Below are 55,904 nucleotides of genomic sequence, written 5' to 3'. Positions count from 1 at the left end.
CTCGGCCAGGTCTTCGGCGTCAGCCTGGTGGTGACCGTCGCCATGGTGGGCGTCTTCACGCTCGGCATCGTCGGCACCTCCGCCAAGCCTTCCCGCAGCGGCGCCGGCAGCGGCACCGTTACGGCAGGGGCCACCGGCCCCAGCGCGCTGGGCCGCTCCGGTGCCTACCTGTGCTTCGCGCTGTGCGCGGCGGCGGTGGCGTACGGGATCTATCTGATCGTGGCCTGACTCCGCGCGCCGACCCCGTCGTCGTCGAAGGCCCCGCCCATCGGGCCAGACGTGCCCTTGCTCGGGTGCGTTCCGCCCGGTGGGTCTTCCTCTTGGGCAGGTCAACTGCGAGTTGACGGGTCTTCCCGGAGCGTGGTGGACTGCCGGGGCCAAACGGCGACATGAGAGGAAGCCGGTGGAAATCCGGCGCGGTCCCGCCACTGTCACCGGGGAGCGCTCCCCCAGCGCATGGCCACGGCTCGTACATCGAGAGCTGGAAGGCCGGGGGCGGCGTCGATCCGGGAGCCAGGAGACTCTCGCCGCCGATCACGTCGAGCCAGGGCGCGGACCCTGAGTGAGGACACCATCGCCATGGCTTGCTGCCACAGAGCGCTCCGTGCCGCGCGCACCTCCCCGACCGTCGCCGGTCGGCCTCTTTCTCGTATCTCTCGTAGCCGCACCGCTACCGGTGCCGCCGGAGCCCCGCGTGCAGTGCCCGCTGCGTTCCTTGGCGATGCCCGCACCCGCGGCGGCTTCGGCGCTGCCCGCTGCCGTGCCGACAGTGCCGGTGCCCTCGCGCGGCCTGCGCGGTGTCCCGTCCGCCTGCCGCTTCGAGGCGTGACGGCGAACTGACGCGATGCGTGCCGACCATCTTGCGTACGCGTACGGCGCCGCCATCGGCTTCCTCTGCGACCGCGCCACAGGTGACCCGCGGCGGGGCCACCCGGTGGCTGCCTTCGGGCGCGCTGCCGGCGCCGTGGAGCGGGGCCTGTGGGGCGATGACCGGGCCCGGGGCGCGCTGCACACCGTGCTGTGCGCGGGGGGCGCGGTGCTGGGCGGGGCGTTGCTGACGCGCGCCGTGCGCCGACCTTCCGCGGCGCTCGCCGGTGAGGTCGCGCTGACCGCCGCCGCCACCTGGGCCGTGCTCGGCGGGACCACGCTCGGCCGTGAGGCGCAGGCGATCGGCGCCGCGCTGGCCACCGGGGACATCGCTGCGGCCAGGGCCGCGCTGCCGCGGCTGTGCGGCCGTGACCCGCAGGCCCTGGATGCGCAGCAGATCGCGCGGGCCGTCGTGGAGTCGGTCGCTGAGAACACCTCCGACGCGGTGGTCGGCGCCCTGGTGTGGGGCGCGGTCGGCGGCGTGCCCGGGCTGCTGGGCTTTCGGGCCGTCAACACGCTGGACGCGATGGTGGGCCACAAGTCGGCGCGCTACCGGCGGTTCGGTTGGGCAGCGGCCCGCCTCGATGACGTGGCCGGCTGGCCGGGGGCCCGGCTCACGGCGGCCATCGCCGCGCTCGCCGGTCCTGACCCGCGCGGCGCCTGCCGCGTCGTGCGCAGCGATGCGGGCAGCCATCCGAGTCCCAACGCGGGCCCCGTGGAGGCGGCGTTCGCCGGGGCGCTCGGGGTGCGGCTGGGCGGCACGCTGGCGTACGCGGGGCGCGTCGAGCACCGGCCGGTGCTCGGCGCCGCGAATCGACCGGTCCAGGTGGCCGACATCGAACGGGCGGTGCGGCTTTCGCGCCGGGTGAGCACCCTCGCCCTCGTGGTGAGCGTCGCGGGGCGGCTCGCGTACGGCGCCGCCACCGTGGGCACGCACCAGGGGGAGCGATGAGGGGGGCCGGGCGCATGGGTGGTGGGCTGCTGGTTGCCGGGACGACGTCGGATGCCGGCAAGAGCGTGGTCACCGCGGGCATCTGCCGGTGGCTGGTGCGGCGCGGTGTGCGGGTCGCACCCTTCAAGGGCCAGAACATGTCCCTCAACTCCTTCGTCACGCGCGAGGGTGCGGAGATCGGGCGGGCGCAGGCCATGCAGGCGCAGGCCGCCAGGATCGAGCCGACCGCGCTGATGAACCCGGTGTTGCTCAAGCCGGGCAGCGACCGCTCAAGCCAGGTCGTCCTGATGGGCAAGCCGGTGGGTGAACTCAGCGCCCGCGGCTTCTTCGGGGAGCCGGGTGCCGACCTGCGCACGCGTACGGGCGCGGCACAGGGCCTGGCGCACGGCGGGCGGCAGCAACTGTTCGAGCCGGTCATGGCGTGCCTTGAGGAGTTGCGCAGCACGTACGACGCGGTGATCTGCGAGGGCGCCGGCAGCCCGGCCGAGATCAATTTGCGCCGTACGGACATTGTGAACATGGGCATCGCACGCGCCGCCCGACTGCCGGTGCTGGTGGTTGGTGACATTGACCGCGGTGGGGTCTTCGCGCAGTTCTTCGGCACGACGGCGCTTCTCGCGCCCGAGGACCAGGAGTTGGTCGCGGGCTATTTGGTCAACAAGTTCCGCGGCGATGTGACGCTGCTCGAACCGGGCCTCGACATGCTCCAGGGGCTGACCGGGCGGCGTACCTACGGCGTTTTGCCGTACGCGCACGGGCTCGGCATCGACGAGGAGGACGGGCTGCGGGTCTCGCTGCGTGGCGCGGTGCGCGATGCGGCCGTGGCGCCGCCGGTGGGCGCGGAGGTGCTGCGGGTCGCGGTGTGCGCCGTGCCGCTGATGTCCAACTTCACCGACGTGGACGCGCTCGCGGCTGAGCCCGGAGTGGTCGTACGGTTCGCCGACCACCCCGCCGAGTTGGCCGACGCCGACCTGGTCGTGGTGCCGGGCACCCGTGGCACCGTGCGCGCCCTGGCCTGGCTGCGTGACCGCGGCTTCGCCGACGCGCTCGCCCGGCGGGCGGCCGAGGGGCGGCCGGTGCTGGGCATCTGCGGCGGCTTCCAGGTGTTGGGCGAGCGGATCGAGGACGAGGTCGAGTCGCGGGCCGGCACGGTGGACGGGCTCGGGCTACTGCCGGTGCGGGTGCGGTTCGCGCCCGAGAAGACCCTCGCGCGGCCGGTCGGCACGGCGCTGGGCGAGCGGGTAGAGGGCTACGAGATTCATCATGGTGTCGCCGATGTGCTCGGCGGTGCGGCGTTTTTGGATGGTTGCCGGGTCGGCTCCGTGTGGGGCACGCACTGGCATGGCTCGTTGGAGAGTGACGGCTTTCGGCGGGCGTTCTTGCGGGAGGTCGCGGCGGCGGCAGGGCGGCGGTTCGTTCCGGCTCCCGATACGAGCTTTGGCGCGCTGCGCGAGGAGCAGCTCGACCGGCTCGGTGACCTGATCGAGGAGCACGCCGACACCGAGGGGCTGCTGCGGCTCATCGAGCAGGGGCCGCCCAGCGGGCTGCCCTTCGTACCGCCGGGAGCACCCGCCATGCCGCGCGTACCCGAACCGGCTGGGCCTGCTGGGCCTGCTGGGTCCATTGGGTCCATTGGGTCTACTGGGCCCGCCGGCATCGTCCCGCCCGCCGACACCGCCTTCACCGCCGACACCGCCAAGCCCGCCGCCAGCGCCGCCAGCGCTACGGCCCGCCAAGAGCGCCACCCGCGGCGGGCACCAGGCGCCCCTCCTGACACCCCACCGAACGCTCCCGCGCCCGCCCCGCCGCACGCAGTGCCGGACGCAGTGCAGTCCCATGGTGGCGGGCCCAGCGCCGTAACTCAGCCCACCGCCGGCGCCGTCACCCAGCCCAGCGCCGCCGACACACCCCGCCAGAGCTCTTCCCTCGAAAGGGGCACAAGCTGATGACCTCAGCCACCTACCCGTTCACCGCCGTCGTCGGCATGGACGACATGCGGCTCGGCTTGCTGCTCAACGCCGTATCGCCGTCGATCGGCGGGGTGCTGGTACGCGGCGAAAAGGGGACCGCGAAGTCCACCATGGTGCGCGGCATCGCCTCACTCCTGCCGGAGATCGCCACCGTCGCCGGGTGCCGCTTCTCCTGTGACCCGGCGACGCCCGACCAGGCGTGCCCGGACGGCCCGCACGAGCCGGGCACCGGTACCACGCGGGCATCGCGCCTGGTGGAGCTGCCCGTGGGCGCGTCCGAAGACCGGCTCGTTGGCGCGCTCGACATCGAACGGGCGCTGGCGGACGGCGTGAAGTCCTTCGAACCGGGGCTGCTCGCCGACGCGCACCGGGGGATCTTGTACGTGGACGAGGTCAATCTCCTGCACGACCATCTGATCGACCTGCTCCTCGACGCCGCCGCCATGGGCTCCTCGTACGTGGAGCGCGAGGGCGTCTCCGTACGGCATGCCGCGCGTTTTCTGCTGGTTGGCACCATGAACCCGGAAGAGGGAGAGCTGCGCCCGCAGTTGCTGGACCGGTTCGGGCTGACCGTGGAGGTCGCCGCTTCGCGGGAGCCCGATCAGCGGGTCGAGGTGGTGCGGCGCAGGCTCGCCTACGAGGAGGGCCCGGCCGCCTTCGCGGCCCGCTGGGCCGGCGCCGAAGGCGAGTTGCGGGAGCGCATCGCGGCGGCCCGCGCGCTGCTGCCCCAGGTGAAGCTCGGCGACGGGGTACTGCGTCAGATCGCCGCCGTGTGCGCCGCGTTCGAGGTGGACGGGATGCGAGCGGACATCGTCACGGCGCGTACCTCGACGGCGCTAGCGGCCTGGGCCGGGCGTACCGAGGTCACGACCGAGGACGTACGGCAGGCGGCGCTACTCGCCCTGCCGCACCGTAGGCGCCGCAACCCCTTCGACGCACCGGGCCTCGACGAGGACAAGCTCGACGAGATCCTTGACGCGTACGCACCCGAGTCGCCCGACGACGAGCCCGATGGGCCCACCGATGGCCCGGGCGACGACTCGGACCCGGACGGTCCCGGTGGCGGCCAACCGCCGCACGACGGCCCACCGGACGGCGGGGGCGACGGGCGGGACGCCGGGGGCGCCAGGGATGACGGGAGCGGTCAGTCCGGCGCCGAGCCGCCAGTTCCGGACCAGCGCGAGGACGGCGACCAGTCGCAGGAAGGGCCCGATGCGCAGTCCTCCCCCGCCACCGGCGAGGACGGCGAGGGACCGGGCGCGCAGGCGCAGGGCGCGGCGCCGGAGCGGGCGGCCGTTGCCGCGGGTGAACCGTTCGCGACGCGGATGCTGAATGTGCCCGGGCTCGGGGAAGGCGCGGCGGGGCGGCGTTCGCGGGCGCGTACCGCGCACGGACGCACCACGGGCTCGCGCCGCCCGCACGGCACGCTGACGAAACTGCACCTGACGGCGACGGTGCGCGCCGCCGCGCCACACCAGCGGGCCCGTGGCCGCTCCGGGACCGGCCTCGTGCTGCGCCGGGACGATCTACGAGAGGCGGTACGCGAGGGCCGCGAGGGCAACCTCGTGCTGTTCGTGGTGGACGCGTCGGGGTCGATGGCCGCGCGGCAGCGGATGAGCGCCGTCAAGGGCGCGGTGCTGTCGTTGCTCCTTGACGCGTACCAGCGGCGGGACAAGGTCGGCATGATCACCTTCCGGGGCCGGGGCGCGGAGCAGGCGCTGCCGCCGACGTCGTCCGTCGATGCGGCGGCGACCCGCCTTGAGAAGCTGCCGTCCGGTGGCCGCACCCCGCTGGCCGCCGGCCTGCTGCTGGCACGTGAGGTGCTGCGGGTGGAGCGGCTACGGGACCCCTCGCGCCGTCCGTTGCTCGTGGTGGTGACCGATGGCCGGGCCACCGGCGGCAGGGAGCCGGTGGTCGAGGCCACGCGCGCCGCGCGGCTGTTGGCGGGCGAGGGCGTGGCGTCGGTGGTCGTGGACTGCGAGTCGGGGCTGGTACGCCTTGGTCTGGCCGCTCAGCTCGCCCGCGAACTGCGCGGACCCGCCGTGACGTTGGACGAGTTGCGGGCGGACAGCGTCACGGCCCTGGTGCGCGGGGCCCGTGCGGCACAGGATGGGAACTTCGCACCGGCCCGACACGGCGAGCGGGCCGCGGGGAGCGCAGGTCGCAGCCGCGGAGCACACCAGGGGCGCGACAGCACCGCTGGCACTGCCAGCACTGTCAGCACTGTCAGTACCGCCAGTACCGCCAGCACCAACAAGACCGGCAGCACTCACCACACCGAGAGGGCCGCGTAATGCCACAGGGAAAGCCGTCCATGGTGCCCGATGATGGGCTGACTACGCGCCAGCGCCGCAATCGGCCGTTGGTCTTCGTTCACACGGGCGTGGGCAAGGGCAAGTCCACGGCCGCGTTCGGGCTCGCGCTGCGGGCCTGGAACCAGAGTTGGCCGGTCGGGGTGTTCCAATTCGTCAAGTCGGCGAAGTGGAAGGTCGGTGAGGAGCGAGCCCTACGAGTGCTGGGCGACTCCGGCGAGGGCGGAACGGTCGCCTGGCACAAGATGGGCGAGGGCTGGTCGTGGGTGCAGCGCGACATCGCCTCCAGCGAGGAGGCGGCGCGCGAGGGCTGGGAGCAGGTCAAGCGCGACTTGGCCGCAGAGACGTACCAGTTGTACGTGCTGGACGAGTTCACGTATCCGATGCACTGGGGCTGGGTGGACGCCGACGAGGTGGTCGCGGTCCTGCGGGACCGGCCCGGCAATCAGCATGTGGTGATCACCGGTCGCAACGCGCCGCAGCAGCTCATGGACTTCGCCGATCTGGTCACGGACATGTCCAAGGTCAAGCACCCGATGGACACCGGGCAGAAGGGCCAGCGGGGCATCGAGTGGTAGCCAGCACAATTACCGTTCCCCGCCTGGTCATCGCCGCGCCGGCGTCCGGCAGCGGAAAGACGACCGTGGCGACCGGTTTGATGGCGGCCTACGCGGCGCGCGGCCTGGCCGTCTCACCGCACAAGGTCGGCCCCGACTACATCGACCCCGGCTACCATGCGCTCGCCACCGGCCGCCCCGGCCGCAACCTGGACGCGTATCTCTGCGGCCAGGAGTTGCTGCCCGCACTGTTCGCGCACGGCGCGCGGGGGGCGGACCTCGCCGTGGTCGAGGGCGTGATGGGCCTGTACGACGGGGCTGCCGGCCAGGGCGAGTTGGCCTCGACGGCGCAGGTCGCCAAGGTGCTGCGGGCGCCGGTGGTGCTCGTGGTGGACGCCTCGTCGCAGTCCCGCTCGGTGGCGGCCCTTGTGCACGGCTTCGCGTCCTTCGACCCGGCGGTCCGGGTCGCCGGGGTGATCCTCAACAAGGTCGGCTCGGACCGACACGAGGAGTTGCTGCGCGACGCGCTCGCGGAGTCTGGCGTTCCGGTGTACGGGGCGCTGCGCCGGGTGGGCGCCGTGCACACCCCGAGCCGCCATCTGGGGCTGATTCCGGTGGCCGAGCGCCGTGCGGAGGCGGTGGAGTCAGTTGCCGCGCTGGCCGAGCGGGTGCGCGCGGGCTGCGATCTGGCGGGGCTGCTGGAACTGGCCCGCTCGGCTCCCCCGCTGCCGGGGGCCGCGTGGGACCCGGCGGAGAGCCTGCACGGGGCGGCGCGCGAGGAGGCCGCACGCGGCGATACGGCACAGCCCGGGACGGTTGAAGCGGCCCCGTTCGGGTCACACGGCACGGCGCCGGCCGGGCTGCTGAGTACGGGGCGGGGCACGGGGCTGTTGGGCACGGGGCGCGGGGCGCGGCCCGTGGTCGCCATCGCGGGCGGCTCGGCGTTCACCTTCTCGTACGCCGAACACGCCGAGCTGCTGACGGCGGCGGGCGCGGACGTCGTCACCTTCGATCCGCTGCGCGATGAGCAGCTGCCGGACGGCACCAGCGGGTTGGTCATCGGCGGTGGCTTTCCCGAGATGTACGCGGCCGAGTTGTCGGCCAACGAGCCGCTGCGCGCCGCCGTCGCCGCACTCGCCGCATCGGGCGCGTCGATCGCCGCCGAGTGCGCCGGGCTGCTGTATCTGGCCCGCTCGCTCGACCCAACGGCCGATGGCGAGGTGGGCACGCCGCTGCCCATGTGCGGCGTTCTACCGGCCGAGGCCCGGATGTCGGGGCGGCTGACGCTCGGCTACCGGGAGGCGGTGGCCCTGTCCGCCAGCCCGCTCCTGCCGGTCGGCGCCCGGGTGCGGGGGCATGAGTTCCACCGCACGGTCATCACACCGAGCGCCGGCGCGGGAGCTGGTACGGACCCGGTGCGCGCCACGGCGGGAGCGGGGCCCACCGCCCCGGCAACGCCAACCGGCGACGCCGACGCGACGCCAGGCCACCTGGCGACGCGGCCAGGGCGCACGCTGACGCGGCCACGCCGCGCGACGACGGAGCCACGTGGCGCGGCAGCGCAGCTCAGCGGGTCGGCAGTGCCGGTCGCGCTGCCCGCGTGGGGGATCGTACGGCCCAGTCGGCAAGTTGAGGGCTTCGTCCACGGTGGGGTCCACGCCTCGTATCTGCATCTGCACTGGACAGCGACGCCCACCCTGGCGGCGTCCTTCGTAGCGGCGTCCTTCGCGGCGGCATCCTTCGTGGGGAACTACACGCCGTGAACGCAGTGCTGCCCAGGCTGGGGCGCCCTCGCTCGCACCCGCCGGTGTGCGGCCTTGCGACGGGGCCCGCGCGGGCCACCGGGCCAAGGGCAGCGGGCGGACCGCGAAGGGCCTGCGGCGGCGCGTCAGCCGGCCGCGCCGACCACGAGCCATACGAAGCCGACCCCGGCCACGGTGCAGCCCAGCGTGCTCAGCGCCGGGTGGTCGTGGTGCGCCTCGGGCAGGATGTCAGCGGCTGCGAGGTAGAGCAAGACGCCGCTGAACAGGCCCAAATAGATGCCGAGTACCTGGTCCGGCACGGTGAACAGCAAGGTGGAGGCGGCGCCCACCACCGGGGCGATGGCGTCGGCGCCCAACATCAGCACGGCTTTGCGCCGCGCGTTCCCGTACAGGCTGGTGAGCGTGTACGTGTTGAAGCCGTCCGCGAAGTCATGGGCGATGACGGCGACCGCCACGGCCAACGTCATGTCCCCGCTGATCTGGGCGGCGAGGCCCAGCGCGACGCCGTCCATGGCACTGTGCCCCACCATCGCCGCTGCTGCGGTGAGCCCCACCTGCGGCGCCCTCCCTGGCATGGCGCTCGCCGTGTCCTGCGTGGTGGCCTCGCCGGTGGCGCCTGGCTTGGTGCCGCGCTCCGCCTCGGGAACCCGGCGTACGACGTGGTGAGCTGCGACCCGTTCGGCGAGCAGCCGCTCCACCGCGTGGGCGAGCAGAAAGCCGGCGACGAAGCACAGCAGGGCGGTGGGCACGCCGTACACCTCCTGCCCGGCCACCTCCAGCGCCTCCGGCAGCAGGTCGAGCCCCACGACGCCGAGCATCAGACCGCCCGCGAGGCCCAGGATCAGATGCCTGCGGTCGGTGACACGGTGCGCGGTCCAGCCGCCGAGCAGCGTCATCACCATCGCACCCAGCGCGATCACCACCGGCACGGGCTCGCTCCTCTCCTACGCACCGCTCGCCGGCGGGCCACTGTGCTCCACGCCGCGGGGGATCCGCGGGCCACTCGGTGCGCCCGGTACGAGTTCCAGGCCCATCGCACGCACCGGGCAGCTATCTCCAGCGCGCCACTGTGGACACGCAGCGTACGCGGGGCTTCCGGGCGATTCCATGACCAGTGAGCGACCCACCGCCGAAAACCTCCCGGCGCCGGTCTTCGTCGGTGTGGGGGCCAGCCGGGACGCCCCCGTCAACGAGGTGCTCGGGCTCATCGCGGCCTGCCTGGCCGAGGCGAACCTGGCACCCGCCAACGTCGCCTCCCTGGCCACCGTTGACGTCAAGGCCGACGAGCCCGCGCTACGGAAGGCCGCCGAACAGTTCGAGGTGCCGCTACGCGTCTACCCGGCCGCCGCCCTCGCCGCGGTGGCGGTGCCCAATCCGACCCGTGCCGCGCTCGCCGCGGTCGGCACGCCGAGCGTGGCGGAGGCGGCTGCGTTGTTGGCGGCGGGGCCCGGCGCGTGGTTGGTCGTGGAAAAGCGCAAGTCCGCCCCCGCATGCGGCCCGCCGGCCGCGACCTGTGCCCTGGCACTGCCCGGGCCCGGCAGCGGCCCGCTGAGCGACTCCCTTCCCGATGGGCCCCAGTGACCATGACCGTGACCATGACAAACACGCACGCCACGCGTACGCGTACGACCCCCAGCACCAGCACCAGCACCAGCACCAAGGAGATCGTGTGATGAGCCCGCCAGTGCCGCCTACCGCAGGCCACGGCGCCCCGGGCGAGGGCGAGGGAACCGGCGTTCCGGCACGGTGGCGGGGTGATCATGACGCCGCCCACTGACCGCACCGCGGCCACGCCGCACGCTCCGCCCACGCCCCCACCGCCCACGGGCTCGGCCGCCGCCCCGCTCCCAGCCCAGGAGCCAACCCCGGCCCCGGCCCACGATTTGCGGCATCACGGGGACGCCGAGGTGCGTGGCCCCGCGGCCGGGCTCACCGATCTCGCGGTCAATGTGCGGGCCGACACGCCGCCGAACTGGCTCAAGGCCCGCATCGCCGCATCGCTGGACACGCTGGCGGCCTACCCCGACGGCACGGCTGCCCGGCACGCGGTGGCCGAACGGCACGGCCTGCCGCCGGAGCGGGTGCTGCTCACGGCGGGGGCGGCCGAGGCGTTCGTCCTGATCGCCCGGGCGCTGCCGGGCCGCCGCCCCGTGGTGGTGCATCCGCAGTTCACGGAGCCCGAGGCGGCGTTGCTCGACGCCGGGCGACCGGTGGAACGGGTGCTCTTGCGGTCGGGCGACGGCTTCCGGCTCCGGCCCGGTGTCATTCCCGAGGACGCCGACCTGGTCGTGATCGGCAACCCCACCAACCCGACCTCTATACTCCATGGCGCCGACGCGCTGGCGCGTCTCGCGCGCCCCGGGCGCATGCTCGTCGTGGACGAAGCGTTCATGGACGCGGTACCGGGCGAGAGCGAATCGCTGGCCGCGCGCACCGACGTACCGGGGCTCGTGGTCCTGCGCAGCCTCACCAAGACCTGGGGCCTGGCGGGGCTGCGCATCGGCTACGTCCTGGCCGACCCCGACGTCATTGGCGTACTGGAGCGAGCCCAGCCGCTGTGGCCGGTGTCTTCGCCCGCGCTGGCCGCCGCGCAGGCGTGCAGCGCGCCGATGGCCCGCGCGGAGGCCGCCCACGCCGCGCATCGCATCGCCGCCGACCGGGCACACCTCATCGAGCGGCTTACCGCGTTCGACGCCCTACGGGTGTGCGAACCGGCCGCCGGGCCCTTCGTCCTGATCCGGCTGCCGGGCGCCGACACGGTACGCGAGCGGCTGCGGGACCTCGGCTTCGCCGTACGGCGCGGGGATACGTTCCCCGGCCTTGGCCAGGAGTGGCTGCGGCTGGCCGTGCGGGACCGGGCGACGACGGACCGCTTCGTGGCAGCACTGGCGCGCGCCCTACCGGCCGTAACGGCCGGCTAACCGACAACCACCGACACCCGCCGACAACCACCGACAACCGCCCACAACCACCGACGACGACCGACGACCACCCGCCGCCTCACCCGCGCCCCCGCGCTCGTACGCTCCCCTGCCGCCCCGGCACGGCCCCTGCCGGGCTCAGCCGCGTCGTCGGGCCGCCTGCCTGCGGCGCGCCAGGATGAGGGCGCCGCCGCCGGCCGCGAGAAGGACCGCGGCGCCGCCCGCCAGGTAGGGCGTGGTGGAGCTGCCGCCGGTCTCGGCGAGTTCTTGCTCGCGCTCGGCGCGGGGCGCGGTTGCGGGCTTGGGGTCGGTCTTAGGGCCCGGCTCCGTCACCGGCGTGGTCACCGGCTTGGGCACCGCCTTGGTGGGCGGCGCAGAGGCCGGTGGGGTCGCCGGTGGGGTAGCCGGGTGCTCCCCCCGCTGCTTGGTGGGCGTCGCGCAGGTCGCCTCGGCCAGCGTGACGCGGCCGGTGACGTCGGCCACGTTGAGCTTCAGTGGATTGATCGAGACGCGCAGGTCCAGGGCGGCAGCGGCGGCCGTCTTGGAGGTCGTGGAGGTCTTGCCCAGGTGCAGGGCCACCTCACCGACGCCGGGCACGCTGACGTTGGTGGTGCCGCTGCTGCTGAGCGTGACGCGCTTGCCGAGCACGGTCACGCTGCCCAGCGGGTTGGAGGTGGCGACCGGCTTGGCGCCGACCGCGCACACCGCCTTGGAGGTCACCCCTTCGACCTCGACCAGCGGCAGCGTCGCAAGGCCGGGGACATGGACGCGGGCACGGGCGAGGTGTGCGTAACCCGCCGTCTCGCGCTTGCTGACAGTCGCGCGGGCGGTGGCGACATCGGCGCGTAGGACGTTGACCGGCTTGCCGTTGTTCACACCGTCCAACAGGACGGTGAGCGCGGTCTTGTCCGCACTCGCGGGTGCCCGCACCTCGTTGACGGTGACGTTGAGCGGCACATGGAGCGACTTGTCGAGCAGGGCGACGTCAAGCCCGGTACGCAACACAACGGCGCTCGACGTGCCGCTTTCGGCACCCGTGCCCGCGGATTCGCCGGTGGTGCCGGTGCCGTACGCGGGGGCGCTCGCCGCGCCGAACAGGAGCGTGGAGCAGGCCGTCAGGGCAGCGGCGCGGCGTACGGGCATGCCTAAGAAGGAGTCGATGGAACGGGACACGTGTGGAACCCCCACAGGAGATCTGGAGTCGCCAGCTCACGCCGATGGGAAACATCGTGCGTGCCGACGACCTCGGCCCGGCCATATTTACGCACGAAGGGTGAACAGGCGCCTACCTGACGTGAGTTCACTACATCGGGTGACGACCGTCCTTCTTTTCGATTCCCTGGTCGCGGCGATCCCCACCCAGCCACTCCCAGATCCCCGCGCCCTCACCCGTCTGCGGCCCCATCCAGCTCCCGCCTCGTCAGCGGGTCAGCCGATGACCCGGCCGCGCAGCACCACGCGACGGGGCGCGGACAGCACCCTGATGTCCTCGCGCGGGTCACTGTCGTAGACCACGAGGTCCGCGGGGGCACCCTCGGTCATGCCGGGGCGGCCCAGCCAGGTGCGCGCGCCCCATGTGGCGGCGGACAGCGCATCGGTGACGGGGATGCCCGCCTTCATCAGTTCGGCCACTTCTTGGCCGATCAGCCCGTGGGCCAGCGATCCGCCGGCGTCGGTGCCCGCGTAGATGGGCACGCCCGCGTCGTAGGCGGCACGCACGGTGTCGTAGCGGCGCTCGTGGAGGCGTCGCATATGCGCGGCCCAGTGCGGGAACTTGGCCTCGCCTCCCGCAGCGAGCTGCGGGAAGGTCGCGATGTTGATGAGGGTGGGAACGATGGCCACACCGCGCTCGGCGAACAGCGGGATGGTGTCCTCGGTCAGCCCGGTGGCGTGCTCGATGCAGTCGATGCCCGCTTCCACCAGCGGGGCCAGGGTCTCCTCGGCGAAGCAGTGCGCCGTGACCCGGGCGCCGAGCCGATGCGCCTCGGCGATGGCCGCCGCCACCTCGCCGCGCGGCCAACACGCCGACAGATCGCCGCTCTCCCGGTCGAGCCAGTCACCGACGAGCTTCACCCAGCCGTCGCCGCGCCGCGCCTCCTTGGCCACGTAGGCGACCAGGTCATCAGGTTCGATCTCGTGTGCGTAATTGCGGATGTAGCGACGGGTGCGGGCGATATGCCGGCCCGCGCGGATGATGCGAGGGAGGTCGTCACGGTGGTCTATCCAGCGGGTGTCGGACGGCGAGCCCGCGTCACGCAACAGCAGCACGCCGGCGTCACGCTCGGTCACGGCCTGCATCTCGCTGGTCGAGTGGTCAACAGGGCCGTGGGCGTCCAGGCCCACATGGCAATGCGCGTCAACCAGGCCAGGCAAGGCCCAACCCGTCACGACCCGCACATCACGGGCGCCGGCGGGGCGGTCGAAGGTGATCCGCCCGTCGATCACCCACAGCTCGTCGTGGACATCCTCATCGGCGGTCGGCCCGGCCAGTACCCGCCCCTTGATGTGCAGCACCGCGCTATCGCTCATGAACGAACTCTACGAGCCAGCCTAGACGGGCTCTATCCCACCCGCGACTCACGCCCGCGACATGAGCCTTGCAGAACGCCGCACAAGCCTTCCAGAACGTCGGCGAACGCCAACTGACGCATACACAACACGCTTATGCTAATGATTTCCTCGGGGTTGGAAGATACTTATTTAGCTCAGCATCCCATATTCTCCTGCCCGCTTTACCGGAGCTTAAACGCAAAGATTTCGCTAGTGCTGAGCAGGTAATTACGAACCAGCTCAAGGCCGTTATAGACCTGTGACCAACCCAACACTCCGCCCGTTTCGCCCCGTAAATACCGGCTAAACCGGCATGTTTCGACGGACCGTCGCGCGCCCCCGCGACCCCGCGCGATACCATACGATCCCCACTTCACGTAACCCCTCCTCGCGATGCAATTTCCGATTCAGCTAGGTAAATTCAATTTGCATGACCGCCGCACAAGCAGACCTTGCACGTGCCCACAGCGAATTCCTGGAAATACCGAAGGGACTGAAGCTCGACACGCCACGAGTCGAGGACGGAGCCGCGATCTGGCGCATCGCCCGCGACTCGAAGGCACTGGACCTGAACTCCTCGTATAGCTACCTCCTGTGGTGCCGCGACTTCGCCGCCACGTCCGTGGTGGCGCGCGCCGAAGACGGCGCGCCAGTCGGCTTCATCACCGGGTACATCCGCCCCGAGCGCCCGCAGACCCTCGTCGTCTGGCAGGTAGCCGTCGATGACGCGTGCCGCGGCCGGGGGCTCGCGGGAGCACTGCTCGATGGACTGACCGCGCGCGTCACGGCTGACAGCGGCGTGCGCCGCATGGAGACCACCATCACGCCGGACAACGCCGCATCCAACCGGCTGTTCACCTCGTTCGCTGAGCGACACGGGGCCGCGGTGGAGCGTGAGGTGCTGTTCGACGGGCAGATGTTCCCTGACGGTACGCACGAACCCGAAGTGCTGTACCGCATTGGACCGCTCACACCACCAGCCGATGGCCGCTGACCACGGCTCGGCCCACTCGCCCCACCGAACCACTCCCCCCTCCCGCCACCCCTCGCCACTCATCTCCCAGGAGAATGCTGTGACCATCACCCAGCCGGATCTAAGCGTCTTCGAGACCCTGGAGTCGGAGGTGCGCAGCTACTGCCGAAGCTGGCCCACCGTCTTCGACCGCGCCCAGGGCAGCCGCATGTACGACGAGGACGGCCACACCTACCTCGACTTCTTCGCGGGAGCCGGGTCGCTCAACTACGGGCACAACAACCCGGTCCTCAAACGCGCGCTCATCGACTACATCGAGCGCGACGGCGTTACGCACGGTCTCGACATGAGCACCACCGCCAAGCGCGCCTTCCTGGAGTCGTTCCAGAACACGATTCTGCGTCCGCGAGACCTGCCGTACAAGGTCATGTTCCCGGGCCCGACAGGCACCAACGCCGTGGAGTCCGCGCTGAAACTGGCGCGTAAGGTCAAGGGCCGCGAGTCGATCGTCTCCTTCACCAACGCCTTCCATGGCATGTCGCTTGGCTCGCTCGCCGTCACGGGCAACGCGTTCAAGCGCGCCGGTGCGGGCATCCCGCTCGTGCACGGCACCCCTATGCCGTTCGACAACTACCTCGACGGCCGAGTGCCCGACTTTTTGTGGTTCGAACGTCTCCTTCAGGACCAGGGCTCCGGGCTCAACCAGCCCGCCGCCGTGATCGTGGAGACGGTGCAGGGCGAGGGCGGCATCAACGTCGCCCGCGCCGAGTGGCTGCGCGAACTGGCCGCCCTGTGCAAGCGCCGCGACATGCTGCTGATCGTGGACGACATCCAGATGGGTTGTGGACGCACCGGCGCCTTCTTCTCCTTCGAAGAGGCGGGCTTCGTCCCCGACATCGTCACCGTTTCGAAGTCCATCAGCGGCTACGGGCTGCCGATGGCCCTGACCCTGTTCAAGCCGGAGCTCGATGTGTGGGAGCCGGGCGAGCACAACGGCACCTTCCGCGGCAACAACCCCGCGTTCGTCACCGCCGCCGCCGCGCTGGAGACCTACTGGGCCGACGGCATGATGGAAAAGCAGACGCTGGCCCGCGGCGAGCAGGTCGAGCAGGGACTGCGCGCCATCTGCGATGAGCACGCCCGACTCGGCGCCGAGTACCGAGGCCGCGGCCTGGTCTGGGGCTTGGAGTTCACCGACAAGACGCGGGCAACGGCCATCGCCCGCCGCGCCTTCGAACTCGGCCTGCTGATCGAGACCTCGGGCCCGGAAAGTGAAGTCGTCAAGCTGCTGCCCGCGCTGACGATCACCCCCGATGAGCTCGACGAGGGTCTGCGCACCCTGGCCCGCGCCGTCCGCGAGACCGCCTAACTTCCTACCAGCCCCGCGGACGACCACCGCGGGGGACCCACGCGCCCAGACCGGGCGCGACAGAGAAAGGCACCAACTCACCGTGATCGTCCGTTCGTTCAAGGACATCGAGGGTACCGACCGGCACGTCAAGGCCGCGTCGGGCACCTGGGAGAGCAAGCGCATCGTGCTCGCCAAGGAGCGCGTCGGCTTCTCCCTGCACGAGACCATCCTTTACGCCGGTACGGAGACATCGATGTGGTACGCCAACCACATCGAGGCCGTGCTGTGCGTCGAGGGGGAGGCCGAGCTCACCAACGAAGAGACCGGCGAGAAGCACTGGATCACGCCCGGCACGATGTACCTGCTGGACGGCCACGAGAAGCACACCATGCGACCGAAGACCGACTTTCGCTGCGTATGCGTATTCAACCCGCCGGTTACGGGCCGCGAGGACCACGACGAGAACGGCGTGTACCCGCTGCTCACGGAGCCCGCGGACGCCTGATGGGCGGGCGGCACCCGGCCGCCCGCCGGTCACCTGCCGGTGATGCGGCCCGCCACGTACGGACCGTACGAGAGGAGAGGAAGGCAACACCATGACCACCGCACCCGAGCGCACCGCCGACCTGTACCCGACCCGTGGGGCCACCGAGGTGTCCACCCCGCGGCAGGACCCGGTGGTGTGGGCGATGCCGGATGGCGAGCGGGCGAAAGGCCCCATCGACGACGCGGAGCTGAGCGGCTTCGAACGGAACGGTTTCCTCACGGTGGATCAACTCATCACGCCGGACGAGGTGGACGTCTACCGTGCGGAGCTTGACCGGCTCATCACCGACCCCGTGATCAGGGCCGATGAGCGCTCGATCATCGAGCCCACGTCACAGGACGTGCGGTCGGTGTTCGAGGTGCACAAGCTCAGCGAGGCGTTCGCCAAGCTGGTCAGCGACCCGCGGGTGGTGGGGCGGGCACAGCAGATTTTGGGTTCGGAGGTCTACGTCCACCAAAGCCGCATCAACGTCAAGCCGGGCTTTGGCGCCTCCGGCTTCTACTGGCACTCCGACTTCGAGACCTGGCACGCCGAGGACGGGCTGCCGAACATGCGGACGGTGTCCGTCTCGATCGCGCTGACCGAGAACTACGCCACCAACGGCGGGCTGATGATCATGCCCGGGTCGCATCACACGTTCCTCGGCTGCGCGGGTGCGACGCCGAAGGACAACTACAAGAAGTCCCTCCAGATGCAGGACGCCGGCACGCCATCGGACGAGGCGCTGACCAAGCTCGCCGACGCGCACGGCATCCGCCTGTTCACCGGCCGGGCGGGGTCCGCGACCTGGTTCGACTGCAACTGCATGCACGGCAGCGGGGACAACATCACCCCGTACCCACGCAGCAACGTCTTCATCGTCTTCAACAGCATGGAAAACCAGGCGGTAGAGCCCTTCGCCGCTCCGGTGCCGCGCCCCGACTTCATCGGCGCGCGCCCACCCTTCGTACCGGTGCGGTAGCTCGTCGCACCCCCGACCGGCTGACCGGCGGGGATGACGCGTCCAGCGGGGCGGTGGTGGCCAGCGGCCAGCGCCGCCCCGCGGCTCTTTCAGCCAGCGCCACCCTGCGGCGCTGTTCCTCGTCGCCGTCAATTCGCGAGGACGGACAGCGCCCGGTCCACGTCCGCCTCCGTGTTGTACAGATGGAACGCCGCACGCAGGTTTCCCGCGCGGTTGGACAGGATCACATCGGCATCGCCCAGCCGTTCCGCGCGGTGGCCGAGCCCCGGTACCGCGACGATCGCCGACCCGGGGGCCGCAATCGGCTCGTGGCCCAGTGCGGCGAGCCCGGCGCGGAAGCGGTCGGCCAGCGCGGTGTTGTGCGCGCCGATGCGCTCCGGGCCGAGCCGCTCGATCAGCGCGAGCGAGTGCCGGGCCGCGTTGTACGCGAGCAGGGCGGGGCTCTCGTCGAAGCGTCGCGCGGAGTGCGCGAGTTGGGCGACCGTTCCGTAGCAGGAGTCATATGGCTCCTCGCCCGCGACCCAACCGGCGAACACCGGCGTGACGCTGGAATGGTCCTCGGGCGTGACCAGGAACGCCGCGCCGCGGGGCGTCATCAGCCACTTGTAGCCCACCGTCACCAAAAAGTCGTAGTCGTCGGCGCGCAACGGCAGCCAGCCGGTGGCTTGGCTGGCGTCGATGAGCGTACGAGCCCCATGGGTGCGGGCGGCGTCCCTGATCGCGGCGAGGTCGGCGATGCGGCCATCCGCGGACTGTACGGCGCTCACGGCGACCAGGTCGGTACCCGGCCGCACCGCGTCGGCCACCTCGGTCAGCGGAACACTGCGCAGCTTGAGATCGCTCCGCATGGCGAACGGGTTGACCAGTGAGCTGAAGTCGTTGTCCGCGACGACCACCTCGGCGCCCGGCGGCAGTGAGGTTGCCAGCAGGCCGGCGTACACCGCAACCGACGCCCCGGCCGCCACCCGCTCGGTACCCACACCAACCAGCCGGGCAAACGTTTCCCTAGCCTCCTGAACCGCCCCGAAACCCTCGCGAAGATAGGGCCGCCCGGCACAGAACTCGGCGACGGCGTCGCGAACGGCATCCGCGGCGGCGCGAGGCAGCACGCCGGTGGAAGCGGTGTTGAGGTAGGTGGTCTCCGTCGCGAACTGCTCGCGTACCGTCTGATCCAGTGCCAGGCTCTCCATTCCCTCACTATGCGGGGCGTATGCCTGGCGCGTCCATGCCGCCTCACCACCTCCCCGACGCCGATCGCCGCTGGCCACCGCTGGCCACCGCTCGTCACCGCTCGTCACCGCACAGAGCCGGTGGCGGCTGCGGGGCCTGGAGGAGGATGCCTGCTCCGCCGTACGGTGGAGGGGCCTCGGCACCGTGGGCGATGCGTACGCGGTAGCGCGCCCGGAAGCCTGGTGTCATGTCGCAGCCACCCGCCCCGCGCGGCCAGCGCCCCAGCGCCCGCACCGCAGCACGCGCCACTGCCCCATCGACCACTGCCCCATCGACCACTCCGCCCACGGCCACCGCGGACGTACGGTCGGCGGACGGCGTGCCACTGACCGGTACTGCCCCTACGGCTACGCCCACGCCGCGCGCCCCGTCGCTTGCGCCTTCCACCACCCCGCCGCACCTCGACCCGGACGACGCGGCGCCGCTCCGAAACGCGGCCCCCGTCCGCGGCGCGGCTTCCGCCCTACCGCCACTGGCACGGGCCCGGCAGGGTTTGGTGGCAGTCGCCGTCCTGGCCTGCGTGCCCTACCTGGCGCTCAAGATCGCCTGGATCTGCGGCAGCCAACTCGGCATCCCGGATGGCAGTACGCTGCTCGACCCCGACCACCGCACGACGCTACGGCTCGTCAACGGCCTGTCCGTAGTGCTGGATTCGGCCGTCATCGGCATCGCCTTGCTCCTCACTCGCCCCTGGGGCACGAGAGCCCCGGCCTGGCTTCTTGTGGTGCCGATGTGGTGCGCCGTGGGACTTCTGACGCCGATCATGATCGGTTTTCCCGCCCAGTTGGCCGGCGCGGCGCTGAGCGGCGGGCACGACTCGGGCCCTGCGGGTGGTGGCAGTGACGACAGCGCGTTCCTGGCCGATTGGGTGTTCGGCGTCGTCTACGGCGGCTTCATCGTGCAAGGGCTCACGCTCGGCACGCTGTTCGTCCTGTACGCCCGCGACCGCTGGGGCCACCTGTGGCACGGCCGGCTGGCCGACCTGCCGCCCAGCCCCACCCGGCCCGCGCTGCGCATCGTCACCGTGGCCGCGACCGTGCTGGCCCTGTTTCCCCTGTGTGTGCACGTGCTGTGGGCGACCGGGTCAAACGCTGGGTTAAGCCCCGGGCGGGCCTACGAGCGCGACCTCGACTTCACCATCTTGGAGACCATCTATCCGCTGCTCCTGGTCAGCGCAGTGGCTGGGGTGCTGCTGATTGCCTTCCGCCCTGGCTCGGCCGTACGGCTGTGGGTACCGCTCGCGCTCAGCGGGGTGGGCTCGGCCTCGGTGGCCTGCTGGGGTGGTTGGCTGCTGCTCGCGTCGCTGAGCGAGGAGGGGAGCGACGAGCGGATGACCGCCCTGATGTCCCTCACCTACGCTGTGCAGGTGATCACGGGGACGCTCATCGCCATGGCCTGCGCCTACTTCCTCGCCGAGCGCGGCGCCGGGGCGGCTCCTTCGGGGCCCGCGGCGAGGCGAGCGCTGGGGATGACGGGCGAGCCGAGGCCCGAGTCGAGGGAGAAGTCGAAGCTGCGGGCAGGGCGGTGGCCGGTGCCGGGTGCGCGGCGCGGTCCGTGCTAGGCGGCGGTTCGGGTGTGCGGCGGGTGCTGCGTGCGGGGCTCGGGCGGCGGGCGCGGCTGCGGTGGGTGCATCTGGTCCTCGGCGGCGCACTGCTCATGCCGTACTACCTGCTGTGCGCCGTGCTGGTGATGGTGATCTCGCGCAACGTCAACCCCTTCATCTCGCTGGCCTGGCAGCTCGCCGTCTTCGTGCTTGCGGTGCCGGTGGCAGCCGTCACCGGTCTCGTGCCCCTGGTCCGCACCCTGGAGGCCAGCGCCGTCCGCTGGCTGTGCGATGTGCCGGGTGAGCGGCTCGCCGAACGCCCCGCCGACTCCTGGGACGCGCGCAGCCGCACCAGCCTTTGGTACGCACTCCATCTGGCGGTGGGCGGCCTGGTCAGCGCGCTGACGCTGGCCCTTACCCCGGCCGCGCTGCTGCTCCTTACGCAGCCCATGGAGCCTCCACACGAGGCGGACGACATCAGCTGGGTGGCTCGACTGCGGGACGGCGGCGTTGCCTTCGCGCCCCTGGCCGGGTTGCTGTTGCTCGCCGGGCTCATCGGGGTGATCGCGGCGGCGGGCTCGGTGCTGGCGCGCTGCGCACCTGTGTTGCTCGGCGCCACGCCAGGCGACCAACTCGCCGCCGCCAGGCGGCGGGCGACCGAGCTCGCCGTGCGCAACCGGCTTGCCAGGGAGTTGCATGACTCGGTCGGGCATGCCCTGAGCGCGGTGACGTTGCAGGCGAGTGCGGCGCGCCGGGTGCTCGACTGCGACCCGGAGTTCGCCCGCAGGGCCCTGGCCGCCATCGAGGACACCACGCGCGATGCGGTCAGCGAACTCGACGGCGTACTGGGTCTGTTGCGTGAGGACGGTGAACCTGTGCCGGCTACCGAGGGCGCCGCGGCGGCGACCGCAGGCACGGCGCGGGGCACGAGCCGTTGGGGGCCGGTGGAGGCGACGGAGCCGGTGGAGGCGACGGGAGCTCCCGAGGCGGTCGGCAGAAAGCTGGTGTCCGACACGGCGAAAGCGCCTGCCTTGCCCGCAGCCGCCCCGCTGTCGCCACCCGGGGCTGCACGCCACGGCTTTGCCCCGCGCCCACTACTCGCTCTCAGCACTCCCACGCTCGCCGATCTGACCGGTTTGCTCGACCGCACCCGGGCAGCCGGCGGAACGGTCGCGCTCAGCACGGCAGGCCCCATTGACCTCCTGCCGCCCGTGGTGTCCCGCGAGGCGTACCGGATCGTGCAGGAGGGGCTCAGCAACGCATTGCGGCATGCCGGGGACGTACCGGTACGGCTGTGCGTGACGGTCAGCGAGAGCGAGGTGGCGATCCAGCTGGAGAATCCGGTCACCGGCGTACGCCGCGCAGCGTCGGGCGGGGGCCGCGGCCTGCGCGGCATCGCGGAACGCGCGGCGCTGCTGCACGGCAGCAGCAGCGCAGGCGTCCACGACGGTGTGTGGCAACTGATGGCGCGGCTCCCCCTCGGAGGTGTGTGATGCACGGCGGCGAATTGGCAGCGCCCGTACCCGATCCTGTTGCGGGCCCTGTTGCTGAGCCCACTGCGGGCCCTGTTGCTGATTCCTCCCCCGGCCCCGTCCCTGGAGCGGCGGCCACGCTGCGGATCGTGCTCGCCGACGATGAACATCTGGTGCGCACCGCCCTGCGCGCCATCGTGGACAGCGAGCCCGGTATGAGCGTCGTCGGCGAGGCACGCTCGGGGGCCGAGGTGGTGCCGCTGGTACGGGAACTGCGCCCCGACATCGTGCTGATGGACGTCCGGATGCCTGAGATCGACGGCATCCGCGCCACCGAACAGATCCTGCGCACCATGCCGTCCCCGCCCCGCATCATCGTCGTTACGACGTTCGAAAACGACAGTTACGTGTACGACGCGCTACGGGTGGGCGCCAGCGGCTTTCTCCTTAAGCGGTCCGGCGCGGACGACCTGATCCGTGCGGTGCGGCTGGTCGCCGCCAGCGACACCCTGTTGTTCCCCGCAGCCGTCCGCGCGCTCGCCGCCCAACACGCGGGCGCTTCGTCCGAACGGGACGCCGCCCGGGCCCTGCGGCGCCGGCTGTCCGGGCGCGAGGCGGAGGTGTTGCGGCTGATGACGGTGGGACTGTCCAACATGGAGATCGCGGACCGAATCGGCGTCGGCGCGGCAACGGTGAAAACGCATGTGGCCGCCGTGCTCGCCAAGCTCGGGGTACGGGACCGGACGCAGGCGGTCATAGCGGCGTACGAGTCGGGCTTCGTGCGCTCGGGCTAGGCGAGGCCGGCGCGGAACCCGAGACAGCCGCGCACCAGACGGCGACCCCAACCCAGCGGCCCCCGATCCAGCGCCCAGCGCGGCGCGCTCCCGTGCGGCCTACGTCCCCACAACACCGCGCTGCGCCAGCGCTCGTACCGCGACGTCGCGCGCTAGGCGCACCGGGGCGTCCACGATGGCCAGCCCGCTAAGCACCATGGCGCCCTCGTGGAGCAGGACCAGTTCGTCCGCGAGCGTGTCCGGGTCGCTCGCCGACGCCGCGTGGCACAGCTCCCGCAGATAGCCGCGTAGCCACCGCTTCTGGTCGGCAATCACCTGCCGCCCGGGGTGCGCGGCATCGGGCAGCTCGGCTGCGGCGTTGACGAAGCCGCAGCCGCGCGGGTTCTCACGGCGCATCCACCGCTCCAGCGCATCGAACGTCGCCAGCACCCGCACGGCGGCACGCGCCGCTTCCTGCTCAGGGGCGCCGACCTCGGCCAGGTCCGCAGCTTCCGCCGCCTCGTTGACCCGCGCCGTGAGCCAGCGGCGCCAGCGCTCATCACGCTCCCGCAGATAGGCGGCGACCAGTGCCTCTTTCGAACCGAAGCGGTCGTAGAGGGTCTTCTTGGTGACCCCGGCCTGCTTGGCGATGAGGTCTACACCGACCGCGTTGATGCCGCGCCCGTAAAACAGTTCGGCCGCCGCGTCGAGCACCCGCCGCGCACCCGGCGTGAGCGCATCGCCCGTCGGCGGCGCCCCTGTGACCTCGGAACTCATCCTCGCTCGCCTCCCACGCTCAGCCAATTTCACGGCACCGACCACTCCACCGCGCGAACGGGCCGTCGCCGGCCTCCCGCCTCGGCTTCTTACCCCCGGCAGCTCCCCGCTGGAGGTCCGCACACCGGGCCCGTCCTCCCGAGTGGGCCCCATACAGCTTGACGGTAAACCGATCTGTCTAGTCTAGTGGGAATATCGAGTAAACCGATCGGTCTACTCGTACGCATCGGGCGCGCTCAGTGGCGTGCCCGTGGATCGAGGGAGACGTCGTTCCATGCCTACGCCCATGTCCAGCACCATCGGCTCGGCAGGACTGGCCACTGGCCTGGTGGTGATGTGGAGTTCCGGCTTCATCGGGGCCGAGTTGGGAACCCGGGACGCGACCGCGGACACCCTACTGATGTGGCGGTTTATCGCCGCTGCCGCGCTGCTCGGCGGCGGGTGGCTGCTGCTGCGACGCAGGCGACTTCCCGTGCGTGCAGTGGTCGAACAATCCGTGATCGGCATCCTCTCGCAAGGCTGCTACGTCGGCCCCATCGTCTGGGCCGTGGGCCTCGGCGTGCCATCGGGCACGTCAGCGCTCATCGCCGCCCTTCAGCCACTCGCCGCTGGCGCCCTGGCCGGACCGCTCCTCGGCGAGCGGGTCGGCAGGCGCCAGTGGGTGGGGCTTGGCGTCGGGCTGGCCGGGGTGGCGCTGGTCGTACGGGACGACCTGTCCGGCGCGACCGCCCCAGCCTGGGCCTACGTGCTGCCGTTCACCGGCATGGTGGCGCTGTTGGCCGCGAGCTTCCTCGAACGCCGAGTCACGGTGCCGCTCGCCACCGCCGACGCGCTACCGGTGCACTGCATGACGAGCGCCTTGCTGTTCACCGCCGTTGCCGGAGCGGCCGGGCATGCCGCCGCGCCCACCGCGGGCTCCTTCTGGGTGGCGGTCGGTTGGGTGGTGGTGCTCTCCACCGTTGGCGGCTACGGCTTCTACTGGCTGAGCCTGCGCCGCAACGGCGTCACCCGTACCAGCGCGCTCATCTACCTCACCCCACCGACAACGGCGGTCTGGGCCTATGCGATGTTCGGCGACGGGCTCGGTGCGACAGCCCTTGTGGGCATGGTGATATGCGTGGCAGGCGTGGCCGCGGCGACCCTGGGCACGAGCGCCCCCGCCGGGCACGGCACCGAAGCCATCCCGCGCACTCCCGAACCGACACCGACCACGGCCGCAACCACCTCGCCGACGCCCACGCCCACGTCTCCACCTACATCTGCAACTCCGGCTACCCCTGCAACCCGAGGTCGGCGGACAACCAACGCTCGGTGCGCAGCCGGAAGTTGACCAGGTCCGTCGCGTTGGCCACCGCCTGGGTCAGGTAGTCGGCAACCCCATCGGCCGGCAGATAGCGGGCCGCCAGCACACGGTGTTCCTCCTCCGTGGCAGGCTCAATGGACGCCACCGGCCCCTCGACGCTGACGTACCGGAGCGTGGGGGACGTCCGCTGCACCAGAAGCGAGAACCGGCCCGCCGCCGTGATCAGTCCCGCCTTGCGGGACCCCCGCTCGGTCATCACCAGCACGTCCCCGCCGGGCTCGTACATGTACCAGACCGGCACGGTCACCGGGGCCCTCCCCTCTTCAGCGGTGACGGCGAGGGCCGCGACATGCGGCTCGGCGAGGAAGCTCTGACGCTCTTCGATGGATAGGGGCATGCGGTTCCATACCTTTCTCCTTGCATCCACGGGCGGGGCACTGTGCACGGCGGCCAGGGCGCTGGTGCTGCTGGTGGCGCACCCGGTGACCCGGTGTCCCGCTGGCCACTGCGGCCATCGGCACCAGCACGCGCGGCCGGAGCGCTATTTCCCGCACCGGCCGCCAGCGGCGAGATTCGGCCACTCAGCGCCCCGTCAGCAACCCCCGGCACGTACGACATACACGACACACGCCGTCCAAGACACGCCGCCCAAGACCCCTGCCGGGTGTCCGCCGAACTCGCGTCGGGTCCCCGACAAGCTCCCGACGAGCTCCCGACGAGCAGGGGGCACAGGCCCTTGACCGGGGCAAGTCGGCATGTCCCGGCCAAGGCCGCTGGTCAAGGAACCGCAAAGCGAGCCCGGTCGTTATCTGGAGCATGACCGCTATGACTCCCGGCTCGAATCTCCCTATCTCCGTCCCGCGCGTGACGGTGGACGTCACCGCTCCGGTGCGGCTCGACGTGTCGGGCCTGCTGCTCACCGCCAACGGCAAGGTGCGCTCCGACGACGACTTCGTCTTCTACAACCAGCCCAACGGGCCCGGCGTGAGCCACCGCGCCGCGGCGGGTGGCGTGGGCGACTCCATCACCGTGGACACCGCCGCCGTGCCCGCCGACATCGAGAAGATCGTGGTGACGGCCAGCCTGGACGCACCGGGTGCGACCTTCGCCGGCACCGAGCCGACGGCCACCGTGCGCGGCGCCGACGACGGTTCGGTCATCGCGAGCTTCACGCCGCCCCAGCTCGGCGCCGAGACGGCACTCGTCGTGGTCGAGGTGTACCGGCGGGCGGGCGTCTGGAAGGTCCGCGCGGTCGGCCAGGGATACGCGAACGGCCTGTCGGGCATCGCCACCGACTTCGGCGTCAGCGTGGAGGAGCCCGCCGCCCCCACGCCGCAGCCCGCCGCACCCCCGGCTCCCACCCCCGCCGCACCTCAGGCCCCGCCCGCGCCTCCGGTGCACGCGCCGCCGCCCGCGCCCGCCATGGCCGCCGCCGCGCCCCCGCCGCCCCCGGCGAGCGGCGGGAAGATCAACCTGGACAAGGGCCGGGTGAACCTGCAAAAGCACCAGACGGTTTCGCTGGTCAAGGGCGGCAAGCCGCTGCTGAGCTCGGTAAAGATGGGCCTCGGCTGGGAGCCCGCGTTCCGTGGCAAGGACATCGACCTGGACGCGTCCGTCATCGCGTACGGCTCCAACCGCAAGAAGATCGACGCCTGCTTCTTCGGCAAGCTGTCCATCCTGAACGGTGTGATCCAGCACTCCGGTGACAACCTCACCGGTGAGGGTGGCGGCGACGACGAGGTCATTACGGTGCACCTGGGCGGGCTGCCGCCGGAGGTGACCGGGCTGGTCTTCACGGTCAACTCCTTCACCGGCCAGAAGTTCACCGACGTCGCCAAGGCGTACTGCCGGCTGATCGACGCCGGGAGCGGCGAGGAACTGGTCCGCTTCGACCTCACCCACGCCGAGTCGCGCACGGGCGTGCTGATGGCGAAGCTGATCCGCCAGTTCTCCGGCGAGTGGGAGATGACCGCGCTGGGTGACTACGTAGACTCCCGCACTGTTCGCGGCATGGTCAAGCCTGGCGGCGCTGCACTCTGACACCCCGGGCCCGCGCTGCCGCCCCCGCCTCGACATCCCAGTCCGCGGCGGGGGCCGTGCCGTGCCGTGCCCTAGCAGCAGACACCACCCCAGCGCGCCGATGGCCCGGTGGTGGGGCAAAAGCGGGGCGGGGCACTCAAACTCCACCGCCCGGCAGCCCCTGAAAGAGCGTAAGCAGCTCACTTGGTAGGGGTTTCCGCGACGCCCGGTGTGCACCCATTGTCAGTTCCTGGCTCTAAGGTGTTTCGTATGGTTCCCACCAACTCTCCGACCCCCGGACCTCGTTCGCCCGCCGCCCTCGCCAATGACGCGATCCGTGCGTACGTGGCGGGCAGGCGGTCGTGGTCGCCCGCGGAGCTGCGGGAGTTGGACAAGCTGCGCGCGGCATGGCGGCAGGCCATACGGGACGAGGTCGTCACGGCGGCCTGACGCGCCCACACCTCAGCGCCGCATGCCCCGGCCGCGCAGTCGGCCGCATGCCCCGGCCGCGTGCCCCGGCCGAGCGGCTGAGGCGACTTGATCCGCCACGCACTCGGCCGCATGCCGCGGAGCACGCCGCGCGACCCGCCGGTCATCCGCACCGGCACCGCCGCCGCCCGGTTACCAACTGCTTAGTGCGCTGCGGCCAGCGGCCCCGAGCCGAGTGGCTGAGGCGAATTGGTCCGCCGCCCCTGCATCGTCGAGGACGGGTGGACGATGTGAGCGAGCCGCCGGTAGGAGTCGAGCATCCCCTCACGGTCGTAGCTGCTCGTGGTCACCAACACCTCATCGGCGCCGCTGCGCGCGATGAGCGCATCCAGTGCCGAGGTGACCTCATCCGCAGTGCCGTGAATATGGCCGCGCATCGACTGCTCGTACAGCGCGCGTTCGCGGTCGGTCATCGCCAGCGCAGCGATCTCTTCGGCTGGCAGCAGGGGCGGGAAAACGCCGTGGGTACGGGAGTACGCGCTCGACCACGCCTCGGGCATCAGCAGCGCGCTGGCCTGCTCGGTCGTGTCGGCGACCGCGACGGTGCCGGCCACCACGACGTACGGGCTAACGGCCTGCCTCGAGGGACGGAAGGCAGCCCGATAGCGGTCGATGGCCTCCAGCATGCGTTCCTCGCCGACCACCGCAGCGATCACCAGCGGCAGCCCTGCCTCGGCGGCTATCAGCGCGCCCGCCCCCGTGGCCAGCACAAACGCCGGCACCCTTAGCCCCTCAGCGGGCCGGGCATGGACCTCGGGGTGGGCCAGCTGCTCGCCGGTGAAGTAGCCGAGCAGCTCCGCGACCTGGGCGCCGAAGTCCTCGGCCGCGTCCTTGTCCCGGCCCAGCGCCCGCCGGATGCCATCGGTGAATCCGACCGACCGGCCGAGCCCCATATCGATCCGGTCCGGGTAGAGCGCGGCGAGCACCCCGAACTGCTCGGCGACCACCAACGGCTGGTGATTGGGCAGCATCACACCACCGGTGCCCACGCGGATGCGGCTGGTCGCCGCGGCGACGGCGGCGGCAAGGACGGTGGGCGCCGAACCCGCGACGCCGGGCACGCTGTGATGCTCGGAAACCCAGAACCGGTGGTAGCCGAGCTCCTCGGCATAGCGAGCGAAGGCAACGGTGTCGCGCAGCGCCTCGCCCTGTTCCCGGCCCTGCCGGGTGCGGGATCGGTCGAGTACGGAGAAGGGGGTGGTCGTCACACGTGAGGTCACTCTTCTGTCAACGTTCTACGGCGGCCACGATTCCCGGCCCCCCACCCCCACGCCCCCGCCATCGCTCCCGTCTCCGTCCCACCGCCAGCCGCCCCCTCTCAGCAGGGGGCGGGCCGGCAAGGGCGCCCGGAGCGCCGGGAGGGGCAAGGTGCGCCGGGCCTCCGGGCGCCTGGGCGCGGTCAGCCGCGGTCGTGCTGGTGAGGACGGTGGGGCTGACGCCGCCAAGGCCCGGTGATCGCCAGCATGATGCCGGGCACCTGGATGTTCGCGTACAACGTGTCCCCATCGGGCGAGAAGACGACGCCGGTGAACTCGCTGTACGAGGGCTTGTCCGCGGTGCCCGCGTTCAGCTCGTTACGGGCGATCGGATAGGTCTCGCCCTTGTCCGTGGCGCCGAACAAGTGCTGGATGCCGTCGCCGTCCTCGGCGATGATCAGGCCGCCGTACGGGGAGACGGTGATGTTGTCGGGGCCGTCGAAGGCGCCGTCCTTGGCCGGGTCCTGGTTGACGCCGAGCAGCACCTTGAGGGTCAGCGTGCGGCGGCGCGGGTTGTAGAACCACACCTGGCCGTCATGGGCGACCGGGCTCTCATTGCGGGCGAAGGAGGCCACGATGTACGCGCCGCCGTCCGCCCACCACATGCCCTCCAGCTTCCGCGCCCTGGTGACCCTGCCGTCCTTGAACTGCTTGCGTACCGGTACGTCCTTGGCGTCGCGGTCCGGTACGTCGATCCAGTCCACGCCGTAGACGGTGCCCACCTTCCGCGCCCGCGACAGGTCGTCCACGAATCGGCCGCCGGAGTCGTAGCACTGCGGGGCCTGGAGCACGCCGGCGTCGTCAGCGAGCCTGCGCAGCTTGTTGCGACCGTGGTGGAAGCCGTGCGGCGGGACCCAGCGGTAGAACAGGCCGTTGGGCTTGTCGGCGTCCTCAGTGAGGTAGAGGTCGCCGCGCCGCGGGTCTACGACGACCGCCTCGTGTGCGTACCGGCCGAGCGCCTTGATCGGCTTCGGGTTGCGGTTGGCGGCTGCGCTCTCCGCCGCTGCCCCGGCGTGGTGCCCGCGGGGGTGGTCGTACGGGTCCACCTCGAAGACGTAGCCGTGGTCCTTGGTCATGCCGTTCTGGCCGGCCTTCTCCTCGGTCTCCTCGCACGTCAGCCACGTGCCCCAAGGAGTCCTGCCGCCTGCGCAGTTGGTGGCGGTGCCGGCGATGCCCACCCACTCGCTGACGTGGTCGCCGTGCCGCGAGACCTCCACGATGGTGCAGCCGCCGGAGGCCGCGGGGTCGTACACCAGCCCCTCGACCAGCGGCACCGGGTGCGGCCACTTCGACCGCGGCCCGCTCAGCTCATGGTTGTTGACCAGCAGCGTCGTGCCGCGCGGGCCGTCGAAGGTGGCGGTGCCGTCATGGTTGGACGGGGTGGGCTCGCCGGACTCCAGCGTGGTCTCGCCGCTGCGGGTGATGACCCGGTAGGTGAAGCCCGCGGGCAGGGCGAGCAGGCCCTTGGGGTCGGGGAGGAGAGGCCCGTAGCCAAGTGGTGGCCGGTGCCCCCGCTCGTCCGCCGCCTCCGCGGCGATCGCCCCAGGGGCGGTGGCCAGCACGCCGACCGTGCCGACGAGTGCGACACCAGCGCTGGTGTACGCGGATTGCTTCGCGAAGTCTCTGCGGGTGAGCGGCATCTTCATCTCCTGGTGGCCGGATCTGTCCGCTGACGTGCCGGGGTCAGGTTTGCGCGCCAGGCCGAACACCAGTTGAACGGGACCCGTCATCGGAAGGGCTGGTTGGCCGTCCCGTTCGCCCGAAAGGTGCCACCTCTCGTCCCCTTCGCACCCCGCTCCCCCATGGGGCACACCCGTGCCTCTGATCCGGCTGCCCGCGCATGCCGTGCGGGGCCCAGCCCACACCGTGCGGGGCCCAGCGCCCGCCCGGCCGAAAGGCCCGGCCCCCGCGTACCGACGTACGCACGAAGGAGACCGGGCCTAGCCGGGACCGCTACCGGGCCCACCGCGGCCCGCCAAAACGGCTCAACGACTCAACCGCTTCAACCGCTTCAACCGCTTCAACCGCTTCAACGGCTCAACCGCTCAGGCGCGCGAACGGGCCTTGAACGCTGCCTTGCGCGCTTCCTTGGCGGCCTTCTTGTCCGGGTGCAGCCGTCCCATCGCCTCCAGGACCTCCACCGTCGCCGGGTGCTCGACGCGCCACATCGTGTCGAAGAAGCCGCCACTGCCGTCCGCCAGGCCGCGCACCAGGTCCCGCAGTTCCTCCGAGTCACCACCGGCCGCAAGCTGCGCCGCGATGGTGTCCACGGTGAGCCAAAAGACCATGTCCTCCGGCGGCTCGGGTACCTCTCCCACGCCCTGCTCGGCGAGCCACACGCGGGCGAGCCCACCCAGCTGCCGATCGTCCAAGACCTCGCGCAGCGCCGGCTCCGCCTGCGCACCGAACAGGGTCAGCGTCTGCTGACAGGTGAGGCGGCGCAGCGGCGCCTCGGCGTCGTCGCCACGGGCCGCCGCGAGCAGGGCGCGGGCGGCGTCGGCCGGCTGTCGCCCGGCAAGCCACTGTTCGGCCTCGGCGCGCGCCGCGATGTCGGGGAAGTGCGGCAGGGCGGCCAGCAGCGTCTCGGCGTCGGCCTCGGCCAGCTCACCGACGACGGGAGCCTCGACCCCCGCCTCCAGCATCCGGGAGCGTACAGCGAAGACGCCGAGCGGGGTGAGCTTGACCATGCCGTAGCGGGCGACGTCCTCCTCGTCCACATCGCCGGTGCTGCGCTCTGGCTCTGCGACCCGACCCTCGCCGTCCACCTCCTCGATCAGTTCCTCGTCCACCGGCTGGTACTCCACGATGCCGGTCGGCGCAAGCATCCGGAACTGCTCGTCGAGCCGCATCATCGCGTCGGAGACCTCTTCCAACACGGCATCGGTCGGCTCGTCCATGTCGTCCGGGACGATCATGGATGCGGCGAGCGCGGGCAGCGGCACCGCGCGGTCCAGCATTTCCTCGTCCAGTGCGCTCAGGAGGTAGAGGTTGCCCAGTACGCCATCGAGGAAGTCGGCCTCCTCCTCGGGGTTCCAGTCCAGGGCGCTGAGGTCGAGTTCGCCGCTGTCGCCGAGCTGATCGACGAGGTCCGCGAGGTCGGGGGCTGCCGCGTCGGCCAGTACGGTCTCCAATCCGGCCAGCCACAGGTCCAACACCTCCTGCGGGCTGCCGCTGCCGGTGAACAGGGCCAGCTCGGCCCCTGGGTGGGCGGTGCCGGTGGGCTCGGACGCGGCGGAGTCGGGGGCTACGCGCAGCGCGGAGGCGAAGGCCGGGCTTCCCTCGCCCGCAGTCTCGGCGCCGGGGAGCGCGCCGGCAAGTGCGCCAGGGAGCGTGTCAGGGCGGGCGTTGGGCAGCTCATCCGGCAGGTCTGGCCGCTCGCCGTCGGGGCGGTCGGCCAGTTCGTCAACGACGCCGTCGTCGGCCCCATCGACCTCGACGAGGCCGATGTCCAAGGCGAGCTGCCACGCCTCGGCGGCGTAGCCGGGGCCGTCCTCGTCGTCATCGAGGTCGAGCTCCTTGGCTGCTGCCCGCAGGTCGTCGGCCAGCAGTTCGCCGCCCGCGCCCACCGGCTTGTGCGGGTCGGCCCAGCGGGCGAGCCGCACCGCGCGGACGAAGAGCGGCGCGCTCAGCGCGTCCCGCGCGAGCTCTGCCTCGGTGTGCAGCATGACCGGCGGCATGGTGGGGCGATCTTCGGGCATGTGCTGGGTCATCTCCTCGGGGGTGGTGGCCATGCGGTTCTGCGTGATGGCACGGTGTCCCAGCGTAGACGGATTCGCCCCTAGCTATCCCGTTCATATACCCGACAGCGACCGGCCACCTGGGGGTCGTTGACAACCCCCTTACGCGCACATGAGATTGACGCGCGTAGACGATGTCATGCTCGCGCCTCAGCGCCGTCCAGCAGGCCACCGGAGCGGCCCGGCGACCGCGCCTCCCCGCACCCCCGGCCTACCTCCATCCACCACCCGTGCCCACCCGACACCGCCTGCCCCGCTCGCGTTTCCTGCCCCACTCGATCGCTGCGCCCGCGCCCTCTCGGAGGCCCACCACCATGTCCCCGCGTTCCTCAGATATCGGCACGTCCATGCCCCGCACGTCCATGCCCCGCGCCGCGTCCGCGCCCCGTACCGCGCGGCGGTCCGTTGCCTGCACGGCCGTCGTCGCGGCGGCGCTCGCGGCCGGATTGCTCGCCGTGCCGCAGTCCGCGTCCGCCACCGAGATACGGGTGCACGACATCCAGGGCAGCACCCGCATATCCCCGCTGGCGGGCAAGGCCGTCACCGACGTGCCCGGCACGGTCACGGCGGTACGCGCCTTCGGCTCGGCCCGCGGCTTTTGGGTGCAGGACCCGAAGCCGGACCGCGATCCCGCCACCAGCGAGGCCATCTTCGTCTTCACCGGCTCCAGCACGCCGAAGGTGGCCGTGGGCGACCTCGTCGAGGTCTCGGGTACGGTCACCGAGTTCTACCCGGGCGGCGCCGACGCCGGACTCCAGTCGGTCACCGAGATCACCCGGGCGACGTGGAGCGTACGGTCCTCGGGCCACCCACTGCCCGCCGCCTTCACCCTGAACCCCAGCGCCATCCCGCACCGCTACGCGCCCACGGGGTCGGCCGTTGGTATCGAGACGCTGCCGCTGCGGCCGCGCAGCTTCGCGCTGGACCGGTATGAGTCGCTGGAGGGCATGCGGGTCGCCGTCAAGGACGCCCCCGTCATCGGCGCCACCAGCACACACAACGAGCTGTGGGTCACCGCGGAACCGCACCGAGGCCGCACCGCACGCGGCGGGGCGCTCTACGACTCCTACCGCCACCAGGGCCCGGGCCGGGTCAAGGTCGCCTCGCTCATCCCGTACGCCGAGCGCCCGTTCCCCGTCGCCAACGTGAACGACAAGCTGACCGGCGTCACTGCGGGCCCGCTCGACTACGACCAGTTCGGCGGCTACGAGATCCAGGCCACCCAGCTGGGCGAGTTGGCCGATGGCGGGTTGGAACGGGAGAGGACCCGCCACCAGCGCGCCGACGAGTTGGCCATCGCCACGTACAACGTCGAGAACCTGTCTCCGAAGACCACTCAAGCCAAGTTCGACCGGTTGGCCGAGGCGCTGGTCCACAACCTGGCCACGCCGGACATCGTCGCCTTGGAGGAGGTGCAGGACGACAACGGCCCGACCAATGACTCCGTCGTCTCCGCCAACGCGACGCTCCGCAAGCTCACCGAGACGATTACGGCAGCAGGCGGCCCGACGTACGAGTGGCGTCAGATCGACCCCGCCGATGACCAGGACGGCGGCCAGCCCGGCGGCAACATCCGTAACGCCTTCCTCTTCAACCCCAAGCGGGTGTCCTTCACCGACACGGTGGGCGGTGACGCGGCCACCCCGGTGCGGGTGCTCGATCACGGCGGGAAGCCCGCGCTGTCAGCGTCACCTGGCCGGATCGACCCGGCGAACGAGGCGTGGCAGGACAGCCGCAAGCCGCTGGTGGGCCAGTTCGCCTTCCGTGGCCGCCCGGTCTTCGTGGTGGCCAACCACTTCAACTCCAAGGGTGGCGATCAGGGCCTGGACAGCCGGTTCCAGCCGCCGAAGCGAAGCTCGGAGGTGCAGCGGACCCAGCAGGCCAAGGTGGTCAACGCGTTCGTGCGGGACGTGCTGAACGTCGAGCCCAAGGCGAGCGTGGTGGTCGCGGGTGACATCAACGACTTCCAGTTCTCGCCGGCGCTCGATGCCCTCACCCGCGGCGGCGTACTCACCGACCTGGTGAACCGGCTGCCGAAGAAGGAGCGTTACGGCTATGTCTACAACGGCAACTCGCAGGTTTTGGACCACATCCTGACCAGCAGGGGCATACGCAAGGCGGAGTACGACATCGTGCACACCAATGCCGAGTTCGCCGACCAGGCGAGCGACCACGACCCGCAGGTCGTCCGCATCCGCCACTGACCGCACGACCCGCGACCACGCAAGCAAGGACGGTGTGCGCGCACCGCGTCACCGTGGGGGTCGCACGAGGCCCGACTGATACGCGAAGACGACCAGTTGGGCGCGGTCGCGGGCGCCGAGCTTCGTCTTGGCGCGCTGGACGTGGGTGCGCACGGTCAGCGGGCTGAGGAACAGCTCATCGGCGATATCGGTATTCGACTTCCCGTCCGCGACCAGGGCCATCACCTCGCGCTCGCGGGCGGTGAGGGCGGCCAGGCGGCCGGGGAGCGTCGCGTCGGTGCCGGGCTCGGGGGTGGCGAGGAAGCGGGTGATGAGGGAGCGCGTGGCCGCGGGGGACAGCAGCGTGTCCCCGGCGGCCACGGTGCGGATGCCGGCCAACAGCGCCTCGGCGGATACGTCCTTGCCGAGGAAGCCGCTCGCGCCGACGCGCATGGCACGGGCGACATGCTCGTCCGTCTGGAACGTGGTGAGGATCAGGACCCGGGTGGCCCGCAAGTCGGCGTCGGCGCAGATGGCGGCGGTCGCGGCGAGGCCGTCGATGCCGGGCATGCGGATGTCCATGAGGACGATGTCAGGGCGGTGTGTACGGGACAGGGCGAGGGCCTTGCCACCCTCGTCGGCCTCACCGACCACCTCCATGTCATCGCAGGAGTCGATCAGTATCCGGAAGGTCGCCCGCAACAGGGTCTGGTCGTCGGCGAGCAGTACGCGGATGGTCATCGGGGCCCTTCCGGGGGTCAGGGATGGATGGGGAGTTCGGCGGTGACGGCGAAGCCGCCTTCGAGGCGGTGGCCCGCCTGGAAGTGGCCGCCGGCGGACCGGGCCCGCTCGCGCATGCCGATGAGGCCGAACCCGCTACCGGGGGCCGGCGGCTGCGGGGCGGTGCCGCCGTTGTCGCTGACCGTGAGGGTCAGCCTGTCGTGGGCGTACGCGAGCCGTACCTGTGCCGCGCTTGCGGCGGCGTGCTTGGCGACGTTGGTGAGCGCCTCTTGCACGATCCGAAAGGCGGTCAGGTCCACTCCGGGCGACAGCGGCCGTTGCTCGCCGTCCACCGTGACGGTGACCTGGAGCCCGGCGGCGGCGAACGCGGAGACCAACTCGGGGAGCCTGCCGAGTCCGGGGGCCGGCTCCAGCGGCTCTGCATGGTCGTCGGGGTCGTCGGGGTCGTCGGGCTGGCGCAGCAGGCCCACGGTGGCCTGGAGTTCGCGCAGCGCAGAGGCGGTGGTACTGGTCAGTTCGACGAGGATCTTCGCCGCCTGCTCGGGCCGGGTTCGGGTGAGGTGGGCGGCGGTGCCTGCCTGGGCGTTGGCCAGGGCCATGTGGTGGGCGACGACGTCGTGCAACTCGCGGGCGATGCGGACGCGTTCCTCGGCAACACGCTGGCGCGCCTCCTCCTCGCGGGTGCGCTCGGCGTGCTCAGCGCGGGTGTGCACGGCGTCCAGGTAGGCGCGCCGCGCCCGTACCGCCGAGCCTTGGACGGCCGACAGCACGATCGAGAACGCGGGAGGGATCGCTCTCTCTTTCCAGGACTGGTCGTTCTGCTCGGAACGCAGCGACGCGAAGACGACGACCGCGATGACCGCGACGCAGCACAGGCGCGCGGTTCGTTGCGGCGCCCGGACGGTCAACTCGTAGAGCGCCACGAGGACCGGGAGCAGCACGATGGGAGTGATCAGGTAGCCCAGGCCGCCGGTGATGCTGGCGCAGAGCGTGGTGAACGCGACGACAGCGCCCGGGTGACGGCGACGCCACAGCAGGGCGAGGCAGGCGGCGGCTGCGATGCCAAGGCCTGGCCCCCAGCCGGGTCCTCCTTCGTCGTACTGCTTGGCGGTTGCCGCGTACAGCAGCAACAGGAACACCGCCTCGACGAGGCGGGGGTGACGGTCGGCGTACCGCCGCAAGCTGGGGAGCATGGAGCTCTCCGATCAAGGGGGAACTGGGCCCATGGTGGGTCACGCGACGGGTGCACGGCCAACCACCGCCAACCACCGCCGGCGAGGGCCGCCCCTTGTTTCGGGGCAGCCCCTTGCGTACGTGCGGGTCAGACCCGCTCCGCGCCCTGCCGATGGTCGGTCCGGTCCGGATGCGCGCCGGTGCGGCGGTGGCTGAGCGCCTCGCCCTCCACATCGACGCGCGGCAGCAGCCGGTCCAGTGGGCGCGGCAGCCACCAGGCCGCCGTGCCGAGAAGGGCGAGTACGGCGGGTACGAACGCCATGCGTACGACGAAGGCGTCGAACAGGACGGCGCTGGCAAGACCGAACCCGATCGTTTTGATGATGGCCTCGCTGCCGGTGATGAACCCGGAGAACACCGCCATCATGATCAGCGCAGCCGCCGTCACCACCCGCGCGCTGTGCCGGAACCCGGTGACGATGGCCTGATCGGGCCGCTCCCCGTGGACGTACGCCTCGCGCATCCGGGAGACCAGGAAGACCTCGTAGTCCATGGCGAGGCCGAAGACGATGCCCGCCAGGAAGATGGGCATCAAGCTCATGATCGGCCCGGTCTGCTCGACGCCCAGGAGTTCGGCCCCATTGCCCTGTTGAAAGACCAGGACGACCGTGCCGAGCGACGCGAGGACCGACAGGAGGAACCCGAGCGCGGCCTTGAGGGGCACCAGCACGGAACGGAAGACCAGCATCAGCAGTACAAAGGCCAAGCCGACCACGGTCAGCAGGTAGGGGATCAGCGCGTCCTGCATCTTCTGCGCGACGTCGATGTTGAGCGCGGTGGTACCGGTGACCTCGAAGGACGCACCGGTGGCGGACTCGGTCGCCGGCCGCTCGTCGCGGATGGTGTGGACGAGGTCCTTCGTCCGCTCGCTGGTGGGCGCGGTGGAGGGGACCGCGGTCAGTACCGCGGTGTCCCCCGCCTTGTTGAACCGGGCCGGGGAGACGGAGACGATGCCTTCGGTATCGGCGATCTTCACGGCGACCGCCGACACCGCGCCCTTCGGGTCGTCGGCGTGCCGCACATCCACGACGACGGTCAGCGGGCCGTTGAACCCGGGGCCGAATCCATCGGCGAGCGCATCGTAGGCGCGGCGCTCGGTGGTCGTGGTGGCCTTGGCCTCATCCCCCGGCATGCCGAGTTGCAGATCCATCGCTGGGATGGCGAGCGCGCCCAGGCTGGCGACCGAGCCGATCAGCACGGGCACGGGACGGCGCACGACAAACCGGGCCCAGCGGGTGCCCCAACTTTCGGCTCCTTCCGTCGAATCGCTGTCACCTCCGTTACGGAACCGGTCACCGCTCGTACGGAACCGGTCACCGCTCGTACGGAACCGGCTGCCCCTCTTACGCGCCGGGTCGCCGCCCTGACGGGCGCGGCGGGTGAGGACGGCGTTCGGCCACCAGCCGAGCAGCGCCGGTACCAAAGTCAGCGCGATCAACACACCGACCACGACCGCTCCCGCGGCGCCCAGCCCGATCTTGGTCAGCATCGGCACCCCCGCCACCGAGAGTCCGGCCAGCGCGATGACGACGGTGAGTCCGGCGAAGACGACCGCGGAACCTGCGGTGCCCGTCGCCAGGCCGGTTGCCTCCTGGGGGTCGTGCCCGTTGGCCCGCTCCTCGCGGTAGCGGGAGACCACGAACAGGGAGTAGTCGATGCCGACCGCGAGCCCGAGCATCATGGCCAGCTCGCCGGTCGTCGATGACAGGCCGAAGGCGTTGCCCAGGGCGATGATCGAGGCGAGGCTGATACCGACGCCGAGCAGGGCGGTGAGCAGCGGTAGCCCGGCGGCGGCCAGCGAACCGAAGGTGATCAGCAGCACCACCGCGGCGACGGCGACGCCGAGCACCTCGCCTATCCCGGCCGCGGATTCGCTCTCCAGCGCATCGCCGCCGACCTCTACGGTCAGGCCCCCGTCCCGGGCCTCGTCGACGGCGCCTTCCAACTCCTTCTTACTGGCGTCGGAGAGGTCGTCTGCCTTGGCGTCGTAGGTAATGGTGGCGTACGCCGTGGACGCGTCCTCGCTCACCCCTCGCCCTTCGAACGGGCTCACCGCTTCGGTGATGTGCGGCCCATCGGCCACCTTGGCGACCAGCGCGTCGATGGCCGAGCGGTGCTCGGTCGAGGTGACCTTCTGCCCGCCCGGAGCGACAAAGACAATCCGAGCACTGGCCCCCTCCGCCTCACCCCCGGGGTACCGCTCGTTGATGAGGTCGAACGCCTTTTGGGCCTCGATCCCCGGCATCGACGACGCGTCGTCGGGAGGGTCGGAGGCGTTAACTGCGCCGAAGAAGGCGGCAGCCAGGACCACTACCCACAGCAGCCCAACGCGACGGCGCCGCCGAAAGGCCCAACGGCCCAGTCGAAACAAGAAGGTCGCCATGGAAGAGGTCTCCGTATCTACTCTCGGGAACCTCTCCAGCCTTTCCGGGCGGGCCCTACCCCGTCGTCCTCGCTGCCGACCCTCCGGCGTACTCAATAACACGTACCTGCCGCCCTGAGCGTCGTCTCCCACTAGTACGACGAGGGCTCCCCTTTGCCACTTTGTCGCCAGCGCGCCCGGGCGCGGGGGCGCTGGGGCGCGGGGGGTGCGCGGGGCGCGGGGGGTGCGCGGGGCGCCCGGCGGCATGCGGGGCGCGCGGGCACTCAGCGAGCACGGGGCACCCGGGCGGGGGCGCGCCCGTCTGCACAACGCACCGGCCGCCCGGCGGAATGACTCCGCCGGGCGGCCGTTCGCCACCATTCGTCACTATGCGCGCGCAGCCGGCCCCGGAACGGTTGCCGACCACGCACCGTGGCCGGGCAGCCTGCCGGCTGCGCAGACAACGCCCCTAGCCGTAGGCGTTAGTTGTGGCTGTGCAGCGCCTCGTTCAGCCCGCCCCAGGAACCCGAACGCTGTAGGGCCTCAACGCGCCCGGTCGTGGAGTTTCGGCGGAAGAGCAGGTTGGTCACGCCTGACAGCTCCAGCGCCTTGACGACCTCCCCGTCCGGCAGCGCGACCCGCGTGCCTGCGGTGATGTAAAGACCCGCTTCCACCACGCAGTCGTCGCCGAGCGCGATCCCGATCCCGGCCTCCGCACCCAGCAGGCAGCGCTCGCCGATGGAGACGATCTGCTTGCCGCCTCCGGAGAGGGTGCCCATGATCGACGCGCCACCGCCGATGTCGGACCCGTTGCCGACGACGACACCGGCGCTGATACGGCCCTCGACCATCGAGGTGCCGAGGGTGCCCGCGTTGAAGTTGACGAAGCCCTCGTGCATGACCGTGGTCCCCGCGGCCAGGTGGGCACCGAGCCGCACCCGGTCGGCGTCGCCGATCCTGACCCCGGCGGGCGCCACGTAGTCCGTCATCCGTGGGAACTTGTCCACGCTGGTCACCTGGAGGTGCAGCCCCTCGGCGCGAGCCGCGAGCCGTACCCGCTCCAGCCGGTCCACCGGGACCGGGCCGAGCGAGGTCCAGGCAACGTTGGCCAGCAGCCCGAAGAGCCCGTCCAAGCTGACGCCGTGCGGCCGTACGAGCCGGTGGCTGAGCAGATGCAGTCGCAAATAGGCGTCGTGCGCGTCCAACGGCTTGTCGTCGAGCGAGGCGATGACCGTACGGACGGCCACAACCTCGACGCCACGGCGCAGGTCGGCGCCGAGCGCGGCGGGAGCGCCCGGGCCCAGGAGTTCGGCGACCCGCTCGTCGTCGGTGATGCGCTCGGTGCCGGCCGGCCCGGGCTCTGCGGCCAGTACGGGGGCGGGGAACCAGGTGTCGAGGACGGTGCCGTCCTCGCTGAGCGTGGCGAGCCCGGCGGCGACGGCGCCGGTCGTGCGGTGAGTAGCTGCGTCGGTCATGCTCGAACGCTAACCGGAGGCGGCCCACCGAGGCGAACCGGTCCGGCAGCCGGCCCCCACCTCGCTCACGGCCCCAGCACCCGTGCCAGCGCTTCTCGCACCTCGGCCCGCTCGAACCGCCGCCCCGTGAGCAGTGCCTGCAAGACCAGCCCGTCCGCCAGCGCGAGCAGCGCCCGGGCGCGGGCCTCGCCCCCGGTGTGCTCGGTGAGCAGCTCGACCATCGAGTCGAGCCACTCGGCGGCGATCGGCTGTAGCGCCTCGCGCCGCAGCGCGGCCAGATACAGCTCGTACTCAAGGCGGGCTCGCCCGGGGTCCCCGCTCAGATAGTCCATCAGCACATCGGTGACCGCGTCGGTCAGGGACTTCTTTCCCTCCAGCGCCCGCCGCCAGGTCAAGGGCGCCATTCCCGGCTCCGAGCACACCTGCCGCAACGCGGCGACCAACAGTTCGTCCAGGGTTGCGAAGTGGTACGTGGTCGAGCCGAGCGGCACATCCGCCTCGGCGGCAGCGGCCCGGTGGCTGAGCGCCTCGATGCCGCGCTCGGCCACGATGCGGATCGCGGCGTCGATGATGCGCTGTCTGCGGTCGGGATCGTATCGGCGGGCCATCAGTGCGCACCGCCGAGATTGAGTACGACGACTCCGGCGATGATCAGCAGCACCCCGCCGATCCGGGCGGCCGTCGCGGCCTCACCGAGAAAGATCATTCCGATGGCTGCCAGGACGGCCGTCCCGACGCCGGACCAGATCGCGTACGCCGTGCCAATGGACATGCTCTTGAGCGTGTGCGCGAGCAATGTGAAGGCGATCAGGTAACCAACTGCCGTGCCCAGCGACGGCCACAGCTTGCTGAATCCGTCGCTGAACTTCATGGCGGTAGTGGCCAGGATCTCGGCCGCGATCGCCAAGGAAAGCGTGAGGTACACCATGCGTACGAGCGTACACATCGTTGCGTACGTTCGTACATAACTCGGCCGGATTGGCTGCCCGACGCTCACCAATGCGGCCAGGATCTGACCTACATGCGGTCTACAGTCGGGCACGGCCGAACGGGAAACACCGGCCCGAGAAGACCCCCACCCGGCCACCCACCCGCGTACAAGGGACAGGAAACGCCCATGACCACAGCCCCGACGACACCTACAACCGCACCTGCCTCGTCACCCGCGCCCACACCCACATCCGCTACCGGGTCCGCTTCCGCCACGGTGGCCGCTGGCCCCGGGCCCGCGCCGGACGGTGAGCGCGCCGAGTTGCTGCGGGTGCTCGGCGAACAGCGCGCCACGCTGCTGATCGCCCTCCGTGGGCTGACCGACGACCAGGCCGCGCAGCGTTCCACGGTGAGCGAGCTGACCTTGGGCGGCATCGTGAAGCACCTCGCCCAGGGTGAGCGGGTGTGGACACAGCTGATGAGCGAGCGCCGCGGCAACACGCCTGACGGCATGTGGGACATGGGCCAGTACCAGATGAACGCCGGCGAGAGCCTGTCCGCGCTCCGAGACGCGTACGCCGCGGCGACTGCCGCCACGGACGCGGCCGTCGCGAACCTGCCCACCCTGGATGTGCCGGTGCCCCTACCGCCCGTCCCGTGGGACCCCCAGGCCACGCCCGAGACCTGGTCGGCGCGCCTGGTCCTGCTCCAACTGCTGCGCGAGACGGCCCAGCACGCGGGGCACGCCGACATCATCCGCGAGTCACTGGACGGCGCGAACACCACGGCCCAACTGGGCGACGCCGCCTGACGGCCGGCACCGTAGCGCCCGGTACCTCGGGAAAGCGTGAGGTGGCGAGGGCCGCGCACGGGCAGCACAACGCTGGGTCAGGCTCGCGTCCGCTGCCGCCTTCAGTAGGCTCAGCGACCGGAAAGTACGCGGCTTACGCGACTTCCTGCCATGTTCCAGTTGAGGAGAACCGTGCGCCTGACCATCGACCGACGCCTCACACTCGGTGCCGCCCTGCTCGCCATCGCGGTGACTGCGCCACCGGCTTCCGCCGCCACTTTTGCTCCGTCCGCCCCGTCCGCCCCGACACAGCAGACGGTCGCGCCCGCGCCTCCCGCCCCCGACAGTGCGGGCATCACGAAGGCCCTGCGCAACACCATCGCCGCCGGGGCCCCGGGCGCCATGACCCGCTTCACCGGGCCGACCGGCGTCCTGACGCGGGTGGAGGGAGTGCAGGACCGCACCACGGGCGCGGCCATGGACCCCCGCTCCCGCTTCCGCATCGGCAGCGTGACCAAGACGTTCTCGTCCGTCGTGCTGCTCCAGCTCGTGGACGAGGGCAAGCTGCGCCTGGACACGTCCGTCAACACCTACCTGCCCGGCCTGCTGCCCGACGACAACATCACGGTTCGTCATCTGCTGATGCACCAAAGCGGCTTGGCGGACTACACGAACGCGATGTTCGCGAAGACGGTCCCGGGGTTCGAGTCCGTACGCAACCGGGTCTTCACCTACCAAGAGCTCGTCAACCTCTCGCTGCGCGAGCCGTTGACGGCCAAACCAGGTGTCGCTTACCAGTATTCGAACACGAACTTCGTCGTGGTCGGCATGCTCATCGAGAAGGCCGCGGGCCGCTCGGTGGCCACGGAGTACGAGCGCCGCATCTTCAAGCCCCTAAAGCTGAAGAACACCTCGTACGTGCACCCCGCCAAGACCATCAAGGGCACGCACGCACGTGGCTACCTGCACCCGGACGAGGAGGGGGCGCCGCTGGTTGACTCAACCGAACAGACCGCGTCCTGGGCCCAATCCGCGGGCGCGATCATCTCCAACGAGGCCGACCTGAACACCTTCACTTCCGCCCTGCTCCGCGGCCGGCTGCTACCGACCAACACGCTGAACGCCATGCTCAAGATGAACCCGACCGACGCGGCCAAGACCCGGTTCTACGGCCTGGGGCTGCGCCGCTACGACCTCACATGCGGCACCTCGGTCTACGGTCACACCGGCACGGTGCAGGGCTTCTACACGTACGCGTTCAGCACCCGGGACGGGAAGCGCAGTCTCGCGTCGATGGCGAACACCTCAAACCGCGGAGCGGCCAACACGGCGCTAGGCGGCACCCTTGAGGCAGCCTTCTGCGGCAAGGCCCCCTCGCCGTCCGTAGCGCAGCAGCGCTCCAAGGCGGCTGTTGCACCCGAGGCCGACCTGCCAGAGAACCGCTGATCCCAGGCATTACCCCCACGGGCCGGCCGCCACTTCGCGGCGGACCGCCCCAGCGGATAGTCCCAACAGGGCCGGAACGGACACACCGTTCCGGCCCTGTTGCTGTCACCGCACCTGTCGTGCGGTGTACGAACTGCTAGGCCCTAAGCCAACTCCCCGGCTTTGACCCCGGCAACGAACGCCGACCACGCGGCGGCATCGAAAACGAGCGCCGGACCATGCGGGTCCTTGGAGTCACGAACGGGGACGCCACCCGCCTCCGCAGCGTGGGATGGAGCCCACTCGACGCAGGCATTTGCTTCGAGGCCGCTGTGGCTGGACTTGACCCAGCCTGTGAGGTGAGACGAATCCGTAATCACAAGTAAGTCTCCTCAAGGTATTGGCTGTTGTGTACCCAAGGCTCCGGTCGCACGCGACCGGAATGTCGCACGTCCCGCACCGCCCGCGCCCCTACAACGCTAGAAGAGCTCTCCGGTCTTGACCCCGGTAACGAACGACGACCAAGTCGCGACATCGAAGACGAGGACGGGGCCATCGGAATTTTTGCTGTCCCGCACCGGCACCGATCCCGTCGCTGGTATCTCATCGGGCGCCTATTCGACGCATTCGCCTACGTTTGCCCTGAATGTGAGGAGCCGGCCCACCGAACGCCACTCATCCGAAATCCTCCTTGATTATGGCGTCAAGCAGCCCCACCGAGTCGTTCGGAGAAGCTGACATGGCACTGAGTTGATCGTAGGCATCACACGCCTCGCGCACATCGTCCTCCTCAGCCAGAACGAACCCGCGGGGGAAGCCGTCAACGTGAGCAACCCTGCGCCCTTCAGCGAGGGACAACACCCCGAACGGGCAGACCCACCCGTGACGACTGCTGCCGACAGGCAGCATCTGCACGGCATTCGGTGGTGACGCCGCCAACTCACGCAAGCGGACGAGTTCGCGGCGGCCCGTGGAGCCTGGCTCGCCTTCGAGGATGAAGCCGCATTTTCCATGACGCCGCCGCAAACCAGGACCTGGTCGCGGCGTGGACGGACCCCGGTGGTGCGCGTCCGGGGCCGCCCCCGCAGACGGATCTCCATCGCCGCGCTGACCTGCTCTGAACCCGGCCACCGGTCCCGGCTGATCTACCGGCCGCGCAGGGACGACGGTCAGCGCGACGGACGCAAGAGCTTCGCCTGGCGCGACTACCGCGACCTGCTAATCGCCGCCCACCAGCAGCTCGGGGGCCCGATCGTGCTCGTCTGGGACAACCTCAACGTCCACAAGGCCGCCGGCCTGCGGGAGTTCGCTTCCTCCCGGGACTGGCTGACCATCTACTACCTGCCGCCCTACGCACCCGACCTCAATCCCGTCGAAGAGGTCTGGTCCCTGCTGCGGCGCGGCTGGCTCTCCAACGTCGCCTTCAACACCCCCGAACACCTCATCGAGCGCATCCGCCGCGGCCTGCGGCACATCCAGTACCGCAGCCACCTCATAGACGGCTGCCTCGCCGAAACCGGACTGACCATCAGACCCACCTGACCAGCAACACGACATCACGAGTTCAAGCTCAGCAGTCGCCACAGGGCCGGAACGGACACACCGTTCCGGCCCTGTTGCTGTCACCCGCACCTGTCGTGCGGTGTACGAACTGCCAGGCCCTAAGCCAACTCCCCCGCTTTGACCCCGGCAACAAACGACGACCACGCGGCGGCATCGAAAACGAGCGCCGGACCATGCGGGTCCTTGGAGTCACGGACGGGGACGCCACCCGCCTCCGCAGCGCGGGACGGAGCCCACTCGACGCAGGCGTTCTCGACGCCGCTGTGGCTGGACTTCACCCAGCCTGCCAGCCGGGACGAATCCATGATCATACGTACCCCTCCACATAGGATTGGATCAACGGCAGGGACTCAGCGTGGGTCAAAGCTTGCGACCGTACGACGTCGAACCGCTGCTCCAGATCAACGATCTCGCGCGGTGTATCGATAACAGCCCCGGTGGCGAAGCTTTCAACCAGGCAACGCTTCCGCCCCTCCTTCATCGTCAGCATAGTGAGGCTACCCCCCAGAAATGGATGGAACGCCTGCCCGAAAGGCACGACTTGCAGCCGCGTATGAGCACTTTCAGCGAAGCTCAGAAGGTGCCGTAATTGTTCAACCATGACGCCTCGGTCCGAAGTTGGCCGCTTTAGTGCCGCTTCGTCCATAACTGCCCAAATGAGTGGCGGCGGCGTGCGGTCGAACAAGCGCTGACGATTCATACGCCTCTGCACTCGCTTTTCAACCTCTGGGATAAGAGCAGCCGAGAGACCGGTGACCATCAACTCTCTTGCGTAGTCGGCCGTTTGCAGGAGACCAGGAATCAGGGAGCTAGCGAAGACTTCGACGCGCTCCGCACGAGCTTCCTGATCGATGAAATCCTGAGAATAGGCAGTAACGAGCGATTCCTGGGCCATACACACCAGATCGATGAACATTCCCTGCGTACCGAAATGCACATCAAGAGCGTCCGCGAGAGTTTGCGAAGGTAGCTGCTCGATTCGTTCCACTCGACTGATGTAGGAGTACGGAAACCCAACGGATTCCGCCAGAGCCCGTTGCGACTGGCCCGTTGCCTCACGACACCTTTTGAGTTGCCTTCCGATCAAGGCATGCGGAGTCACCTTGTAGTCGTCGTCGTGAAGTTCCACTACGCCTCCCGCTTTGCGACTAATGGCCAGTCGGTCTCACCAGCAATGTGGACCCACCGCGACCATAGCGCAAAACTGTGATGACCTGATCACGTTCGGTGACTCAGGCAAGCAACCGCCCCTGCCGTCGAGAGACCCCGACATGCCTGATGGCCACCTCACCCGCATGACCCTCCGCTGCTACCGAATGTCTCCCGGGTTGCCGCCCCAGCCGCTCGGTCCGACAACCGTGGTCACCATCGACAAAGAGTTCACTCCCCCATCGGAGAACCGCAGTTGGCCCCCATGCCGGTGCCCTCGTCACCGCTACAGCGAGGAGGAGGGCGTATGACCAGCATCGGCAACCGCGCCCTCGTTCTGACCGGTCACCACACCGTGCGCACCGCCGATGGCACCGTTCTGCGGTTCTTCCTCGGCCGCGCCCGCGCCCAAGCCCATGCCAACCTGTCCCATCCCACGTGCGGATGGGAGCCCGTGGCGGACTTCGAGTTTCAACACGCTTACGAAAACGCGCTGTTCGACCCGCAAGGGCTGAAGTCCGGTGAATTGCGCGCCAACGCGCACCGTATTCAGCTTCCGCTGGACGCGCTCGCCGGGGCGGGTGGGTTCTTTTGGTCGGACGGGGCGGACGAGGCCGGGATCATGACCACCAACGGCAACACACCCGGCGAGTGCGGCCTCGACCATCTGACCGACCTCCCCAGGGGCTCCGGTGATGCGTCGTGACCAGTCGGCACATCCGAGTCGCCTTGCTGGTGTGGAAGCCACTGAATCCTGACGCACCGGGGGACGTGACCTGCGGCATGCCGCAGGTCCTACTGACCCGCTCCGACACCACCCCGTGGCAGGTGCCGAGCGTCGTCCTGCGCCCCGGTGAGCTGGTGATCTGCGCAACCGAGCGCGCCGCGTACGCGCTCGGGTTGGACCTGACCCCGCAACACCGGGTCTTGGCTACGAGCCTTCGCCACCCCGAGAGCATGACGCTGGTCGTGGACGGCGGGTGGGTCTCGGGCACGGATGCGCGGGTAGCAGCCGGCGAACTCGGCCCGTGCCGCTGCCACCCCGGCTCTCACCGCAGGCGGTGGGCAGCCTGGTCGGAACTGGACGACGTGATGATCCGCGCGCTGCGTGCCGCAGTGATCATCCAGCCGCTGAAGGAGACCCGTCGATAATGCCCTTGCCGCGCCATTGGGAGACACACACGCACGGCTATGCCGCGTTCTGCCTCAGGGACGGCGACGAGTGCGAAGCAGAGGCAGACGACAGACTCACCGTCGCCGAAGTAGACGTATGGATGGCCACCCACCGCGCACACAGCGGCCATGCCCGATTCCACGTCACCAGCTTCGGCACTGCCAGCCTCTGCGAGAGCGAAGCGCCGCTGCTCTTGCCCGCCGCCGTGCCCGCCTTCCGACTTCTCGCGACCGCCGCCCTGGCATGTATCGACCACGTGTGGTCACGCGGTTACGTCCACGCGCTCGCCCGCTTGAACAAGCAGGCTCGATGACAGACGCCCCTACGAGGGAGGCGCTACGGCCCGGCGTCTAACGGGAGGCGCACACCCCCCTGTACTCCGAAAAGCAGGAACGCCCGGTGGGCGACACCGACCCCCACAAGAGGTCGGCCTCACACACCGGGCTGTCACACTGGCCTCACACACCGGGCTCTCACGACGAGCCGTCACCGCGAGGCGCGACTCAGACGTTGAAGCCCAGCGCCCGAAGCTGCTCGCGGCCATCGTCGGTGATCTTGTCCGGGCCCCACGGCGGCATCCAGACCCAGTTGATACGCAGCTCGTTGACGATGCCCTCGGTGGCCGACTTCGCCTGGTCCTCGATGACATCGGTCAGCGGACAGGCCGCCGAGGTCAACGTCATGTCGAGGGTGGCGATATTGGCATCGTCGACGTGGACGCCGTAGATCAGGCCCAGGTTGACGACGTCGATTCCCAGCTCGGGGTCCACGACGTCGTACAGCGCCTCGCGGACCTCCTCCTCGCTGGCGGGCTTGGTGGTCGTTGCGTTCTCGCTCATGCGGTCTTCCTCCCAGTGCCCTCGCCCAGTGCCTGGGCCGTGGCGTCTTTCCAGGCCATCCAGCTCAGCAGTGCGCACTTCACTCGTGCCGGGTACTTCGAGACGCCCGCGAACGCGACGGCGTCCTCCAGGATCTCTTCCATCGCATCGTCCGGCTCGACCTTGCCCTTGGACTGCATCAGCTCAAGGAAGGCCCCCTGGACCTTGCCGGCCTCGGCGAGGTCCTTGCCGACGAGCAGATCATTGAGCACCGAGGCGCTCGCCTGACTGATGGAGCAACCCTGCCCCTCGTACGAGATGTCGGCGATGGTCTCGCCGTCCAACCGCACCCGGAGCGTGATCTCATCACCGCAGGTCGGGTTGACGTGGTGCACTTCGGCATCGCCATCCCGAAGCCCCCGGCCGTGCGGGTGCTTGTAGTGGTCCAGGATGACGTCCTGGTACATCGAATCCAGCTTCACGAGTCAGCAGCCCCTACCCGAAGAAGTTCCGTACATGCTCCAGCCCATCGACCAGGGCATCGACCTCGGCCGGCGTGGAGTACAGATAGAACGACGCTCGCGTCGTCGCAGGAATTCCGTACCGCAGGCAGACGGGTCGAGCACAGTGGTGGCCGACCCGGACCGCGATGCCCTGTTCGTCCAGTACCTGCCCCACGTCATGCGGGTGGATGTCACCGAGCGTGAAGGAAATCGCCGCTCCGCGGTCCTCGGCCGTCGTCGGGCCGATGATGCGCAGATCGGGCACCTCGTGGAAGCGGCGCACCGCGTACTCGGTGATCGCGTGCTCATGCGCCTCGATACGGTCCATGCCGATCGCTGTGAGGTAGTCCACGGCCGCGCCAAGGCCAACGGCCTGGGCGATCGGGGGCGTCCCCGCCTCGAACTTGTGCGGTGCCGGAGCGTAGGTCGAGGAGTGCATCGAGACGGTTTCGATCATCTCGCCGCCACCGAGGAAGGGCGGCAGGTCCTCAAGGAGCTCTTGGCGGCCCCACAGCACGCCAATGCCGGTGGGGGCGCACATCTTGTGGCCGGTGAAGGCCACAAAGTCGGCCTGGAGCGCCTGCACGTCGAGCACCATGTGCGGTGCCGCCTGCGAGGCGTCGATCAAGACCAGCGCACCGACCTCCTGGGCGCGGCGCACGATGGCCTCGACCGGGTTGATGGTGCCGAGGATGTTGGAGACCAGCACAAACGAAACGATCTTCGTTCGGGGCGTGATGATCTCGTCGATGTTCGACAGGTCGAGACGGCCCTCGTCGGTGAGCCCGAACCACTTCAGCTTCGCGCCCGTGCGCTGCGAGAGCAACTGCCACGGGACGATGTTGGAGTGGTGCTCCATCTCCGTGATGACGATCTCGGTCTCGTGGTCCACGCGGTAGGGCTCATCGGCCCAGCCGAGCATGTTGGCCACGAGGTTCAGCGACTCGGAGGCGTTCTTGGTGAAGATCACCTCGTTGCGGCTGGGCGCGTTGATGAACTCCGCGACCTTGTCCCGCGCGCCCTCGTACAGCGCGGTGGCCTCTTCGGCCAGGACGTGGACCCCACGGTGCACGTTGGAGTTGTGCCGCTCGTAGTACGCGTTGAGGGCGTCGAGCACCTGGCGCGGCTTTTGCGATGTCGCCGCGTTGTCCAGGTAAACGAGCTTCTTGCCATCGTGGACCACACGGTCCAAGACGGGAAAGTCCTTACGGATCGCCTCGGTGTCGAGGAGGCCCGGCAACGGTGTCACGCCCCTCCCCTTTCGGTCGTGGCTTGGCCCGCGCGGCCCTTCCTCGCCGCTGGCGAGCGGGAAAGTACGATCCGCGGGTCATGGTCCTTCCGCGGGCCAATGGCCTCGCGTGCGGGTGTCACGAGGTTGCGCCGCCCTTCACGTACGCCTCGTAGCCCTCGTTCTCCAGCTTGTCAGCAAGCTCGGCACCGCCGGACTCGGCGATCCGGCCATGTGCGAAGACATGCACGAAGTCAGGCTTGATGTAGCGCAGGATGCGGGTGTAGTGGGTGATCAGCAGGGTGCCGACCTCGCCGCTCTCGCGCACTCGGTTGACGCCGTCGGACACGACGCGCAGCGCGTCCACGTCCAGGCCGGAGTCCGTCTCGTCCAGGACCGCGATCTTGGGCCTGAGCAGTTCGAGCTGAAGGATCTCGTGGCGCTTCTTCTCGCCGCCGGAGAAGCCCTCGTTCACGTTGCGCTCGGCGAACACGGGGTCGATGGAAAGCCGCTCCATGGCCGCCTTGACCTCCTTGACCCACAGCCGCAGCTTGGGGGCCTCGCCGCGGATGGCGGTGGCGGAGGTGCGCAAGAAGTTGGAGACGGAGACGCCGGGCACCTCAACCGGGTACTGCATGGCGAGGAAGACGCCGGCTCGCGCCCGCTCATCGACGGACATCTCCAGGACGTTCTCGCCGTCCAGCGTGACGGTGCCGCCGGTGACGGTGTACTTCGGGTGTCCCGCGAGGGAGTACGCGAGGGTGGACTTCCCGGAGCCGTTCGGGCCCATGATCGCGTGCGTCTCGCCCTGCTTCACGGTCAGGTTGACGCCGCGCAAGATCTCCTGGGGGCCGTTGTCGGCCTCGACGGAGACGTGCAGGTCGTGGATCTCAAGCGTTGCCATGGGTGCCTCAGGACTCCTGGGTGACGGAGACGAGCACAGAAGCCTCTGGGCCGTCCCCTTCGATCTTGACGGGGTATACGGGTACGGGGCGCGTCGCGGGTAGCCCGGACGGCTTGCCGGTGCGCAGATCAAAGCTCGATCCATGCAACCAGCACTCGATGGAGCAGTCGTCCACCTCGCCCTCGGACAGCGAGACGTTCGCGTGCGAGCAGATGTCGTTGATCGCGAACACCTCACCCGCGGTGCGGACGAGCGAAACGGGGACCCCGTTCAGCTCCACCCGCTTGGGGGCATCCTCTTCGAGCTCGCTGAGCGCGCAAGCCCGCAGGAAAGGGGCAGTCATCCGACGGACGCCTCCAGTTCGGCTTCGATCTTGGTGAGCAGGCGCTCCTCGACGTCCGGGATGCCGATCTGCTGGACCAGTTCGGCGAAGAAGCCGCGGACCACCAGGCGGCGGGCCTCATCGGCCGGGATGCCGCGCGCCATCAGATAGAAGAGTTGCTCATCGTCGAACCGGCCAGTTGCCGAAGCATGCCCGGCCCCGACGATCTCACCGGTCTCGATCTCCAGGTTCGGCACCGAATCCACGCGCGCGCCATCGGTGAGGACCAGGTTCCGGTTGAGCTCGTAGGTGTCGGTGCCCTCGGCCGCGGCGCGGATGAGTACGTCACCGATCCACACCGCGTGCGCGCCCTGGCCCTGGAGCGCGCCCTTGTAGACCACATTGCTCCGGCAGTGCGGGGCGTCGTGGTCCACGAAGAGCCGGTGCTCCTGGTGCTGACCGTCGTCGGTGAAGTACAGGCCGTACAGCTCGGCCTCGCCACCGGGACCGGCGTAGGTGATCCGCGGCTGCAACCGCACGAGGTCGCCGCCGAAGGTGACGATGACGGACTTGAACGAGGCGTCCCGGCCGACCAGCGCGGTGTGCTGTGCCACGTGCACCGCCTCGTCGTCCCAGTCCTGCACGGACACGACGGTCAGCTTGGCGCCGTCGCCGACGACGAACTCGACGTTGGCGGCGAGCGTGGCGTCACCGGTGTGGTCGATGACGACCAGGGCCTCGGCGAAGGCGCCCAGCTCAATGACCTGGTGAGCGAAGGCCACGCCGCCCTCGCCGTGGACGCCGATGCGCACCGGCTCGGTGAGCACCGTGTCCTTGGGCACGGAGATTACCGACGCCTTCTCGAACGCGCTGTACGCCTGGGCGGCGACGCGGTCCACCGGCTTGCCGGCCCGGCCGAGCCTGGGGTCCTGTCGGTCCACGGTCTCGACGGTGACGCCCTCGGGGGCGTCCACATCGATCCGCAAGCCCCCCTTGGCTTCGGCCGTACCGTCGTGCAGGCCCCGTAGGCGCTCCAGCGGCGTGAACCGCCACTCCTCCTCGCGGCCGTGCGGCACCGGGAAGTCCGCCACGTCATACGAGGCGGGGGCGCTCACCCGGGCATCGATGGGCTGCGGCGCCCCGCCGACCTGAATAGCGCCGTCGGTGGTGCTGCCGGCGGGAGTGTTCTCAGCCATGGCTGTCGTGGTGCTCTCTCTCTGCGTCAGAAAACAGTGCTGCTTTTAGCGGTACGCGCCGGCCATCAGCCGACCGCACCCTCCATTTGCAGCTCGATCAGCCGGTTGAGCTCCAGCGCGTACTCCATGGGCAGCTCGCGGGCGATCGGCTCGACGAAGCCACGCACGATCATGGCCATCGCCTCGTCCTCGGACAGACCGCGGCTCATCAGGTAGAAGAGCTGGTCGTCGCTGACCTTGGAGACCGTCGCCTCGTGCCCCATGGACACGTCGTCCTCACGGACGTCCACGTAGGGATAGGTGTCCGAGCGCGAGATGGTGTCCACCAGCAGGGCGTCACACAGCACGTTCGACTTGGAGCCGTGGGCCCCCTCGGCGATCTCGATCAGACCGCGGTAGGAGGTACGACCGCCGCCTCGGGCCACCGACTTGGAGACGATGTTCGAGGAGGTGTTCGGCGCCATGTGGACCATCTTGGCGCCCGCGTCCTGGTGCTGGCCGGCGCCGGAGAAGGCGATCGACAGCGTCTCACCCTTGGCGTGCTCACCCATCAGGTAGACGGCCGGGTACTTCATGGTGACCTTGGAGCCGATGTTGCCATCAACCCACTCCATGGTCGCGCCCTCGTAAGCAACGGCGCGCTTGGTGACCAGGTTGTAGACGTTGTTCGACCAGTTTTGGATCGTCGTGTAGCGGCAGCGACCGCCCTTCTTCACGATGATCTCCACGACGGCGCTGTGCAGCGAGTCGGAGGAGTAGATCGGGGCGGTACAGCCCTCGACGTAGTGCACGTAGGCGTTCTCATCGACGATGATCAGCGTCCGCTCGAACTGGCCCATGTTCTCCGTGTTGATACGGAAGTAGGCCTGGAGCGGAATGTCCACGCGGACACCCGGCGGGACGTAGATGAACGAGCCACCGGACCACACGGCCGAGTTCAGCGACGCGAACTTGTTGTCGCCAATGGGGATCACGGTGCCGAAGTATTCCTGGAAGAGCTCCGGGTGCTCCTTGAGCGCCGTGTCAGTGTCCAGGAACAGCACGCCCTGCTCCTCCAGATCCTCACGGATCTGGTGGTAGACGACCTCTGACTCGTACTGCGCGGCGACACCGGCAACCAAGCGCTGCTTCTCGGCCTCCGGGATGCCCAGCCTGTCGTAGGTGTTCTTGATGTCCTCCGGCAGGTCTTCCCAGCTCGTGGCCTGCTTTTCGGTGGAGCGCACAAAGTATTTGATGTTGTCGAAGTCGATGCCCGACAGGTCCGAACCCCACGTCGGCATCGGCTTCTTGCCGAACAGCTTCAGGCCCTTGAGCCGAAGCTTCAGCATCCACTCGGGTTCCGACTTCTTCGCGGAGATGTCGCGGACGACCTCTTCGGAAAGGCCGCGCTTGGCACCGGTACCGGCGACGTCGGAGTCGGCCCAGCCGTATTCGTACGTGCCCAGGCCCTCAAGCTCAGGGTGAGCAGTCTCCGTGGGGAGAGTCATTCGGGTTTCCTCCCGGACGTGCTTGCGGATGCTGTGGTGAACGCGTTGGTCGCGTTGGTCTTCTTCTTCGGGATGAACGTCGTGCACACCCCGTCGCCATGGGCGATGGTGGCCAGTCGCTGCACATGGGTCCCGAGCAGGTGGGAGAAGACCTCGGTCTCCGCCTCACAAAGCTGCGGGAACTGCTCGGCGACATGCGCAACCGGGCAGTGGTGCTGGCAGAGCTGTTCACCTAGTTGAGGGTTGGGTGCGCTGCGCGCCGTAGCAGCGTACCCGTCGGCGGTCAATGCCTTGGCCAGGGCCTCCGTGCGGGACTCCGGGGCCGCGGCCTCGATTGCCGCTCGGTATCCCACCGCCTGCGCGGCCAGCCGGGCGCGGGCAAACGCCGCTACGGCGGCCTCGCCCATCTGTCCCCCGCCGGCCGACTGCGCGATCCAGCGCAACGCATCGGTGGCCAACTGGTCGTACGCCTGATCGAAGGCGTCCCGGCCGCAGTCCGTCAGCACGAAGACCTTGGCCGGACGGCCCCGGCCCCGCGCGCCATACACCCGCTGCTCGCGGGGCTCGACGACGCCCTCGGCCACCAAAGTGTCCAGATGGCGACGCACGGCGGCCTGAGTGATCTTGAGCCGCTGGGCGACCTCGGCCGCGGTGGACGGGCCATGGTCGAGAATGGAGCGCGCCACCCGGTTACGGGTGCTGCGCTGGTCGTCATGGGTGGTTACGGGAGGCACGCCAGCCACCGCGGCCGGCTGGGCCGCGGGCTCCTGGTGTTCGCTCACGTATTTCACAACGCCATTGTTGCGTAATTCCCCAGGCCGATACAACCCGCTCCGAAACTGCCTTCGGTGGGGTGCGTCACTTAGGGAGACCTAAGTTGACCTGCGTGAATGATCACGAGCCAGGAACGGTAGTGGAGGGCTCGCACACCACTGGAGTCATCCCGCGGACCACCGCGACCGCCGGCCCAGCAGCCGCGCTCCCCAACGATCATGGATTGACCTGCGGGTACGCACAGGCTTCGGAAGGCGACCCGCGACAGGCAGTACCGCGCCGCGCACCGGGCCGGCTGGTGCGGAAGGGCTGCCGCCCGGTGGACGGCCGCTAGACGGCGTGGCGGACTCCGACGGTTCGCTGCCTAAGGGAAGACCGTAAACCAGCCATCTCGTGAAAAACCGGCAAAGGCGCCGGACCCTTGGCAGTCCCAGCCATCGCTCACGGCAGGCGGCGAAGTCGCACCCCACCAGCCCGCGCACCCCACAGGCCCCGAAAAAAGCATGCGCCCGGGCCCCACGGGGGTGGGCGCACGGAAGCTGCCGCCCGGCGCGGGGCCGCTCGGGGCAACAGGCGTACGCCATGGGAGCGCTCCGCACTCGGTCGCGCGCCCCCTCACCTCGCCCCCTAGCAGGGGCCTGCCGCCCAACGGGTGGTCATCGCTTCGTAGACTGCCGCCTATGCGAGACGAGCCCTCCCCCAGCCACCTCCCGCGGCCCGCACCGGGAGGGGCTGCCGGGGAGGCGCCGGCGGTCGAGATCGTGGGCCTGTTCAAGCGGTACGGGACGAAGACGGCCGTCGATGGGCTCACGCTCTCCGTCGCGCGGGGCAGCGTCACCGCGGTGCTCGGCCCCAACGGCGCCGGCAAGACCACCACCATCGAGACGTGCGAGGGCTACCGGCGCCCGGACGAGGGCAGCGTGCGGGTGCTCGGGCTCGACCCGCTCGCAGACGCGGCGCGACTGCGTCCTCGCATCGGCGTCATGCTCCAGTCCGGTGGCATCTATCCCGGCGCCCGCGCCGCAGAGATGCTGCGCCACACCGCGACCCTGCACGCGCACCCCGTGGACGTGGACACCCTCATCGAACGCCTTGGCCTCGAAAGCTGCGGCCGTACGGTCTACCGACGGCTCTCCGGTGGACAGCAGCAGCGACTCGCCCTGGCCATGGCCGTCGTCGGCCGCCCCGAGCTGGTCTTCCTCGACGAACCAACCGCCGGGCTCGACCCCCAGGCCAGGCGCGCCACCTGGGACCTGGTGCGCGAGCTGCGTACGGACGGCGTGAGCGTCGTCCTCACCACGCACCACATGGACGAGGCCGAGCA

General features: G+C 70.2%; 53 protein-coding genes, 2 pseudogenes and 1 riboswitch (2 of these 56 cut by a window edge). Of the genes and pseudogenes, 27 read left to right on the top strand and 28 right to left on the bottom strand.

Going from position 1 to position 55,904, the window contains the following annotated elements; all coding sequences use genetic code 11:
* The 7 genes and pseudogenes from FHS42_RS03385 to FHS42_RS03355 form a co-directional block, all read left to right on the top strand.
* On the top strand, positions 1-228 hold the 3' portion of the coding sequence (locus FHS42_RS03385; RefSeq protein ID WP_184568937.1) for a hypothetical protein. The gene continues 21 nt to the left of window position 1, outside the view; only the last 228 of its 249 coding nucleotides appear in the window; its start codon lies beyond the left edge, outside the window; it ends in the stop codon at positions 226-228.
* 165 nt (positions 229-393) lie between these two features.
* A riboswitch (cobalamin riboswitch) is annotated at positions 394-524 on the top strand.
* Between the two features lie 80 nt (positions 525-604).
* The gene (locus tag FHS42_RS03380) at positions 605-829 is read left to right on the top strand and encodes a hypothetical protein (protein WP_184568936.1); all 225 of its coding nucleotides are present in this window, start codon (positions 605-607) and stop codon (positions 827-829) included.
* Positions 830-844: 15 nt separating this feature from the next.
* Positions 845-1,819, top strand: a complete 975-nt coding sequence (locus FHS42_RS03375) for a cobalamin biosynthesis protein (protein WP_184568935.1) — start codon at positions 845-847, stop codon at positions 1,817-1,819.
* Positions 1,820-1,833: 14 nt separating this feature from the next.
* Positions 1,834-3,765 (top strand): cobyric acid synthase, encoded by a 1,932-nt coding sequence (locus tag FHS42_RS03370; RefSeq protein ID WP_246494119.1) that lies wholly within the window; start codon positions 1,834-1,836, stop codon positions 3,763-3,765.
* Positions 3,765-5,894 (top strand): annotated as a pseudogene (locus FHS42_RS03365) (putative cobaltochelatase); the annotation flags it as partial. The gene FHS42_RS03370 and the pseudogene FHS42_RS03365, both read left to right, overlap by 1 nt.
* Positions 5,895-6,082: 188 nt before the next feature.
* Positions 6,083-6,679 (top strand): cob(I)yrinic acid a,c-diamide adenosyltransferase, encoded by a 597-nt coding sequence (gene cobO / locus FHS42_RS03360; protein WP_184568934.1) that lies wholly within the window; start codon positions 6,083-6,085, stop codon positions 6,677-6,679.
* Entirely contained in the window at positions 6,673-8,421 is a 1,749-nt protein-coding gene (locus FHS42_RS03355) for a cobyrinic acid a,c-diamide synthase CobB (RefSeq protein WP_312866687.1), read from the top strand. Before cobO ends, FHS42_RS03355 begins: the two co-directional genes overlap by 7 nt.
* A gap of 125 nt (positions 8,422-8,546) precedes the next feature.
* On the opposite strand, the gene FHS42_RS03350 is transcribed toward FHS42_RS03355, so the two are convergent.
* Entirely contained in the window at positions 8,547-9,350 is an 804-nt protein-coding gene (locus FHS42_RS03350) for a ZIP family metal transporter (RefSeq protein ID WP_184568933.1), read from the bottom strand.
* A gap of 178 nt (positions 9,351-9,528) precedes the next feature.
* Here FHS42_RS03350 and FHS42_RS03345 point away from each other — a divergent pair, with 178 nt between their 5' ends.
* The gene (locus tag FHS42_RS03345; RefSeq protein WP_184568932.1) at positions 9,529-10,002 is read left to right on the top strand and encodes a cobalamin biosynthesis protein; all 474 of its coding nucleotides are present in this window, start codon (positions 9,529-9,531) and stop codon (positions 10,000-10,002) included.
* A gap of 179 nt (positions 10,003-10,181) precedes the next feature.
* Positions 10,182-11,342 carry an Rv2231c family histidinol phosphate aminotransferase CobC gene (gene cobC, locus FHS42_RS03340; RefSeq protein WP_184568931.1) on the top strand — a complete coding sequence of 387 codons (1,161 nt, stop codon included), beginning with the start codon at positions 10,182-10,184 and terminating at the stop codon, positions 11,340-11,342.
* A gap of 138 nt (positions 11,343-11,480) precedes the next feature.
* Here cobC and FHS42_RS03335 read toward each other — a convergent pair whose 3' ends face one another.
* Positions 11,481-12,515 carry an SCO1860 family LAETG-anchored protein gene (locus tag FHS42_RS03335; protein ID WP_312866685.1) on the bottom strand — a complete coding sequence of 345 codons (1,035 nt, stop codon included), beginning with the start codon at positions 12,513-12,515 and terminating at the stop codon, positions 11,481-11,483.
* 255 nt (positions 12,516-12,770) lie between these two features.
* On the bottom strand, positions 12,771-13,871 hold the full coding sequence (locus FHS42_RS03330; RefSeq protein ID WP_184568930.1) for an amidohydrolase family protein: 1,101 nt from the start codon (positions 13,869-13,871) through the stop codon (positions 12,771-12,773).
* Between the two features lie 451 nt (positions 13,872-14,322).
* Between FHS42_RS03330 and ectA the strand changes: the two genes are divergently transcribed.
* The 4 genes from ectA to thpD all read left to right on the top strand — a co-directional run bounded on the left by ectA (position 14,323) and on the right by thpD (position 17,724).
* A complete protein-coding gene (ectA, locus tag FHS42_RS03325; protein ID WP_184568929.1) occupies positions 14,323-14,886 on the top strand; it encodes a diaminobutyrate acetyltransferase in 564 nt (187 codons plus the stop codon).
* Positions 14,887-14,965: 79 nt separating this feature from the next.
* Positions 14,966-16,234, top strand: a complete 1,269-nt coding sequence (gene ectB, locus FHS42_RS03320; protein WP_184568928.1) for a diaminobutyrate--2-oxoglutarate transaminase — start codon at positions 14,966-14,968, stop codon at positions 16,232-16,234.
* Between the two features lie 82 nt (positions 16,235-16,316).
* Positions 16,317-16,721 carry an ectoine synthase gene (locus tag FHS42_RS03315; RefSeq protein ID WP_184568927.1) on the top strand — a complete coding sequence of 135 codons (405 nt, stop codon included), beginning with the start codon at positions 16,317-16,319 and terminating at the stop codon, positions 16,719-16,721.
* A 91-nt stretch (positions 16,722-16,812) separates the two neighbouring features.
* A complete protein-coding gene (thpD, locus tag FHS42_RS03310) occupies positions 16,813-17,724 on the top strand; it encodes an ectoine hydroxylase (RefSeq protein ID WP_184568926.1) in 912 nt (303 codons plus the stop codon).
* 128 nt (positions 17,725-17,852) lie between these two features.
* Here thpD and FHS42_RS03305 read toward each other — a convergent pair whose 3' ends face one another.
* Entirely contained in the window at positions 17,853-18,914 is a 1,062-nt protein-coding gene (locus tag FHS42_RS03305; RefSeq protein WP_184568925.1) for an aminotransferase class V-fold PLP-dependent enzyme, read from the bottom strand.
* Positions 18,915-19,141: 227 nt separating this feature from the next.
* Between FHS42_RS03305 and FHS42_RS03300 the strand changes: the two genes are divergently transcribed.
* The 3 genes from FHS42_RS03300 (at position 19,142) to FHS42_RS03290 (ending at position 22,763) form a co-directional block, all read left to right on the top strand.
* On the top strand, positions 19,142-20,515 hold the full coding sequence (locus FHS42_RS03300) for a hypothetical protein (RefSeq protein ID WP_246494117.1): 1,374 nt from the start codon (positions 19,142-19,144) through the stop codon (positions 20,513-20,515).
* Between the two features lie 95 nt (positions 20,516-20,610).
* A complete protein-coding gene (locus FHS42_RS03295; protein ID WP_184569082.1) occupies positions 20,611-21,990 on the top strand; it encodes a sensor histidine kinase in 1,380 nt (459 codons plus the stop codon).
* 128 nt (positions 21,991-22,118) lie between these two features.
* On the top strand, positions 22,119-22,763 hold the full coding sequence (locus tag FHS42_RS03290) for a response regulator transcription factor (protein WP_376772513.1): 645 nt from the start codon (positions 22,119-22,121) through the stop codon (positions 22,761-22,763).
* Positions 22,764-22,862: 99 nt separating this feature from the next.
* Here FHS42_RS03290 and FHS42_RS03285 read toward each other — a convergent pair whose 3' ends face one another.
* Complete coding sequence (locus FHS42_RS03285; RefSeq protein WP_184568923.1) at positions 22,863-23,519, bottom strand: TetR/AcrR family transcriptional regulator; 657 nt, start codon at positions 23,517-23,519, stop codon at positions 22,863-22,865.
* A gap of 274 nt (positions 23,520-23,793) precedes the next feature.
* Between FHS42_RS03285 and FHS42_RS03280 the strand changes: the two genes are divergently transcribed.
* A complete protein-coding gene (locus FHS42_RS03280) occupies positions 23,794-24,849 on the top strand; it encodes a DMT family transporter (RefSeq protein WP_246494116.1) in 1,056 nt (351 codons plus the stop codon).
* On the opposite strand, the gene FHS42_RS03275 is transcribed toward FHS42_RS03280, so the two are convergent.
* Entirely contained in the window at positions 24,791-25,219 is a 429-nt protein-coding gene (locus FHS42_RS03275; protein ID WP_184568922.1) for a pyridoxamine 5'-phosphate oxidase family protein, read from the bottom strand. The genes FHS42_RS03280 and FHS42_RS03275 overlap by 59 nt on opposite strands.
* A 428-nt stretch (positions 25,220-25,647) precedes the next feature.
* Here FHS42_RS03275 and FHS42_RS03270 point away from each other — a divergent pair, with 428 nt between their 5' ends.
* Together FHS42_RS03270 and FHS42_RS03265 are read left to right on the top strand one after the other, a co-directional pair.
* Positions 25,648-26,862 (top strand): TerD family protein, encoded by a 1,215-nt coding sequence (locus FHS42_RS03270; RefSeq protein ID WP_184569080.1) that lies wholly within the window; start codon positions 25,648-25,650, stop codon positions 26,860-26,862.
* Positions 26,863-27,111: 249 nt separating this feature from the next.
* Positions 27,112-27,291 carry a hypothetical protein gene (locus tag FHS42_RS03265; protein WP_184568921.1) on the top strand — a complete coding sequence of 60 codons (180 nt, stop codon included), beginning with the start codon at positions 27,112-27,114 and terminating at the stop codon, positions 27,289-27,291.
* A gap of 182 nt (positions 27,292-27,473) precedes the next feature.
* Here FHS42_RS03265 and FHS42_RS03260 read toward each other — a convergent pair whose 3' ends face one another.
* From FHS42_RS03260 to FHS42_RS03250, 3 genes are all read right to left on the bottom strand, one after another.
* Complete coding sequence (locus FHS42_RS03260) at positions 27,474-28,538, bottom strand: MsnO8 family LLM class oxidoreductase (RefSeq protein WP_312866683.1); 1,065 nt, start codon at positions 28,536-28,538, stop codon at positions 27,474-27,476.
* Positions 28,539-28,729: 191 nt separating this feature from the next.
* Positions 28,730-30,226, bottom strand: coding sequence for an alkaline phosphatase PhoX (locus tag FHS42_RS03255; RefSeq protein ID WP_184569079.1), 1,497 nt, complete (start codon positions 30,224-30,226; stop codon positions 28,730-28,732).
* Positions 30,227-30,631: 405 nt separating this feature from the next.
* Entirely contained in the window at positions 30,632-32,284 is a 1,653-nt protein-coding gene (locus tag FHS42_RS03250; RefSeq protein ID WP_184569078.1) for a hypothetical protein, read from the bottom strand.
* A 386-nt stretch (positions 32,285-32,670) separates the two neighbouring features.
* Between FHS42_RS03250 and FHS42_RS03245 the strand changes: the two genes are divergently transcribed.
* The gene (locus tag FHS42_RS03245) at positions 32,671-34,527 is read left to right on the top strand and encodes a DUF8508 domain-containing protein (protein WP_376772512.1); all 1,857 of its coding nucleotides are present in this window, start codon (positions 32,671-32,673) and stop codon (positions 34,525-34,527) included.
* Positions 34,528-34,575: 48 nt separating this feature from the next.
* Here the strand turns inward: FHS42_RS03245 and FHS42_RS03240 are convergent, their stop codons facing one another.
* The 6 genes from FHS42_RS03240 to FHS42_RS03215 all read right to left on the bottom strand — a co-directional run bounded on the left by FHS42_RS03240 (position 34,576) and on the right by FHS42_RS03215 (position 41,245).
* Complete coding sequence (locus FHS42_RS03240) at positions 34,576-35,247, bottom strand: response regulator (RefSeq protein WP_184568919.1); 672 nt, start codon at positions 35,245-35,247, stop codon at positions 34,576-34,578.
* Between the two features lie 17 nt (positions 35,248-35,264).
* Entirely contained in the window at positions 35,265-36,440 is a 1,176-nt protein-coding gene (locus FHS42_RS03235) for a sensor histidine kinase (RefSeq protein ID WP_184568918.1), read from the bottom strand.
* A gap of 128 nt (positions 36,441-36,568) precedes the next feature.
* Positions 36,569-38,863, bottom strand: coding sequence for an MMPL family transporter (locus tag FHS42_RS03230; protein ID WP_184568917.1), 2,295 nt, complete (start codon positions 38,861-38,863; stop codon positions 36,569-36,571).
* Between the two features lie 461 nt (positions 38,864-39,324).
* Entirely contained in the window at positions 39,325-40,317 is a 993-nt protein-coding gene (gene dapD / locus FHS42_RS03225; protein WP_184568916.1) for a 2,3,4,5-tetrahydropyridine-2,6-dicarboxylate N-succinyltransferase, read from the bottom strand.
* A gap of 65 nt (positions 40,318-40,382) precedes the next feature.
* Positions 40,383-40,925: a TetR/AcrR family transcriptional regulator gene (locus tag FHS42_RS03220; protein ID WP_184568915.1), complete on the bottom strand. Its 543-nt coding sequence runs from the start codon at positions 40,923-40,925 to the stop codon at positions 40,383-40,385.
* On the bottom strand, positions 40,925-41,245 hold the full coding sequence (locus tag FHS42_RS03215) for a DMT family transporter (protein WP_184568914.1): 321 nt from the start codon (positions 41,243-41,245) through the stop codon (positions 40,925-40,927). Before FHS42_RS03215 ends, FHS42_RS03220 begins: the two co-directional genes overlap by 1 nt.
* Positions 41,246-41,434: 189 nt before the next feature.
* On the opposite strand from FHS42_RS03215, the gene FHS42_RS03210 reads away from it, so the two are divergent.
* Positions 41,435-42,058 carry a mycothiol transferase gene (locus tag FHS42_RS03210; protein ID WP_184568913.1) on the top strand — a complete coding sequence of 208 codons (624 nt, stop codon included), beginning with the start codon at positions 41,435-41,437 and terminating at the stop codon, positions 42,056-42,058.
* Positions 42,059-42,229: 171 nt separating this feature from the next.
* Entirely contained in the window at positions 42,230-43,483 is a 1,254-nt protein-coding gene (locus tag FHS42_RS03205) for a serine hydrolase domain-containing protein (protein WP_312866682.1), read from the top strand.
* A gap of 143 nt (positions 43,484-43,626) precedes the next feature.
* On the opposite strand, the gene FHS42_RS03200 is transcribed toward FHS42_RS03205, so the two are convergent.
* From FHS42_RS03200 to FHS42_RS39335, 3 genes are all read right to left on the bottom strand, one after another.
* Positions 43,627-43,842 (bottom strand): DUF397 domain-containing protein, encoded by a 216-nt coding sequence (locus FHS42_RS03200; protein ID WP_184568911.1) that lies wholly within the window; start codon positions 43,840-43,842, stop codon positions 43,627-43,629.
* A gap of 99 nt (positions 43,843-43,941) precedes the next feature.
* On the bottom strand, positions 43,942-44,046 hold the full coding sequence (locus tag FHS42_RS36540) for a DUF397 domain-containing protein (RefSeq protein WP_376772511.1): 105 nt from the start codon (positions 44,044-44,046) through the stop codon (positions 43,942-43,944).
* 91 nt (positions 44,047-44,137) lie between these two features.
* The gene (locus FHS42_RS39335) at positions 44,138-44,371 is read right to left on the bottom strand and encodes a Scr1 family TA system antitoxin-like transcriptional regulator (protein ID WP_446696871.1); all 234 of its coding nucleotides are present in this window, start codon (positions 44,369-44,371) and stop codon (positions 44,138-44,140) included.
* Positions 44,372-44,422: 51 nt separating this feature from the next.
* Between FHS42_RS39335 and FHS42_RS03190 the strand changes: the two are divergent.
* A pseudogene (locus FHS42_RS03190) lies at positions 44,423-45,004 on the top strand (IS630 family transposase); the annotation flags it as partial.
* Between the two features lie 119 nt (positions 45,005-45,123).
* On the opposite strand, the gene FHS42_RS03185 reads toward FHS42_RS03190, so the two are convergent.
* Both FHS42_RS03185 and FHS42_RS03180 read right to left on the bottom strand, forming a co-directional pair.
* Positions 45,124-45,336 carry a DUF397 domain-containing protein gene (locus FHS42_RS03185; protein WP_184568909.1) on the bottom strand — a complete coding sequence of 71 codons (213 nt, stop codon included), beginning with the start codon at positions 45,334-45,336 and terminating at the stop codon, positions 45,124-45,126.
* Positions 45,333-46,154: a helix-turn-helix domain-containing protein gene (locus FHS42_RS03180; RefSeq protein WP_184568908.1), complete on the bottom strand. Its 822-nt coding sequence runs from the start codon at positions 46,152-46,154 to the stop codon at positions 45,333-45,335. Before FHS42_RS03180 ends, FHS42_RS03185 begins: the two co-directional genes overlap by 4 nt.
* 327 nt (positions 46,155-46,481) lie before the next feature.
* Here FHS42_RS03180 and FHS42_RS03175 point away from each other — a divergent pair, with 327 nt between their 5' ends.
* Genes FHS42_RS03175 through FHS42_RS03165 form a run of 3 tightly spaced genes read left to right on the top strand, consistent with a single transcriptional unit; the run spans position 46,482 to position 47,661 of the window.
* Entirely contained in the window at positions 46,482-46,880 is a 399-nt protein-coding gene (locus FHS42_RS03175) for a hypothetical protein (RefSeq protein WP_184568907.1), read from the top strand.
* Positions 46,877-47,326: a hypothetical protein gene (locus FHS42_RS03170; protein WP_184568906.1), complete on the top strand. Its 450-nt coding sequence runs from the start codon at positions 46,877-46,879 to the stop codon at positions 47,324-47,326. The genes FHS42_RS03175 and FHS42_RS03170 overlap by 4 nt, the downstream gene beginning before the upstream one ends.
* The gene (locus tag FHS42_RS03165; protein WP_184568905.1) at positions 47,326-47,661 is read left to right on the top strand and encodes a hypothetical protein; all 336 of its coding nucleotides are present in this window, start codon (positions 47,326-47,328) and stop codon (positions 47,659-47,661) included. The genes FHS42_RS03170 and FHS42_RS03165 overlap by 1 nt, the downstream gene beginning before the upstream one ends.
* A 190-nt stretch (positions 47,662-47,851) precedes the next feature.
* Here FHS42_RS03165 and FHS42_RS03160 read toward each other — a convergent pair whose 3' ends face one another.
* The 8 genes from FHS42_RS03160 to FHS42_RS03125 form a co-directional block, all read right to left on the bottom strand.
* Positions 47,852-48,187, bottom strand: a complete 336-nt coding sequence (locus FHS42_RS03160; protein ID WP_184568904.1) for a metal-sulfur cluster assembly factor — start codon at positions 48,185-48,187, stop codon at positions 47,852-47,854.
* Positions 48,184-48,648: a Fe-S cluster assembly sulfur transfer protein SufU gene (sufU, locus tag FHS42_RS03155; protein ID WP_184568903.1), complete on the bottom strand. Its 465-nt coding sequence runs from the start codon at positions 48,646-48,648 to the stop codon at positions 48,184-48,186. The genes FHS42_RS03160 and sufU overlap by 4 nt, the downstream gene beginning before the upstream one ends.
* A gap of 13 nt (positions 48,649-48,661) precedes the next feature.
* A complete protein-coding gene (locus FHS42_RS03150; protein WP_184568902.1) occupies positions 48,662-49,918 on the bottom strand; it encodes a cysteine desulfurase in 1,257 nt (418 codons plus the stop codon).
* Between the two features lie 118 nt (positions 49,919-50,036).
* Positions 50,037-50,801, bottom strand: coding sequence for a Fe-S cluster assembly ATPase SufC (gene sufC / locus FHS42_RS03145; RefSeq protein ID WP_184568901.1), 765 nt, complete (start codon positions 50,799-50,801; stop codon positions 50,037-50,039).
* Between the two features lie 7 nt (positions 50,802-50,808).
* Complete coding sequence (locus tag FHS42_RS03140) at positions 50,809-51,144, bottom strand: non-heme iron oxygenase ferredoxin subunit (RefSeq protein WP_184568900.1); 336 nt, start codon at positions 51,142-51,144, stop codon at positions 50,809-50,811.
* Positions 51,141-52,319, bottom strand: a complete 1,179-nt coding sequence (gene sufD / locus FHS42_RS03135) for a Fe-S cluster assembly protein SufD (RefSeq protein WP_184568899.1) — start codon at positions 52,317-52,319, stop codon at positions 51,141-51,143. The genes FHS42_RS03140 and sufD overlap by 4 nt, the downstream gene beginning before the upstream one ends.
* Before the next feature lie 65 nt (positions 52,320-52,384).
* Positions 52,385-53,806 (bottom strand): Fe-S cluster assembly protein SufB, encoded by a 1,422-nt coding sequence (gene sufB / locus FHS42_RS03130; RefSeq protein ID WP_184568898.1) that lies wholly within the window; start codon positions 53,804-53,806, stop codon positions 52,385-52,387.
* Positions 53,803-54,597 (bottom strand): helix-turn-helix transcriptional regulator, encoded by a 795-nt coding sequence (locus FHS42_RS03125; RefSeq protein ID WP_184568897.1) that lies wholly within the window; start codon positions 54,595-54,597, stop codon positions 53,803-53,805. Before FHS42_RS03125 ends, sufB begins: the two co-directional genes overlap by 4 nt.
* Before the next feature lie 663 nt (positions 54,598-55,260).
* On the opposite strand from FHS42_RS03125, the gene FHS42_RS03120 reads away from it, so the two are divergent.
* On the top strand, positions 55,261-55,904 hold the 5' portion of the coding sequence (locus FHS42_RS03120) for an ABC transporter ATP-binding protein (RefSeq protein WP_184568896.1). 337 nt of this gene lie beyond the right edge of the window; 644 of the gene's 981 nt are visible here — the first part of the coding sequence; it begins with the start codon at positions 55,261-55,263; its stop codon lies off the right edge, out of view.

This window comes from Streptomyces zagrosensis, assembly GCF_014203645.1.
In the GTDB taxonomy this organism is placed as follows: Bacteria; Actinomycetota; Actinomycetes; order Streptomycetales; family Streptomycetaceae; genus Streptomyces; species Streptomyces zagrosensis.
The sequence above is the reverse complement of the archived record's forward strand: the minus strand, read 5'-3'. Positions and strand labels throughout refer to the sequence as shown.

What these genes read in the sequence shown, in the direction of transcription:
- FHS42_RS03215 (WP_184568914.1), bottom strand. Translation starts at nt 41,245, where the DNA reads ATGGTGTACCTCACGCTTTCCTTGGCGATCGCGGCCGAGATCCTGGCC.
- sufB (WP_184568898.1), bottom strand. Translation starts at nt 53,806, where the DNA reads ATGACTCTCCCCACGGAGACTGCTCACCCTGAGCTTGAGGGCCTGGGC.
- FHS42_RS03270 (WP_184569080.1), top strand. Translation starts at nt 25,648, where the DNA reads ATGACTCCCGGCTCGAATCTCCCTATCTCCGTCCCGCGCGTGACGGTG.
- FHS42_RS03345 (WP_184568932.1), top strand. Translation starts at nt 9,529, where the DNA reads ATGACCAGTGAGCGACCCACCGCCGAAAACCTCCCGGCGCCGGTCTTC.
- sufD (WP_184568899.1), bottom strand. Translation starts at nt 52,319, where the DNA reads ATGGCTGAGAACACTCCCGCCGGCAGCACCACCGACGGCGCTATTCAG.
- dapD (WP_184568916.1), bottom strand. Translation starts at nt 40,317, where the DNA reads ATGACCGACGCAGCTACTCACCGCACGACCGGCGCCGTCGCCGCCGGG.
- FHS42_RS03245 (WP_376772512.1), top strand. Translation starts at nt 32,671, where the DNA reads ATGCCCCGCACGTCCATGCCCCGCGCCGCGTCCGCGCCCCGTACCGCG.
- cobO (WP_184568934.1), top strand. Translation starts at nt 6,083, where the DNA reads ATGCCACAGGGAAAGCCGTCCATGGTGCCCGATGATGGGCTGACTACG.
- FHS42_RS39335 (WP_446696871.1), bottom strand. Translation starts at nt 44,371, where the DNA reads ATGCTGCCTGTCGGCAGCAGTCGTCACGGGTGGGTCTGCCCGTTCGGG.
- FHS42_RS03375 (WP_184568935.1), top strand. Translation starts at nt 845, where the DNA reads ATGCGTGCCGACCATCTTGCGTACGCGTACGGCGCCGCCATCGGCTTC.
- FHS42_RS03300 (WP_246494117.1), top strand. Translation starts at nt 19,142, where the DNA reads ATGTCGCAGCCACCCGCCCCGCGCGGCCAGCGCCCCAGCGCCCGCACC.
- FHS42_RS03140 (WP_184568900.1), bottom strand. Translation starts at nt 51,144, where the DNA reads ATGACTGCCCCTTTCCTGCGGGCTTGCGCGCTCAGCGAGCTCGAAGAG.
- FHS42_RS03175 (WP_184568907.1), top strand. Translation starts at nt 46,482, where the DNA reads ATGACCAGCATCGGCAACCGCGCCCTCGTTCTGACCGGTCACCACACC.
- FHS42_RS03370 (WP_246494119.1), top strand. Translation starts at nt 1,834, where the DNA reads ATGGGTGGTGGGCTGCTGGTTGCCGGGACGACGTCGGATGCCGGCAAG.
- FHS42_RS03240 (WP_184568919.1), bottom strand. Translation starts at nt 35,247, where the DNA reads ATGACCATCCGCGTACTGCTCGCCGACGACCAGACCCTGTTGCGGGCG.
- FHS42_RS03210 (WP_184568913.1), top strand. Translation starts at nt 41,435, where the DNA reads ATGACCACAGCCCCGACGACACCTACAACCGCACCTGCCTCGTCACCC.
- sufC (WP_184568901.1), bottom strand. Translation starts at nt 50,801, where the DNA reads ATGGCAACGCTTGAGATCCACGACCTGCACGTCTCCGTCGAGGCCGAC.
- FHS42_RS03185 (WP_184568909.1), bottom strand. Translation starts at nt 45,336, where the DNA reads ATGATCATGGATTCGTCCCGGCTGGCAGGCTGGGTGAAGTCCAGCCAC.
- FHS42_RS03305 (WP_184568925.1), bottom strand. Translation starts at nt 18,914, where the DNA reads ATGGAGAGCCTGGCACTGGATCAGACGGTACGCGAGCAGTTCGCGACG.
- FHS42_RS03265 (WP_184568921.1), top strand. Translation starts at nt 27,112, where the DNA reads ATGGTTCCCACCAACTCTCCGACCCCCGGACCTCGTTCGCCCGCCGCC.
- FHS42_RS03220 (WP_184568915.1), bottom strand. Translation starts at nt 40,925, where the DNA reads ATGGCCCGCCGATACGATCCCGACCGCAGACAGCGCATCATCGACGCC.
- FHS42_RS03330 (WP_184568930.1), bottom strand. Translation starts at nt 13,871, where the DNA reads ATGAGCGATAGCGCGGTGCTGCACATCAAGGGGCGGGTACTGGCCGGG.
- cobC (WP_184568931.1), top strand. Translation starts at nt 10,182, where the DNA reads ATGACGCCGCCCACTGACCGCACCGCGGCCACGCCGCACGCTCCGCCC.
- FHS42_RS03235 (WP_184568918.1), bottom strand. Translation starts at nt 36,440, where the DNA reads ATGCTCCCCAGCTTGCGGCGGTACGCCGACCGTCACCCCCGCCTCGTC.
- FHS42_RS03160 (WP_184568904.1), bottom strand. Translation starts at nt 48,187, where the DNA reads ATGAGCGAGAACGCAACGACCACCAAGCCCGCCAGCGAGGAGGAGGTC.
- FHS42_RS03250 (WP_184569078.1), bottom strand. Translation starts at nt 32,284, where the DNA reads ATGCCCGAAGATCGCCCCACCATGCCGCCGGTCATGCTGCACACCGAG.
- ectA (WP_184568929.1), top strand. Translation starts at nt 14,323, where the DNA reads ATGACCGCCGCACAAGCAGACCTTGCACGTGCCCACAGCGAATTCCTG.
- FHS42_RS03275 (WP_184568922.1), bottom strand. Translation starts at nt 25,219, where the DNA reads ATGCCCCTATCCATCGAAGAGCGTCAGAGCTTCCTCGCCGAGCCGCAT.
- FHS42_RS03165 (WP_184568905.1), top strand. Translation starts at nt 47,326, where the DNA reads ATGCCCTTGCCGCGCCATTGGGAGACACACACGCACGGCTATGCCGCG.
- FHS42_RS03230 (WP_184568917.1), bottom strand. Translation starts at nt 38,863, where the DNA reads ATGGCGACCTTCTTGTTTCGACTGGGCCGTTGGGCCTTTCGGCGGCGC.
- thpD (WP_184568926.1), top strand. Translation starts at nt 16,813, where the DNA reads ATGACCACCGCACCCGAGCGCACCGCCGACCTGTACCCGACCCGTGGG.
- FHS42_RS03285 (WP_184568923.1), bottom strand. Translation starts at nt 23,519, where the DNA reads ATGAGTTCCGAGGTCACAGGGGCGCCGCCGACGGGCGATGCGCTCACG.
- FHS42_RS03280 (WP_246494116.1), top strand. Translation starts at nt 23,794, where the DNA reads ATGCCTACGCCCATGTCCAGCACCATCGGCTCGGCAGGACTGGCCACT.
- FHS42_RS03255 (WP_184569079.1), bottom strand. Translation starts at nt 30,226, where the DNA reads ATGCCGCTCACCCGCAGAGACTTCGCGAAGCAATCCGCGTACACCAGC.
- FHS42_RS03295 (WP_184569082.1), top strand. Translation starts at nt 20,611, where the DNA reads ATGCCGTACTACCTGCTGTGCGCCGTGCTGGTGATGGTGATCTCGCGC.